Source organism: Yoonia rosea, from assembly GCF_900156505.1.
Lineage (GTDB): Bacteria > Pseudomonadota > Alphaproteobacteria > Rhodobacterales > Rhodobacteraceae > Yoonia > Yoonia rosea.
Genome location: NZ_FTPR01000004.1, coordinates 227886 through 275013, shown reverse-complemented (window position 1 = coordinate 275013; position 47128 = coordinate 227886). Strand labels below are relative to the sequence as shown.

45 protein-coding genes (1 of these 45 running past the window's edge) are annotated in these 47128 nt (G+C 57.4%); 11 read left to right on the top strand and 34 right to left on the bottom strand.

Annotated elements, in window-relative coordinates; genetic code table 11:
* Positions 1 to 64 precede the first annotated feature (64 nt).
* From B0B09_RS17565 to B0B09_RS17530, 8 genes are all read right to left on the bottom strand, one after another.
* Positions 65 to 340, bottom strand: coding sequence for a hypothetical protein (locus B0B09_RS17565; RefSeq protein ID WP_131825045.1), 276 nt, complete (start codon positions 338 to 340; stop codon positions 65 to 67).
* A gap of 19 nt (positions 341 to 359) precedes the next feature.
* On the bottom strand, positions 360 to 1688 hold the full coding sequence (locus B0B09_RS17560) for a sigma-54-dependent transcriptional regulator (protein ID WP_076661163.1): 1329 nt from the start codon (positions 1686 to 1688) through the stop codon (positions 360 to 362).
* Positions 1685 to 3424, bottom strand: a complete 1740-nt coding sequence (locus B0B09_RS17555; protein WP_076661162.1) for a sensor histidine kinase — start codon at positions 3422 to 3424, stop codon at positions 1685 to 1687. Before B0B09_RS17555 ends, B0B09_RS17560 begins: the two co-directional genes overlap by 4 nt.
* A 4-nt stretch (positions 3425 to 3428) precedes the next feature.
* The gene (locus tag B0B09_RS17550; protein ID WP_076661161.1) at positions 3429 to 5438 is read right to left on the bottom strand and encodes a TRAP transporter permease; all 2010 of its coding nucleotides are present in this window, start codon (positions 5436 to 5438) and stop codon (positions 3429 to 3431) included.
* A complete protein-coding gene (locus B0B09_RS17545; RefSeq protein WP_242654499.1) occupies positions 5435 to 5920 on the bottom strand; it encodes a DUF1850 domain-containing protein in 486 nt (161 codons plus the stop codon). The genes B0B09_RS17550 and B0B09_RS17545 overlap by 4 nt, the downstream gene beginning before the upstream one ends.
* Positions 5917 to 6900: a TAXI family TRAP transporter solute-binding subunit gene (locus tag B0B09_RS17540; protein WP_055295980.1), complete on the bottom strand. Its 984-nt coding sequence runs from the start codon at positions 6898 to 6900 to the stop codon at positions 5917 to 5919. The genes B0B09_RS17545 and B0B09_RS17540 overlap by 4 nt, the downstream gene beginning before the upstream one ends.
* Before the next feature lie 343 nt (positions 6901 to 7243).
* A complete protein-coding gene (locus tag B0B09_RS17535; protein WP_076661160.1) occupies positions 7244 to 8419 on the bottom strand; it encodes a M20 aminoacylase family protein in 1176 nt (391 codons plus the stop codon).
* A 296-nt stretch (positions 8420 to 8715) separates the two neighbouring features.
* Positions 8716 to 9879: a mandelate racemase/muconate lactonizing enzyme family protein gene (locus tag B0B09_RS17530; RefSeq protein WP_076661159.1), complete on the bottom strand. Its 1164-nt coding sequence runs from the start codon at positions 9877 to 9879 to the stop codon at positions 8716 to 8718.
* 184 nt (positions 9880 to 10063) lie between these two features.
* On the opposite strand from B0B09_RS17530, the gene B0B09_RS17525 reads away from it, so the two are divergent.
* From B0B09_RS17525 to B0B09_RS17515, 3 genes are all read left to right on the top strand, one after another.
* Positions 10064 to 11566 carry a malonate--CoA ligase gene (locus B0B09_RS17525; protein ID WP_076661158.1) on the top strand — a complete coding sequence of 501 codons (1503 nt, stop codon included), beginning with the start codon at positions 10064 to 10066 and terminating at the stop codon, positions 11564 to 11566.
* 87 nt (positions 11567 to 11653) lie between these two features.
* Positions 11654 to 12574 carry an MBL fold metallo-hydrolase gene (locus B0B09_RS17520; protein WP_076661157.1) on the top strand — a complete coding sequence of 307 codons (921 nt, stop codon included), beginning with the start codon at positions 11654 to 11656 and terminating at the stop codon, positions 12572 to 12574.
* Complete coding sequence (locus B0B09_RS17515; protein ID WP_076661156.1) at positions 12571 to 13518, top strand: MBL fold metallo-hydrolase; 948 nt, start codon at positions 12571 to 12573, stop codon at positions 13516 to 13518. Before B0B09_RS17520 ends, B0B09_RS17515 begins: the two co-directional genes overlap by 4 nt.
* 1 nt (position 13519) lies before the next feature.
* Here the strand turns inward: B0B09_RS17515 and B0B09_RS17510 are convergent, their stop codons facing one another.
* The 14 genes from B0B09_RS17510 to B0B09_RS17445 form a co-directional block, all read right to left on the bottom strand.
* Positions 13520 to 14578, bottom strand: coding sequence for a YeeE/YedE family protein (locus tag B0B09_RS17510; RefSeq protein WP_076661155.1), 1059 nt, complete (start codon positions 14576 to 14578; stop codon positions 13520 to 13522).
* Between the two features lie 69 nt (positions 14579 to 14647).
* Positions 14648 to 15868: a 5-aminolevulinate synthase gene (gene hemA, locus B0B09_RS17505; protein WP_076661154.1), complete on the bottom strand. Its 1221-nt coding sequence runs from the start codon at positions 15866 to 15868 to the stop codon at positions 14648 to 14650.
* Positions 15869 to 15876: 8 nt separating this feature from the next.
* On the bottom strand, positions 15877 to 16308 hold the full coding sequence (locus B0B09_RS17500; RefSeq protein ID WP_076661153.1) for a DUF302 domain-containing protein: 432 nt from the start codon (positions 16306 to 16308) through the stop codon (positions 15877 to 15879).
* 76 nt (positions 16309 to 16384) lie between these two features.
* A complete protein-coding gene (locus B0B09_RS17495) occupies positions 16385 to 17647 on the bottom strand; it encodes an NAD(P)/FAD-dependent oxidoreductase (RefSeq protein WP_076661152.1) in 1263 nt (420 codons plus the stop codon).
* 28 nt (positions 17648 to 17675) lie between these two features.
* Complete coding sequence (locus B0B09_RS17490; RefSeq protein ID WP_076661151.1) at positions 17676 to 18371, bottom strand: c-type cytochrome; 696 nt, start codon at positions 18369 to 18371, stop codon at positions 17676 to 17678.
* Positions 18371 to 19609 (bottom strand): c-type cytochrome, encoded by a 1239-nt coding sequence (locus B0B09_RS17485; RefSeq protein ID WP_076661150.1) that lies wholly within the window; start codon positions 19607 to 19609, stop codon positions 18371 to 18373. The genes B0B09_RS17490 and B0B09_RS17485 overlap by 1 nt, the downstream gene beginning before the upstream one ends.
* Entirely contained in the window at positions 19593 to 20867 is a 1275-nt protein-coding gene (soxC, locus tag B0B09_RS17480) for a sulfite dehydrogenase (RefSeq protein ID WP_076661149.1), read from the bottom strand. Before soxC ends, B0B09_RS17485 begins: the two co-directional genes overlap by 17 nt.
* A 14-nt stretch (positions 20868 to 20881) precedes the next feature.
* Positions 20882 to 22585 (bottom strand): thiosulfohydrolase SoxB, encoded by a 1704-nt coding sequence (gene soxB, locus B0B09_RS17475; RefSeq protein WP_076661148.1) that lies wholly within the window; start codon positions 22583 to 22585, stop codon positions 20882 to 20884.
* A 102-nt stretch (positions 22586 to 22687) separates the two neighbouring features.
* Complete coding sequence (gene soxA, locus B0B09_RS17470) at positions 22688 to 23533, bottom strand: sulfur oxidation c-type cytochrome SoxA (RefSeq protein WP_076661147.1); 846 nt, start codon at positions 23531 to 23533, stop codon at positions 22688 to 22690.
* Positions 23534 to 23566: 33 nt separating this feature from the next.
* Positions 23567 to 23896 carry a thiosulfate oxidation carrier complex protein SoxZ gene (gene soxZ, locus B0B09_RS17465; RefSeq protein WP_055295993.1) on the bottom strand — a complete coding sequence of 110 codons (330 nt, stop codon included), beginning with the start codon at positions 23894 to 23896 and terminating at the stop codon, positions 23567 to 23569.
* A 16-nt stretch (positions 23897 to 23912) separates the two neighbouring features.
* Complete coding sequence (gene soxY, locus B0B09_RS17460) at positions 23913 to 24329, bottom strand: thiosulfate oxidation carrier protein SoxY (RefSeq protein WP_055295994.1); 417 nt, start codon at positions 24327 to 24329, stop codon at positions 23913 to 23915.
* Positions 24330 to 24359: 30 nt separating this feature from the next.
* Positions 24360 to 24833 (bottom strand): sulfur oxidation c-type cytochrome SoxX, encoded by a 474-nt coding sequence (gene soxX, locus B0B09_RS17455; protein ID WP_076661146.1) that lies wholly within the window; start codon positions 24831 to 24833, stop codon positions 24360 to 24362.
* Between the two features lie 107 nt (positions 24834 to 24940).
* Entirely contained in the window at positions 24941 to 25510 is a 570-nt protein-coding gene (locus B0B09_RS17450; RefSeq protein ID WP_110550006.1) for a thioredoxin family protein, read from the bottom strand.
* 11 nt (positions 25511 to 25521) lie between these two features.
* Positions 25522 to 26259, bottom strand: a complete 738-nt coding sequence (locus tag B0B09_RS17445) for a cytochrome c biogenesis CcdA family protein (protein ID WP_076661145.1) — start codon at positions 26257 to 26259, stop codon at positions 25522 to 25524.
* A gap of 47 nt (positions 26260 to 26306) precedes the next feature.
* Between B0B09_RS17445 and B0B09_RS17440 the strand changes: the two genes are divergently transcribed.
* From B0B09_RS17440 to B0B09_RS17430, 3 genes are all read left to right on the top strand, one after another.
* On the top strand, positions 26307 to 26705 hold the full coding sequence (locus tag B0B09_RS17440; RefSeq protein WP_076661144.1) for a hypothetical protein: 399 nt from the start codon (positions 26307 to 26309) through the stop codon (positions 26703 to 26705).
* Positions 26706 to 26821: 116 nt separating this feature from the next.
* Positions 26822 to 27157, top strand: coding sequence for an ArsR/SmtB family transcription factor (locus tag B0B09_RS17435; RefSeq protein WP_076661143.1), 336 nt, complete (start codon positions 26822 to 26824; stop codon positions 27155 to 27157).
* Between the two features lie 52 nt (positions 27158 to 27209).
* A complete protein-coding gene (locus B0B09_RS17430) occupies positions 27210 to 28265 on the top strand; it encodes a YeeE/YedE family protein (protein WP_076661142.1) in 1056 nt (351 codons plus the stop codon).
* 17 nt (positions 28266 to 28282) lie between these two features.
* Here B0B09_RS17430 and B0B09_RS17425 read toward each other — a convergent pair whose 3' ends face one another.
* The 4 genes from B0B09_RS17425 to B0B09_RS17410 form a co-directional block, all read right to left on the bottom strand.
* The gene (locus B0B09_RS17425; RefSeq protein ID WP_076661141.1) at positions 28283 to 29464 is read right to left on the bottom strand and encodes an acyl-CoA dehydrogenase family protein; all 1182 of its coding nucleotides are present in this window, start codon (positions 29462 to 29464) and stop codon (positions 28283 to 28285) included.
* A 183-nt stretch (positions 29465 to 29647) separates the two neighbouring features.
* Positions 29648 to 30667, bottom strand: coding sequence for an AraC family transcriptional regulator (locus B0B09_RS17420; protein WP_076661140.1), 1020 nt, complete (start codon positions 30665 to 30667; stop codon positions 29648 to 29650).
* 85 nt (positions 30668 to 30752) lie between these two features.
* Positions 30753 to 31667: an AEC family transporter gene (locus B0B09_RS17415; RefSeq protein WP_076661139.1), complete on the bottom strand. Its 915-nt coding sequence runs from the start codon at positions 31665 to 31667 to the stop codon at positions 30753 to 30755.
* Between the two features lie 131 nt (positions 31668 to 31798).
* A complete protein-coding gene (locus tag B0B09_RS17410; protein ID WP_242654497.1) occupies positions 31799 to 33328 on the bottom strand; it encodes a fused MFS/spermidine synthase in 1530 nt (509 codons plus the stop codon).
* 196 nt (positions 33329 to 33524) lie between these two features.
* On the opposite strand from B0B09_RS17410, the gene B0B09_RS17405 reads away from it, so the two are divergent.
* Positions 33525 to 33884 (top strand): hypothetical protein, encoded by a 360-nt coding sequence (locus B0B09_RS17405; RefSeq protein WP_076661138.1) that lies wholly within the window; start codon positions 33525 to 33527, stop codon positions 33882 to 33884.
* 1 nt (position 33885) lies between these two features.
* Positions 33886 to 34842, top strand: a complete 957-nt coding sequence (locus B0B09_RS17400) for a 1-phosphofructokinase family hexose kinase (protein ID WP_076661137.1) — start codon at positions 33886 to 33888, stop codon at positions 34840 to 34842.
* On the opposite strand, the gene ppsA is transcribed toward B0B09_RS17400, so the two are convergent.
* From ppsA to B0B09_RS17380, 4 genes are all read right to left on the bottom strand, one after another.
* Entirely contained in the window at positions 34839 to 37217 is a 2379-nt protein-coding gene (gene ppsA, locus B0B09_RS17395) for a phosphoenolpyruvate synthase (RefSeq protein WP_076661193.1), read from the bottom strand. The two genes, B0B09_RS17400 and ppsA, sit on opposite strands and share 4 nt — an antisense overlap.
* Before the next feature lie 142 nt (positions 37218 to 37359).
* Positions 37360 to 37728 (bottom strand): hypothetical protein, encoded by a 369-nt coding sequence (locus tag B0B09_RS17390; protein ID WP_076661136.1) that lies wholly within the window; start codon positions 37726 to 37728, stop codon positions 37360 to 37362.
* 218 nt (positions 37729 to 37946) lie between these two features.
* Positions 37947 to 38201 carry a GlsB/YeaQ/YmgE family stress response membrane protein gene (locus B0B09_RS17385; RefSeq protein ID WP_076661192.1) on the bottom strand — a complete coding sequence of 85 codons (255 nt, stop codon included), beginning with the start codon at positions 38199 to 38201 and terminating at the stop codon, positions 37947 to 37949.
* A gap of 636 nt (positions 38202 to 38837) precedes the next feature.
* Positions 38838 to 39104: a hypothetical protein gene (locus tag B0B09_RS17380; RefSeq protein WP_055296007.1), complete on the bottom strand. Its 267-nt coding sequence runs from the start codon at positions 39102 to 39104 to the stop codon at positions 38838 to 38840.
* A gap of 294 nt (positions 39105 to 39398) precedes the next feature.
* Between B0B09_RS17380 and B0B09_RS17375 the strand changes: the two genes are divergently transcribed.
* The gene (locus B0B09_RS17375) at positions 39399 to 40355 is read left to right on the top strand and encodes a helix-turn-helix domain-containing protein (RefSeq protein WP_084190891.1); all 957 of its coding nucleotides are present in this window, start codon (positions 39399 to 39401) and stop codon (positions 40353 to 40355) included.
* 156 nt (positions 40356 to 40511) lie between these two features.
* Positions 40512 to 41198, top strand: a complete 687-nt coding sequence (locus B0B09_RS17370; RefSeq protein WP_242654496.1) for a hypothetical protein — start codon at positions 40512 to 40514, stop codon at positions 41196 to 41198.
* A gap of 741 nt (positions 41199 to 41939) precedes the next feature.
* Here B0B09_RS17370 and cynS read toward each other — a convergent pair.
* Genes cynS through B0B09_RS17350 form a run of 4 tightly spaced genes read right to left on the bottom strand, consistent with a single transcriptional unit; the run spans position 41940 to position 45555 of the window.
* Positions 41940 to 42407 (bottom strand): cyanase, encoded by a 468-nt coding sequence (gene cynS, locus B0B09_RS17365; protein WP_242654494.1) that lies wholly within the window; start codon positions 42405 to 42407, stop codon positions 41940 to 41942.
* Positions 42408 to 42424: 17 nt separating this feature from the next.
* Complete coding sequence (locus B0B09_RS17360) at positions 42425 to 43324, bottom strand: ABC transporter ATP-binding protein (protein WP_076661133.1); 900 nt, start codon at positions 43322 to 43324, stop codon at positions 42425 to 42427.
* 9 nt (positions 43325 to 43333) lie between these two features.
* Entirely contained in the window at positions 43334 to 44167 is an 834-nt protein-coding gene (gene ntrB / locus B0B09_RS17355) for a nitrate ABC transporter permease (protein WP_055296012.1), read from the bottom strand.
* A 5-nt stretch (positions 44168 to 44172) separates the two neighbouring features.
* The gene (locus B0B09_RS17350) at positions 44173 to 45555 is read right to left on the bottom strand and encodes a CmpA/NrtA family ABC transporter substrate-binding protein (protein WP_055296013.1); all 1383 of its coding nucleotides are present in this window, start codon (positions 45553 to 45555) and stop codon (positions 44173 to 44175) included.
* A 203-nt stretch (positions 45556 to 45758) separates the two neighbouring features.
* Here B0B09_RS17350 and B0B09_RS17345 point away from each other — a divergent pair, with 203 nt between their 5' ends.
* On the top strand, positions 45759 to 47128 hold the 5' portion of the coding sequence (locus B0B09_RS17345; RefSeq protein WP_076661132.1) for a sigma-54 interaction domain-containing protein. Its footprint extends 478 nt past the window's final position; the window shows 1370 of its 1848 coding nt (coding positions 1-1370); its start codon is at positions 45759 to 45761; its stop codon lies off the right edge, out of view.

Here is a 47128-nt window from a genome sequence, read left to right as displayed (position 1 = left end):
CCCGTAAGCCCGTCTGGCGCCCCGTCAGCACTTGTAAGCGCCGCCGGTGAAGGGGGTTCTACGGTTACTCGAAGATACCCGCAACCCCTTTTTTCAAAAAAATCAAAAGATCTTTTTTGTCACCGCAAAGGGCCCTGATCGCAGCGCTTTTCTTGGGAAAATCGGCCTTTCTACGCCTCTCGCCCCCGTGAAGCAGGCCGGAATCAGGGTGGGTTTGCCTGAAATGCGGTTTCAAACAGGCGCGGTTGATACTTTTTGATTCCTGCAATGCCATGCAAAGGCCGTCTTTTCCGGCGCGAGCGCGCAATCTCGAGGAATCGGCCCAATCGGGCTTTTCCAAAGAAGTGCGCAACACCTTATCAGCCGTCTTCGGATTTGCGCTCGTGATCGGTCGTAATCCCGTAACGCCGCATCTTGTCATTCAGGGTGCGGCGCGGAATGCCGAGAGACTGTGCCGCACGCAGGGTGTTTCCGGCATGGGCGTCCAGCACTGCCGCGATCTCGCGGGCTTCGAACTGCGCCACACGATCAGCCAAAGTCATGGGACCAGACGTCGGGGTGCCTGTGCCTTCAACCTCATAAAGTCCCAGCGCAAAAGCCTCAGCGCTTGTTTTCAGTTCGCGGACATTCCCTCTCCAGGCCTGCCGCTTGAGCTTTTGTGACAGTATCCAAGGAACCTCCGGGTCAGCCCGCCCGTAACGCCGCGCGGCAAGTTGGGCGTAATGTGCAAAGATCAGGGGAATATCCTCGCCTGCCTCGTGCAGGGTTGGCGTGGACAACTCGGCACCGGCCAGACGGAAAAAGAAATCGGGGCGGAATGTATCCAGCAATCGCAGATTGGTCTTGGTCGTGGCAACCACCCTGACATCAAGGTGCCGCGCATTTGCCTCGCCCATCCTCTCAAAGCTGCGTTCCTGTAATACGCGCAGCAGCTTGGCCTGAATGGCCATTGGCATTGTCTCGACCTCATCCAGCATCAGCGTGCCGCCATGGGCTGCCTCCAACTTGCCTGCCCGCCCCGCACTGTCATGTGCAAAAACGCCCTCGCCATGCCCGAACAGGATCGTCTCGGCCATGGCTTCGGGAAGAACGGCACAATTGAGTGCAACAAAGGGGCCGTCCGCACGGGCGCTTGCCGCATGAATTGCCCGCGCCGCAAGCTCTTTGCCGGTCCCGGTCTCACCCGTGATGACGACATCAAGATCGACGGATGCGAGCGCGGCAATGCGCTTGCGAAAGTCCCGCATGGCGCGTGATTTCCCCAGGATGCTGACATCGGCACGTTCCGCCAGCACCGTTTGCAACCGCGCGACCTCACGGCGGGCGGATTGCGCCTCAAGGGTCCGGCGCATGACCGCGAGAAGATGTGCAGATTCGTAAGGCTTCTCGAGAAAGTCCTCGGCGCCCGCGCGCATCGCCTCGACCGCATGACCGACATCGCCGTGGCCGGTCAGAAGCACGACAGGCACGCCCTGCTCTTGTGCCCGTAATGCTTTGACAAAGGCGATCCCGTCCATGCCCGGCATCCGCAGGTCGCTGATCACAAGATCCGGTTGCGCGGCCATCGCCTCAAGCGCTGCGGTCGCAGATGCGAACGCCTGCACCGCATAGCCAGAAGTTTCGACCAGATCAGCCAGTGCTGACAAATGGTCGGCATCGTCATCGACAATGAAGATCGTGGCACTCATGCCGCCTCGGCGCTTTTCTGGACGGCCAAAGGCAAGGTCACGGTCACCCGCGTGCCTTGGTTCTGATGTGAACGGATATCAAGCGTGCCATTGAAGTCAGAGATGATCGCTTTGCAAATCGCCAGACCAAGACCCAAGCCCGCACCGGTCAGCTTTGTCGAAAAGAAGGGTTCGCCCACTTTTGCCAAATCCGCGTCGGCGATGCCTTTTCCATTGTCCTGAACGCAGAGTTCGGCCTGACCGGCATGAGCCGTCACGGTCACGGTAATCTGCGCATCCGGCATATCCGCGACCGCATCCAGCGCATTGAGCAAAAGGTTGGCGACGACCTGTTCGATCCGGATTGCGCCAGCCATCACGTCGACCCTGCCCTCTGGCGCGTGAAACACAGGCACAACGCCAATCGCCCGTGCGCGCGGCGCAACGAGATCAAGCGCCGAAGTCACCGGCGCACAAAGGCCGACCAGCATCAGTTGCGGCACCTCTTTGCGGGCAAAGCTTTTGAGGTGTTTTGTCGTGCGCTGCATCCGGCGGATCAGGCCACGGGCTTTGTCCAACCGCCTGGCCGTTGCTGTGTCTTCCTGGTCGAGGCCAAGTTCGGCCGCCGACAGGGTGGCCTCCATGGCCGCGAGCGGCTGGCTGATTTCATGGACGATCGCTGTAGACATCCGCCCGAGAGCGGCCATCTTTTCGGTATGCACCAGCGCTTCCTGCGTGGCACGCAGGTCAATCTCGGCCTGCACCCGCGCATCCACCTCGCGCGCCAGATCGCTGGTACGCGCAATCACCATGGCTTCCAGTTTTTCGGATTGTGACAGGCGGAGCGCAATAATCTGCCTGCGCTGTTCCCAAGCCTTGAAAGCCGCAGCAATCGCGAGCGTTGCAAGGGCCGCCAAGGCCGCTGCCGCCAATGACACGAGCTGCATTCCCGCTGTCGCGCGCGCAGCGATCACCTGCCAGCCGGTGGATGGCATCGGGGTCAGGCGTGCGATCCAGCCATTCCCCACGGCGTCACTGCCTTCAATCGCCGTGCGGACAAGTGGCGCAGAGGTCGCGAAAGACACGCCCTCATAGGCGCGGGTCGCGACGATCTGGTCCATGACCTCCTGGCTGAGCGTGGATAATGCGCGGTATTGCCAGTCCGGCCGCGCTGAAAGAAACACCACGCCATTGGCATCGGCAAGGGCCACATCCGCATTGGCGCTGCGCCAGATATTCTCAAGCGGCCGCAGGTCCAGCTTGACGACCAGAACACCGCTGATGTTACCTACGTCAATTCGCGTCGACAGAAAGTATCCCGGCACACCGGTCGTGACACCGATTGCATAGAATTGCCCTTGGCCTTTCGCCATTGCCTCCTGAAAATAGGGGCGAAACCCGTAGTTCTCTCCGACGAAACTGCCTGCACGGTTCCAGTTCGAGGCCGCAATGGTTTCGCCCTCCGCGTCGATCAGGAAAAGCTCGCCCGCCTGCGCATGCACCGCCACGGTTTCCAGATAGCTGTTGGCCGCCTGTAACGAACCGGTGCCGGCCAGCGCATCGCGCACGCGCACATCCTCGGCAGCGACGGCAGGCAAGGAGCGCAACCGCTCAACTTCGGCCTCGACGGCGCGTTTGGTCAAAAGCAGCGTCTGGTCCAGTTCTGTCCGCGCTGCGCCAAGAACGAGGTTCTGCGCGACCACCCAGACCAGCACGGCAGCAAGCCCCGCAAGAAGAAGTGGCCGGACCAGCGCCATGGTGCTAGCCGTCCATGGCGCTCTGCGCGACTGCCGTACTGTCTGCACGGGCTTTGTCACGGCGCGCCTCGGACCAGTTCATGGCAAGCAACAGAACAATCAGCACCGCCGCTGCAATCTCGACCGTCAAGGACGGCCAGAACAGACCCACTACACCCGGCAGCAGCAGAACCCGCATCCAGACCTGCATCGGGCGCCACAGGAACCCCTCCAAGAGAGCCGCAAAGGCGGTCAGGCCAAGGATCGCAATGGCGCCGCTCCAGAGCACGAGCGGCAGTGGCCCGCCAAGGATGATTTCCTCGTTGAACACCATGAACAGCGGGATCAGATAAAGGCCCTTGGCGTATTTCCATGCCTGTATGCTCGTCTCCATCGGCTTTGACCCCGCAATCGCGGCACCGGCAAATCCGGCCAATGCCACGGGCGGCGTCACATTACTGTCCTGCGAATACCAGAAAACCACAAGATGCGCGATCAGGAGCGGGATGCCGAATTGTTCGGTCAGCGCAGGACCGACAAGGATGATCAGCACGATATAGGCCGCCGTCACCGGCAGGCCCATGCCCAACACGAGACTGGCCAGCAGCACAAGGATCAGCGCCAGCACGATATTGCCGCCCGAGAAGGCGATCATCATGGCAGAGAACTTGAGACCCAAACCGGTCAAGCCCACAACACCCACGATAATACCGGCCACAGCACAAGCGACCGACACAGCCACCGCATTGCGGGCACCCAGATCGAGCGCATCAAGTGTCAGCTTCAAACCGCGCGTGCACAGCCCGAAAAAGCCCTGCATAGTCGGACCGGACCGCGCAAACTCCCAAAGCGCCCGCGCCGAAGCTGCCGCCATGATCGACAAGATCGCATAGAAACCGACGCGCATCGGCGAATACCCTGCCACAAGCAACATCACCAAAGCGACAAGCGGCAACAAAAAGTGCCAGCCTTCGGCCAGAACCTTGCGCACGCTTGGCAGCTCTTCTGCTGTCAGGCCGGTCATGCCCTGTTTGACAGCGGCAATATGCACCAGCAGGTACACCGTGCCGAAATAGAGAACCGCAGGGAAGATCGAGACCAGCACGATATCCACGTAGGGCACGCGGGTGAATTCGCTCATCAGGAAAGCACCTGCGCCCATCAGCGGCGGCATGATCTGCCCACCGGTTGAGGCCGCGGCCTCGATCCCGCCAGCCTGTGCAGGGCGGTAGCCCAGTTTCTTCATCAAGGGAATGGTGAAGGCACCTGTTGTCACCACGTTGGCGATCGCAGACCCCGAGATCGAACCCATCCCCGCACTCGCGATCACGGCAGCTTTGGCCGGGCCGCCACGCTGTTTACCTGCGGCGGCATAGGCCAGATCAATAAAGAATTTGCCCGCGCCCGTGACCTCAAGGAAAGCGCCGAACAGCACAAAGATGAAAACGAACGTCGCCGCAACGCCCAAGGGGATACCGAAAATCCCCTCGGCCCCGAGTGTCATCTGGCTGGCGACACGGTCCAGCGAATAGCCGCGGTGGTTCAGGATACCGGGCATCCAATCGGCAAGGAACGGCAGTTCACCGCGACTGCCAGCAAAGGCGTAAGCAATAAAAAAGACCCCGATCAATGTCATGCCAAGGCCCACAGCACGGCGGGCGGCTTCAAGCACAACGAAAATCGTGACAACACCCATCCACACATCGATGTCGCGCGGGAAAATCTGGTTGGCGATGATGTCGATATTCATGGGCACCCAAGCACCCGCAGCAATGCTGAGCACGATCAGCGTGCCATCAATGGCCCATCCCAATGGACCACGCGCCTTGGCGCGACCAAAGGCGGGATAGATCAGGAAACACAAGACAAGCACGAACCCGAGGTGGATCGGACGTTGGAAGAACAACCCCAATGGCTGCACGCCCGCAGTATAAAGCTGGAACAGCGAGAGCGTGATCCCGATCACTGTGATCGCACGGATCACAAACCATGGAGCCGGCGCGTAGATCGGGTTGTCTTCAGTTGTCGTCGTCATTGTTCAATACTTCCCAAAAGAGCGATCCGCACACGTTCGCGCGGGGCGACGGCAGAGAGTGACACAACGGCCTCTCCGACCTGCAAGCGATGATCAACCGCGCCTTCCCCGGGACGCAGCACATAGGCGTTCCCCGGAACAGGTTCGTTGATATCGAGAATAAAGTACCCGCCCTGCCCGTCCGTGACCTGCCGCCCGCGCCCCGGAATGTGATCCAGCCCTGCGGCGAAATCAGGCAGATGCGCATGCATCAACACCATTTGGCCAGCCTGGTTCTCATAACAATCGGACACGGGAAATCCTTTGACCGAATGGTTCCAGAGCACACACCACTCTGTGCCTTGCGGCACATCAAAACGGGCAATCTCGGTGCCATCTTCGCGGGTCGCAACAAGCGTTTCGGCCCCGGCCAAAACCGGCAGCAGCAGTAGAATGAGAAGGGGGAGGACTTTGCCTCCCCCTTCCCAAATCGGTCTCATCATGGACGCAAGTCATCCGGAATGGTCACACCGACTTCTTCATAGTAGCGGATCGCACCAGGGTGCAGCGGCACAGGTGTCGCAGCAATTGTGAAATCAATTGTGGTCTCATTCGCAGCGGGGTGAACGGCCTGCAATTCAGCGATGTTTTCAAACATTGCCTTGGTGATGCTATAGGCAAGGTCGTCGGACATTTCGGACGATACTGTCAGCACGTTCGGAATACCCAGCACACTGATGTCTGCGTCGACGCCGTTGTAGCTGCCACCTGCAAGCGTTGTCATTGCAAAGGTCGCGTTTGCGTCCATCGCCGCGGCCATCTCGGCCTCGGTCAGTTCAATGATCACGATGTCCTGTGTTGTGGCCAAGTTCAGAATCGAGGATGTCGGCGCACCCACAGACCAGAAACCAGCGTCGATATCGCCGTTGCTCAGCGCATCAGCGGTTTCGTTGAAGTTCAAACGCTGCTCGTCAATATCATCATAGCTGATGCCATTGGCTTCCAGGATCGCATTTGTGTTGACTTCGGTACCAGAGCCCGGCGCACCGATCGACACGCGCTTGCCGCGCAGATCTTCCAGCGATGTAATGCCAGAACCTTCCAGCGCCACGATCTGCACCATGTTGGCATAGAGCGATGCAAGGCCGCGGACCATCGGCAGTTGCTGGCCCTCAAAGCGGCCTGTCCCTGTATAGGCTTGGGACACTGTATCAGCCAAACCAATAGCAAGATCTGCGTCACCTGTGGCGATCAGACCCATATTCTCGACCGACGCGCCTGTGACCTCGGCGGCTGCGGCATAGCCATCAATGTGGTTGTTGATGATTTCGGCAAGTCCGCCACCCATGGGGTAATAGACGCCACCAGTGCCACCAGTTGCGATTGAAAGCTGCTCTTGCGCCATCGCGGGCGCGCCAAAGCTCAATGCAACGACGGCTGCGCTCAGCAGGCCAGCGGGCCTGCGCAATACTTCTTTAAACATGTAGTCCTCCCAGATCAGGCTTAACACCCATAAATGTCACCCGGTTCGTTTCGGGTCGCGCCAAGGGTGGCGCAATTGCGCAGGGAATGGGACTCCTTTTTCGGGAGTTTTGCAAAAATTTATGGCAAGACATTGCCAGACCTAACGCAAATTCTCGCCAGACCGCGCGTACGTTGTCCAAGGATCAATCCTGCAAACCGGCCGTCTGACCTTCAAAACCCTCGGCGCGTCATCTTGCAGGACAACAGTATGGGCAATCCTGACACACGATGCGCGGCGCGCCACTTTCGACGATAGCGGCGGGTCCAATGTCCGCGTCGGAAAACGCCAGCAGCCCTCGTTCTCAGGCATCCTGCGCAGGCAACCTTTGCTCGGCAAGCGTTGCCCAATAAGAGGCCCCGATCGGAATGATTTCGTCGTTGAAGTCATATTCAGGATGGTGCAGCCCCTTGCTCGGACCGTTGCCAATCTGGATATAGGCGCCGGGGCAAGCCTGCAGCATATAGGCAAAGTCCTCTCCGCCTGTCGTCCGCGGGGCCTGTGTGTCGCACGCACCGGCGACCGCTTGCGCCGCCATTGCCGCGAAACCAGTTTCTTTCTCATGGTTCGCCATAACCGGGTAGGAAATCTCTGGCCAATCAAACGCTGCCGTCGCGCCATAGGTCTGTGCCGACAAGGTGGCCACGGATTCAATACGTGCCAAAATCTCGCCGCGCACTTTCTCGTCAAAACTACGGACTGTTCCACGCAGCGTCACTGTTTCGGGGATCACGTTGAACGCCTCGCTTTCGGTCCGGAAAGATGTAACCGAGACCACGGCCGCCTGTTGCGGGTCCGTGTTGCGTGACACGATGGATTGCAGGTTCATTACCAGCGCCGAAGCCGCGAGCGTGGTGTCCACAACGTTGTTGGGGCGCGCCGCATGGCCACCTTTCCCCGTGACGATGATTTCAAACGTGTCCACAGCCGCGTAAAATGGCCCCGACCTGATCGCAAATGCCCCTTCCGGCAAGAGCGGCGAATTATGCATTCCGTAGATTTCGGAAATACCAAAGCGGTCAATCATGCCGTCTTCAACCATGGCAAGCGCACCTGCCCCACCCTCTTCTGCCGGTTGGAAAATAAGCGCGACTGTCCCGTCGAACTGCCGTGTCTCTGCAAGGTATTGGGCGGCACCCAACAGCATGGCCGTATGCCCGTCATGACCGCAGGCATGCATCTTGCCGTGGACGGTTGACGCATATTCAGCGCCGGTTGCCTCGATAATCGGCAAAGCATCCATATCGGCCCGTAGGCCAATGGTACGTCCTGATGCCGTCGTTCTGCCATGGATCAGGCCGACAACACCCGTCTGTCCAATGCCGGTGACGACCTCGTCACATCCAAAGGCCCGCAGTTTGTCGGCCACGATCCCTGCCGTGCGCGCGGTGTCATATAGCAACTCGGGGTGCATGTGGAAATCACGGCGCCATGCGGTGATTTGCGGATGCATTTCGGCAAGTCTGTTACGAATGGGCATTTTGTATCCTCGTCTCGACGTTGTATTTCACTTCGGTTTTATCCTTATCGTCCATCGGCAGATGCTTGCATCAAGCGCGGCGTCGCAGCGGCCCGCGGAAGACCGTCAGCATCACGGCTCGCCGCCGTTAAACTGCCGGCATTCGCGCCAATCCAGCGGGACGACGTGGCAAGGCCGAACGTGCCGAGGGATTCAGGCCGAAACGTGACGGATAGATGTGACGCACCCGTCGCGTGATATATAGGTGTTACGGAAAGTCGCGGCTCCATCCCGTGCGAACGCATGGAGCGATCCCCCTATTCGGCCAATTCGCGCATGACCTTGATCAAGTCGGATTTCCCCTCAAAACCGATACCCGGCAGTTCGGGCATGATGATATGGCCGTCTTCAACGCTGACTGAGTCCGGAAACCCGCCATAGGGCTGGAACAGGTCGGGGTAGCTTTCGTTGCCACCCAGCCCAAGACCCGCCGCGATATTGAGTGACATCTGGTGCCCTCCGTGCGGGATGCAACGTGACGGCGACCACCCGGCCGTTTCCAGCACATCAAGCGTCCGCAGATATTCAACCAACCCGTATGACAGCGCGCAATCGAACTGCAGCCAATCACGGTCAGGGCGCATCCCGCCATAGCGGATCAGATTACGCGCGTCCTGATGCGAGAACAGGTTTTCGCCCGTCGCCATCGGACCGGGATAGAATTCGGCCATCGCGGCCTGAAGCTGATAATCCAAAGGATCACCGATTTCCTCATACCAGAACAGCGGATAGTTGCGCAGCATCTTGGCGTAGGCGATGGCAGTTTCGAGATCAAAGCGGCCATTTGCATCGACGGCCAATTGCGCTTCTGATCCGATTTCGGCCAACACAGCTTCAATGCGCCGCTGGTCTTCGTCAATCGTGGCGCCACCGATTTTCATCTTGACCACGTTATAGCCGCGATCCAGATAGCCCCGCATCTCTTGCCGCAGCGCCGTGTCGTCTTTGCCCGGATAGTAATAGCCCCCGGCCGCGTAGACAAAGACGCGGCGGTTTGCTGCGACGCCCTTCCCCTCGGCGAGCAGTTGATAAAGCGGCTTTTCCGCGATTTTCGCAATGGCATCCCAGACAGCCATATCAATCGTACCGACTGCAACCGAACGCTCGCCATGTCCGCCCGGTTTCTCGTTCTGCATCATCGCGGCCCAGATTTTATGTCCGTCCAGATTGTCACCCGCCTCATTAATCAGCGATGCAGGATCCGCTTCAAGTATACGGTCCCTGAAACGTTCACGGATCAGACCGCCCTGACCATAGCGACCATTGGAATTAAACCCGTAACCGATAACGCGGTGGCCATCCCTGACGACATCGGTAACGACGGCAACAAGACTCGCTGTCATTTTGCTGAAATCAATATATGCGTTCCGGATCGGAGACGCGATCGGCTTGGTCACTTCGCAGATATCGACGATGCGCATCGGCTTTTCCTTATCAACAATTTGTCGCCCTGTGGCCGTCAACGCGTATCGTGGCGGATCACACCTGATAATATCCAACACCGGCACCGGTACAACAAGGCACGGATAGCAATATATCTTGCACAGACGCCCTGCTGCGCCCAACAAGGACCCGTGACAAAAACGACAAAACGGGAAGCTGATCGTGACCAATACGCTCTATGATGCACTCTTCGCGCGCCATGCAGAAAACGACGCCACATTTCTGACGCTGGATGACGGAACAAGGGTCAGCTACCGCAGCTTTGTGCGGCGCATCGGACAGTTGGCGCGGGTGCTGGCGGATGCAGGCGTAAACCCGGGTGACCGGATTGTTGTACAGGCCCCCAAGATCATGGACACGATCGCCCTTTACGGTGCTGCCGTACAAACCGGCGCTGTCTATTTGCCGCTCAACACAGCCTATACGCAAAGCGAGGTCGCGTATTTCATCACTGATGCGGCCCCGCGCATGGTCGTGTGCGATGCAGAAAACGCAGCCGCGGTTTCCACAATCTGCAGCGCTGACACGCAGGTGCTGACCCTCGCTAAAGACGGCACAGGATCGCTTTCCACGGCGGCGAATACCTGCGAGGGAACCTTTGCGACGGTCCCGCGCGGTCCCGACGATCTGGCCGCACTGCTTTACACATCCGGCACCACGGGCCGGTCAAAGGGTGCGATGATGTCGCATAAGAACCTGCTATCAAACGCCCAAACCCTGACCGACCTCTGGCGGATCACCAGTGAGGACCGGCTGATCCATGCGCTGCCGATCTTTCATACCCACGGGCTTTTTGTGGCGCTGAACACCGCATTATTGGCCGGCGCACAGGTCCGGTTCATGGCTGGCTTTGATATCGACGCAATTATCGGCGAACTGCCCACATCCACGCTTCTTATGGGTGTGCCTACCTTTTACACCCGCCTGCTTGCGGACAGGCGGCTGACCCGCGATCTGGTCGCGAAGATGCGGCTTTTCATATCGGGCTCTGCGCCGCTGCTGGCCGAAACCCATACTGCGTTTGAAAACAGAACCGGCCACCGTATTCTTGAACGCTACGGGATGACCGAAACCAACATGATTACCTCCAACCCCTATGATGGCGCGCGGCTGGCAGGCACAGTCGGCTACGCCCTGCCCGGGACAGAAGTTGAAATCACCAATGACGGTCAGCCGGTTGGACCGGGTGAAATCGGGATGATCGAGGTGCGCGGCGACAATGTGTTTCAGGGCTATTGGAACATGCCCGATAAAACCGCCGAAGAGCTGCGCAAGAACGGTTTTTTCATAACAGGCGATTTGGGTGTCAAATCGGATGACGGGCGCATCACGATCGTTGGACGGCAGAAGGATCTGATCATCTCAGGGGGCTACAACATCTATCCCAAAGAAATCGAAGACGTGCTCAATGATATTGACGGTGTTGTCGAAAGCGCTGTTTTCGGCGTGGCACACCCCGACTTTGGAGAAACGGTACTGGCAGCAATCGTGTTGGACGATCCCACGCTGACCGTTGAAGACATCGCCGCAGCGGCCACGCCGCAACTTGCACGTTTCAAGCACCCGAAGCGATATATCATCACCGACGCCCTGCCCCGCAACACAATGGGCAAAGTGCAGAAAAACATCCTGCGCGAGACGTACCGCGAGCTTGGGACGGCATGATTTTGTAGCCGCGCCACGCGCAAGAAAAATATTTCAATCACGTCTCTCATGCCCTACTATTCAAATATACGAATATGTAGGTGAAGCATGAGACTGACACGCAGAAAAGTCATCCAAGGCGGGGCAAGTGCAACCTTGTCGGCTGCTTTGACGCCGCCCGTTTGGGCACAAACAACATTGCAGGCGGATGACCGCACGCTGAATACGCTCAGCGACGGCAATCTTGTTTTGCCCAAAAGCTTTGCTTTCGGGGGTACAGCGCCAGAAGGTGCCGATGAAATGCTCGCGCGCTACGGCATCACAGGCGACAGCATGACACCTGATTGCAATGTCACACTCTTGCGCAGCGGCGACCGCACCATCCTGTTTGATGTGGGTGCGGGGCAGGAATTCATGCCCAGCGCCGGTAAGTTGCTGGATGCCTTCGATACCTTGGGCGTTGATATTTTCGATGTCACCGATGTGGTCTTTACCCATGCCCACCCCGACCATCTTTGGGGGGTGCGGGATGATTTCGGCGATCTGTTGTTCCCTGATGCGACCTATCACATGGGCCGCGCCGAATGGGACTACTGGACCGATCCCGACACCGTATCCACCATCGACGAGGGCCGTGTGACCTTTGCTGTGGGGGCCCAAAGCCGTCTTGAGTTGCTGGCCGAGCAGATCAACCTCTTTGAGGATGATCAGGAAATCCTGCCCGGCGTTCTGTCGCGCATGACCCCCGGCCATACCCCAGGTCACATGGCGTTTGAGGTGCAACTGGGCAGTGAAAGCATCATGATCCTTGGTGATAGCATTGTGAACCATCATATCGCTTTCGAGAAACCGGCCTGGCTCTCGGGGTCGGATCAGGATCCTGAACTGGGCGTCCAGACGCGCCTTGGCTTGCTTGACCAGCTCAGCACATCGCAAATGCGCCTGATCGGGTTCCATCTGCCGGGTGGCGGTTTGGGCCGTGCAGAACGGCACGGCGACGGCTTTGTTTTTGTCGGTGAAGAGACATGATCCGTTACGTTCTTCCGGTATTGGCCGTTTTTGCGACAACCGCGCAAGCCAACGAAAACATCGCGGACCAGTATCCCGGTTCCGCCCTTTACAGCGCACCGGTTGAATTTATCCCCGGTGTCTTCAGCGCCATCGGGGCCACCGCACCGCCAACCTACGAAAACAGCGGCCACAACAATAACCTCAGCTTTATCGTCACAGGCGAAGGTGTCGTCGTGATCAACGGCGGCGGTGCCTATGTGCTGGCTGCGGCCTTGCACGACGAAATCAAGGCCCGCACAGATGAGCCTGTGGTTCTGGTGGTCAATGAAAACGGTCAGGGCCATGCGATGCTGGGCAATTCCTATTGGGCCGAAAAGGGCGTGCCGATCATTGCCCATGAGGACGCCGCTGCCGAATTCGAAGACCGCGGTTTTCAGATTCTCGAAGCCATGCAAGGCCTGAATAAAGAGAAAGCAGAAGGCACTTATCTGCAAGGCCCGACCGAGACCTTCAGCGATGCATACATCGTCGAACTTGGTGATTTCCGCATCGAAGTCCGCTATCTTGGGCCGTCACACAGCGCAGGAGATGTTGTCGTCTGGCTGCCGAACCAAGAGCTTGTGATTGCAGGCGATATCGCCTTTCACGAAAGGATGCTGCCGCTCTTTGACGACACAAATACGCTGGATTGGCTGGACACATGGGACACCGCGTTCGAGCCGCTGAATGCGACCTATGTGATCCCCGGGCACGGGCATCCGACCAACATGGATCAGGTGCGCCTTTATACCAAAGGCTATCTGGAATATCTGCGCGGCAAGATTGCCGAACATCTTGAGGCCGGTGGCGGGCTTGCCGAGGCTTATTACGTGGACCAGTCGCCCTATGCCCATCTGGATACATTCGAGGAACTGGCGGCCAAGAATGCCGGACGCATCTATGAGCAGATGGAATTCGAGTAGATCAGGCGATCACAAGTGAGGGGCGGTGCAGCACGCGCTGTGTTACCATCGCCCCCACCCACATCGCTCCCACGGCCACCCAGGCCGTCAGCGCAAAAATCGCCCCGCCGGACATGCCTGCCCCGACCGCACAGCCGCCGGCCAGCATACTGCCAAAGCCCATGAGTGCTGCCCCGATCAGATAGACCTCCATGGGGCTATCGGGGCCAAAACGCTGGATGCGCGCCTCTTTCGTGGCCAAAGCCATCGCGCCTGCGCCCACAAAAACCCCTGGAACAAGACCGATACCAAACCCCAGCGGCAATTCCGTGCTATTCACCAGTCCCATAAGTGTATCCGTCGACGGGCCCGTGAATGTGACCGACGATATGGCCACAACCTCAAAGGAATTCATCGCAACGACGTAGGTCCCAAGCCAGCCAAGCGCGACCGCGAGGCCAACGCCCACAGCGGCGATTGCGTGGCTGGTTTTCACGCTCTGGCGGTGACTGTGCCAAAGGGCCGCCCCCAAGGCGACCGCCGCGATCATGGCTGCCAGCGTCGAGGTCAGCCCGGTCTGCAAGAGCAGGCTGCGCATCGTGCCACCGGGCACCAGCCAGAGCGACGCAAGCTGCTCACGCGCGGGTGCCAGCGCGCCGCGTAGGGCGGATTGTGCCACCAGCGTCAGCACCAGTCCGGTCACAATGGCCCGCAGGTTTCCCGTGGCCGACAGCACCAGCAACCGGCTGGCGCAGCCGCGCGCAAGGATCATGCCGACGCCAAACATCAGCCCGCCGATGATGGCACCTGACATGCTGCCTGTCGTGGCCAATTGACGGCTTTGCGACACATCAAGCCAGCCCAGTACAATCAGGGTCTGGACCGCCAAAACTCCGGCAGAAAACGCAATCAGCCAGATGGAAAGACGCGGGCCCAGTTTGCCTTCGGCCACTTCAACCGTGGCCGCGCGCAGGCAAAACCGCGAGTGCTGCGCTGTGGCACCAAACAGCACCCCCACCAAGCCGCCCAAGGCCATCAGGATGGCCCCTTCACCGTAAGTTTCGATCAGATTTTCAAGCATGTCTTGGCCCCGTCCATAGATCTTGGCTGTACCAACGCAGGGCGCGGGGCGCTTTGATGCAAGTCAAACCTACTGCGCGGCCATTGGCAGGCGTGCAAGCTGGCATTGGGTCCAGAGGGTTTCCAATGCACCGACGAGGTGGTCAATATCTGCGTCCGAATGCACCGGTGACGGGGTGATCCGCAAACGCTCGGTCCCTTTGGGCACGGTCGGATAATTGATCGGCTGGATGTAGATGCCATAATCCCGCATCAGAATATCAGACAGGTATTTGCATTTCACCGGATCGCCTACCATCACCGGAATGATGTGGCTGGGGTTGTCGATATGCGGAATACCAATCGCATCAAGCCGCGCGCGAACTTCGGCGACTTTCTTCTTCTGGGCCGCACGTTCCGCCGCACTGGATTTCAGATGCCGGATCGAGGCCGCAGCACCCGCGGCAACAGCAGGCGGAAGGGCTGTGGTAAAGATAAACCCGCTGGCAAAAGACCGGACAAAGTCGCACAGATCAGCCGAGGCCGCGATGTAGCCGCCCATGACACCAAAGGCTTTGCCCAGTGTTCCTTCAATGACCGTGACACGGTCCATCAGGCCTTCACGCTCAGCGATCCCGCCACCGCGCGGGCCATAGAGGCCCACGGCATGGACCTCATCAAGATAGGTCATGGCGTTGTATTTCGCGGCCAGATCACAAATTTCAGCGATGGGCGCGATATCGCCATCCATGGAATAAACGCTTTCAAAGGCAATCAGTTTCGCCCGCTCAAGCGGCTGTGCGGCCAGCAATTGCTCAAGATGCTCTAGATCATTGTGCCGCCAAATCTGGCGCTCTGCCTTTGAATGGCGAATACCTTCAATCATGCTGGCATGGTTGAGCGCGTCAGACAGCACCAGACAATCAGGAATTTTCGCAGCCAGCGTGCCAAGTGCCGCCCAGTTGGACACATATCCGCTGGTGAAAAGCAACGCCGCTTCCTTGTTGTGCAGATCGGCCAGTTCCGCCTCCAGCAACACATGGTTGTGGGTCGTGCCCGAGATATTCCGCGTCCCGCCTGCCCCTGCACCAACCTTATCCAGCGCCTCATGCATGGCGGACAGCACGTCAGGGTGCTGCCCCATGCCCAGATAGTCATTCGAGCACCAGATCGTCACATTGCGGGTTTGCGCACCGTGGTTGGTCGCCTGCGGAAAGTTTCCGCGATGGCGTTCAAGGTCCGCAAAAACACGGTAGTTGCCCTCATCCTGCAGCTGCGCAAGTGCGGTCGCGAAATATCCGTCGTAATTCATCTTTATCCTTATCCACCGACCGCTTCCTGTACGATCTCATCCAAGAGCATCTGCACCTTTTGCATTTCACCGTCAGGGTAGGTGCGATGCCCCACCAGAACCTCGCCCTCCAGTGCCGCGACAAAGATGCCATAGGGGCAATGCGCGATATTCATCGGGTCCGCTTCCATCACCTCGCGCGAGAGTTGGGCAGAGCAGAACAAGAAGATATCCGCCCCCTCAAAGAGCATCTTGTCACTGCCGACATCCTCGGCTGTCCGCGCCAGCATATCGCCGGTGTGACTGACGTAATCAATCACAAGGCCTTTGCCGATGATGGCGTTCTCAACCGCAAAAGTTGCGTCATCAAAGCTGCCGTCAAAGGGGTAGGTTACAGCCTCTTGTGCGCCGACCTGAGACGCAGCCAGACCCATGAACATACCGATAAGTAGATTTTTCATATCACTTCCTCCATTGCAAAAGCCTAGCTGCCTACGTTTTGGCGGGCCCTGATATACATCAAGGCCCGACAGGTGATTATCCGAACATGTCGGCGACGATCCCGTCGTACCAGCCGATCGATTCCTGATAGGTGGCTGCACGCAGTTCATCGCTTTCGCCGGTCGCACTGACGAAGCCGTCGACCTTCGCGATCTTTTCGTCGGTTGCTTCATATGTTGCACCAACCTTCACGCCGTCATTGGTGTCGATCAAAGACCAGCAGGTGTTTGCAAAACGTGCCGGGAACACGGTTGATCCGGTCAAAGCACCGCGTACCGCATTGGCGCAAACCTTGGCCTGGCTGTTGGCCGAGAAGCCGGATTTCGGCATATCGCCCTGTGCGGCTGCATCACCCAGGACATGAATGTTCGGGTCCATCTTGGAAGACATGTCGGCAGCATTGACCGGTGCCCAGTTGCCATCGGTGATACCTGCGATTTCGGCAATCCGGCCCGCTTTCATCGCGGGGATCACGTTGCAGACATCAACGTCGTTGACGTCACCATCAATCGTCAGGGTCATCGCCTGCGGATCAACCGACACATTCGCTCCGCCAAAGTCCGGCCCGATCCGCTCGACCATGCCGGCATAGTGCCGGTTCCAGCCTTCCTCGAACAAGCCTTGTTTGGAGAAGCTTTCTTTCGGATCGGCAATCAGGATCTTGGCCGTCGGGTTCACCTCTTTGAGCGTATGCGCCACCATTGAGATCCGCTCGTACGGGCCGGGCGGGCAACGGTAGGGGTTTGGCGGTGCGACCATTGCAAAGGTACCGCCCTGCGGCATTGCCATGATCTGCGCCCTGAGCAGTTCGGTTTGTGACCCACCCTTATAGGCATGTGGCATCGCGTTTTGCGCAGACACATCCCAGCCCTCGACGGCACCGTCCACAAAATCAATACCGGGTGACAGGATCAGACGGTCATAAGGCAGGCTGCTTCCACCGGCGAGGGTGACAGTCTTGGCGTCACGGTCCACACCAACGGCCCAGTCGTGAATGACGTTGATGCCATAGTCAGCGGCCAGCGTGCCATAGCTATGGCCAAGCGAGCCCATGTCGCGGAAACCGCCCAAGTAGAGGTTGGAAAAGAAACAGGTGTAATAGGTGCGTGTCGGCTCGACCAAAGTGACGTCAAGCGCGCCCTGACTGTCCTTGGCAAGATAGCGCGCCGCGGTCGCGCCGCCCGCACCACCGCCAATCACGACAACGCGGGGTTTTCCCTGTGCGCGCACCATCGGTGCGGTCAAAAGGCCTGCTGTCGCAGCCGCCGTTCCCAAAAACGTCCTTCTGTTAAAAGTCATATTTGTCTCCTCCCAGTGGTGCACCCCGTTACTGGATGCTTTCAAAATAGGCCGCCAAGGCCGCAATCTCTTCGTTAGATAACCGGCCCGCCATCATCTGCATGACAGGATGGGCGCGCACGCCTTCCTTGTAGGCATGCATCGCGACGACAAAGTCCTCGGTCGGCCAGTTTGTGATGGATGGGATACCGGTCGCCGCACCGCTTGCCTGATGGCACGCCGTGCATTCGCCGGACAGGTATTCGCCATATGCCGGATCCCCAACGATGGCGAGGACCTCAGGGGCAACCGCGTGATCCACCGCGGCCGCTGTCGGTGCGGCCTCTGGAATGTTTGCGGGGCTGGATGAGAACAACCGCAGATAGGCCAACAGATCATCGCGGTCCTGCTGTTCGGCGATACCGCGAAAGCTCATCCGTGTGTTGGACACCAGCACACGGGGGTTCTCAATGAAACTATCGAGCGTGTCATAGGTCCAGACCAGCCCGCCTGCGGCGGCACGTTCAAATCCCGCCGAATACCGGAACCCCTCGGCCTCGCCCGCGGCACGGTCAAAGATATGGTTCAGTTGGGGACCGATCCGGTCAACCGCCCCCTGCCCGACCTGATGGCAACTGCTGCATTGGCGAAAGAGTTCTTCGCCCCGTTCGGGATCACCGCCAACTTCGGCAAAGCCGTGGCTGGCGGCGCCGAGAAAGGCGAGCAGCAGAAGATGACGACGCATTAGTCTGCAAAGCTCTGCAAATAGGCGATCAGTGCCGCAACCTCGGCTTCGTCCCCGACACCACGGAACGCCATCTTCGTGCCGGACATTGTGCCGCGTGGATCCGTCAGGAACGCGGCAAGGCTTTCCGCAGTCCACACCTCACCGGCGGCATTTGCCTGTTCGAAGACACCCGAGTAACGAAACCCGCCAACGGACCCGATTGCCTGCCCAATCACCCCATTCAAGACAGGCCCCGTGCGGTTGCGCGCGCCCTCGCCAACCTGATGGCAGGTCTGGCACTGGCGGAATGCACCCTCACCAGCGGCGATCAGGGCCGGATCAATGCCGCCCGCATCTTCGGCGACAGCTACGGCCGGAGTGGCCTCGGTTGCGGGCGCGCTGACTGCGGCTTCCACGTCTTCGTCTGGGGTCACATCGAGGAACGTCGCGCGCATCGTAATCTCGACGCTCTCCTTGCAATTTTCCATGCAAGGTTCCGTGCGCCATTCGGCATACTCAAGCTCGGGCCGGTCATCGACGACAAAGCCGTCGGCGTTATACATCTCAACTTCCGTAAAGTTCTCGTGGCTCAGCTCGAAATCGTCATCAACCATGTTGTTGGAATACAAAAGATACGCCACGATCGCGTAGGTCTCATCGGGCGTCAGCGTACCCGCTTCACCAAAAGGCATTGACCGATTGATGTAGTCCCATGCGGTCGAAAGATAGGGCCAGTAGGACCCCACTGTTTTCACCGGATCCCGATTTGCCAATGTGTCAAAACCACCGGCAAGCACAGGCCAGTTGCCAACACCTTCCGCAAAATCACCGTGACAAGAGGCACATTTGTCAACAAAGACCTCTTCTCCGGTAAAGACATCACCACGGCCTTCCGGCAGGCCCCGCCCGTCTGGCAGGACATCGACATCCCATGCGGCAATTTCTTCATCAAAGGCCACACGGCCCAAACCGTAGGTGCCTTCGATCACAGGCGCTGGTGCGGTCAGGCTCGCGCCGCTGACAGCGGCCAGAGCCGCAAGTTCTTCACGCTCTTGCAGCAGCCGCGCCGCTTCTGCGGCTGCTGCCTGCGCTTCGGCGGTTGCTTGTGCGGCGTTTGCCTCGATCTGCTGCACCCGTGCTTCAAGCGAGTCGATCGTTGCGGCCCCGTATTCACGCGAGGAAATGCCATAGGCAAGACCCAGCAAAAGCACAGTGCCACCAATCGCGGGGACGAAAAGATTAAGAGACTTCGACATTCTCGGCGACCCCTTCTTCGTTCACAAACCAGGTTTGAATACAGTTGTTGTGATAGACCGCGTTCTCGCCGCGCTTTTCGCGCAACTGGTCCTTTGTCGGCTGGACATAGCCGGTTTCGTCGATAGCACGCGATTGCAAGAGCATCGGGCTGCCGTCCCAGTCGGTGTCCAGATAGAAGCGGGTCAAGGCTTTGGTATCGCCCTGCTTTCCAAGCCGTGCTGTTTCCCACGTGATGCCACCGTCCTTCGAGACATCAACACGCGTGATCTGCCCATGGCCGGACCACGCCAGACCAGAGATCACAAGCGGGCCCTGCCCGTGCGTGATTGGCATTTGCGGACTGGGTGAGGTGATGACGGATTTCGCATCCATGACCCACGTCCATTTGCGAGCGATGCCGTTCTCGTAGACGTCGGTATATTTGGATGTTTCCTCGCGGCTGCCGACGGCCATGTCCGTCACCTGCACGCGGCGAAGCCATTTGACCCACATATTGCCTTCCCAACCGGGAACGACCAAGCGCACAGGATAGCCATGCTCCATGCGCAGCGCTTCGCCATTGGCTTTGAATGCCACCAGCACGTCATCCAGCGCCTTCTCCATCGGGATCGAACGGCCATTAGAGGATGCATCAGCGCCTTCCACATAGACCCATTTATCCGCCAGATCGCCCGCCGCATCGAGACCTGCTTCACGCAGCAGCGTCCGCAACGGCACGCCGGTGTATTCCATGTTATGGATCATACCATGGGTGAACTGAGCACCGTTCAACTGCGCCCCCGCCCACTCCATACCGGTGTTCGCGGCACATTCGCAGAAATAGACATGGTTTTCACGCGGCAGACGCTCAAGATCGGCGTAGGTGAAAATCAGGGGGCGATCGACCAGACCGTTGATCATCAGGCGGTAGTCGTCCTTGGACAGCTCGATCGCGCCCGAGTGGTGGCGCTCGAACGCGCAACCTTGCGGCGTGATTGTCCCGTCCAATGCATGGATCGGCGTAAAGTTGATCGAGGAAATCGGTGACGCGGTCAGCCACTCTACATTCCGCCGCACCACATCGCTTTCAAAGCTGATCGGCAGGCCGTAGGGCGTTTCGTCAACGCCGACACCTGTGTAGGACGCCCAGTCCTGCAATTCCGTGATTTTGGGGTCGGGGCCGTCCTGAGCCACTGCCTGACCTGCGACAGTCCCGGCCGCAATCGCAGCACTTCCACGCAAAAATGTGCGTCTGGACGGTTTGAAGATCTCATCCATTTCCTGTTTTCTCCTTATGCGCCAGAGACTTTGACACTTGTGTTCGGTTTCACCTGCACGGTGCCCAGATTGCGAATATGGTTTTCAACGACATCCCAGATCGGCGGTCCTTCGGTGCCTTCATTGACCGAGGCCCAGCCTGCGACCACATAGGTCTTGGCGGGATCAATCGCCTCACCGGTTCTCAGCAGTGTCATGTCCGTAACGCGCTGTCCGATGGGCTTGCTGACATCAATGCTGTAGCCCATGCCGCCCACACGGACCATGTCACCACCCTGCTGATAGTAGGGGTCGGTGTTGAACAGGTTGTCGGCCACGTCCTCCATGATGGTATGAATAAATTCACCCGTCATTTCAGTGCGATAGGCGTTCGGATAGGTCATCGAGGTGACGTTCCAGATATCCTCTCGGGTAATGTCCTGTCCGGGCATGATAGACGGGCCCCAGCGCACGCCGGGTGACATCGAAATATCGGCGTCACGTTCCTGGATCAGGGCGTCGCAGATCAGATCATCCCACGAGCCGTTGAAGTTACCGCGGCGGTAGAGCAATGTGTCGTCCGCTGTTTTGCCGATAACTTCGGTCAATTCGTCCAAGAATGGCGCGCGTTCCGCATCAATGGCGGCGGCGACCTCGGCATTGGGTGCAATGACGTCCGAGAAAATTGGGATCAGCTTGTGACGGAAGCCCATCATCCGGCCATCGCGGACATCCAGATCGACGCGGCTGACGAACTTGCCGTTAGAGCCGGAGGCCACAACAATCGTCTCACCGATCAACACAGGTTCCGGCAGCGCGTCATGGGTGTGACCGGCGAGGATCACGTCAATTCCGGTGACGCGCTCGGCCATCTTCTTGTCCACGTCAAAACCGTTGTGCGAAAGGCAGACAACAAGTTCGGCCCCCTGCCCGCGTACCTCATCGACCATTTCTTGCATGCGCTGGTCGCGGATGCCGAACGAATACTCGGGGAACATCCAACCGGGGTTAGCGATTGGCATATAGGGGAAGGCCTGCCCGATCACCGCGATCTTTACACCGCCACGTTCAAAGAACTGGTAAGGCTGGAAATCCTCTGCGGGTTCATCCCATTCGGCGTCAAAAATATTCTGTCCCAGCGCGGCAAAAGGCAGATCGCTCACGATATCGCGGACACGGTCAGATCCCAGCGTGAATTCCCAGTGGAAAGTCATCGCATCGGGTTTCAGCAGGTTCATGATGTTCACGACATCCTGCCCTTCGGTTTTGTAGCAAGTGTAAGAGCCGTGCCATGTATCGCCGCCATCCAGCAGCAACGCATCGGGCCGGTCCGCACGGATGCTGTTCACGACAGTCGCGACACGGTCCATGCCGCCCATCTTGCCATAGGCCTGACCGAGCGCGGTAAAATCGTCATAGCTGAGCGCGTAATGCGACGCGCTGCCATCTTCGATGCCATAAAGCTTGCGGAAGTCTGCGCCCGTAATGTGTGGCACTGCCCCTTTGTTGGATCCAACGCCAAGATTGATTTGAGGCTCGCGGAACCAGATCGGTTTCAACTGGGCGTGGATGTCGGTGATATGGATCAGCGAAACGTTCCCGAAGGTGTCAAACTGAAGCAGATCGCTTTGGCTTAACGCTTGCTGCGCAGCCAGCTTGCCCCAATTGCCAAAGCCCGATGCTCCGACAATCGCCGAAGCCGCCATGCTGGCCTGCAGAAAATCGCGACGTGAGATCATGTGAGTTATCGAGCCTCTTGTGTTATCATATTCTATTTTATGAATATATTTGGTTTGAAAATGCCCGCCTCAAACTGGTTGAAGCGGGCAGTTCAAGGAGGATTAGTTTCTGACGGACGGGCCTTCGACCGAGAGGCCATTGCCGCGTGAGGCCACATAAAGTTCCAGCGCGATGAATTCTTCAGACCCGACTGCATATGTCTCCGCACGGGTGTCACGAATACATCCACGGAAGCGTCCCTGTACGCCGTTCAGCTTGGCGTTCTTCAAGCGATACGTCGGGAATGCGTTGATTTGACCCTGGCTCAGGTGATCGGCACGGATGTTGTTGCCATAGTTGTCTTCATGGCAATTCGCGCAAGACAGATCGAGTTGGCCGAACCGTGTATAATAAAGCTCACGGCCCTTTTCCCACATCGCCTGAACGGGTCCGTCGATGGCCACGTTCACTGGCATACCGCGTGATACAGACGCCAAGAGCGCTTCCATGTTCAGCATCTCGGTGCCGTCATATTTCCACTCGTCAGCACCCATCTGTTCTGTACGGCAGCCGTTGACCTGCATCGCAATTGTACGCACTTCTTCGGCTTCGTCGTTCCATTTTGGGTAAACAGCGCGCACACCGGCCATTTCTTCCGGCGCACCGTGACAGGCCGCACAGGACTGACCCTCTGTGCCCTCAGCGGTGTTCCATGCAGCGATCGCATCATCAACAAAGATCATGCCGGGGTTTTCGAAATCATCCATCTGCAAAGCTTGTGTTTCCGTCGAGCGAAACACCCAACCCGAGTAGATTGTACTCAAGTTTTCAAGATGCGCTGGCGCATCGGTCCGGACTGTGATCTCGATCTCTTCGTTGATGACGAGATCTGCTTCTTCGTCCGCATTAGCCGCAAAAGCGGAAAGAATTGCGACGGCGGCAATACCGCCCTTAAACAGTGATTTCATAGACATCGGCCCTCCCTGGCGTGTGTTCCGCGGTTACCCGACGGTAATATCTTTGCTGTCGGTGTAGACGGCGCCGTCATCATCATACCAAGTGAATTCGAACGTCCCGCTCTCTGGCACGATGGCCTGGAACTCGAAATACGGGTTCGTTGAAATCGCCGGCTCCAGCGTGACATCGATCACTGTCTCGCCGTTGAACGTGCATGTGAAACGGTTGATGATCGAGCGCGGGATCACATTGCCGTCGCCATCTTTGCGCTGGCCAGACTCCATCGGATGGCTGATCAGGGTCTTGATGGTGATTTCTTCGCCAGCGGTGGCATCACGGGGGACGCGAACGCGGGGTGTTACATTATCTGCCATTTGTTTTCTTCCTCACTCAGCCGCCGCAGCCGCCAATGGTCACTTTTACTTCCTGACTGGCTTGCACAAAGCTGCCGTCAGGCATGCGGGCGATCGCGACGACATCCTGCGTGCCTGCAAGACGGATGCGTGTCGCTGCAGATTGGGACGCGGCCATCGGACCGAAATTGAATGTCGCAACCGAAGGTGTCGGATTGCCTGCTGCGAAGACGATGATCGCCTCTGCACCCGGCGCATTCACTTCGATCGGCACGGTGTTGCCGTTCTCTGCGATTTCTGGGGCAATCAACGTGATGCCCTCGCTTCCGACAGCGGCACCACCGGTAAACGCTGCAATATTGTCCTCGACGGCAGCGAATGCACGAAACGGCATAACAGCTGCGAGCGCGGAGCCGAACGCCATCATAAGCGTATGTCTACGTGTAAGTTTCATAGGGTCTCCTATCGGTCTGCCAGTTGCAGATCAGTCTTTAAGTGTCTGAAGATATGCGACCACATCTTCGATTTCCTGAGCGGTCAGCAGCGGGGACAGTTCGCCCTCTGCGGCTTTTCCGGTGAAAGCGTTGCCCGGGCGGGTGAACCCGCTTGTGCGGTAGAACGCCGGCATGATGGTCCCCTCATAGGTCATCTTCGCATTTGCGATAATGCCACGCAGCTCGGCTGCGGTACGGTATTCGCCCACACCGTCAAGCGATGGGCCGACTTCGCCGTGGAACGGGTATTCTTCCAGAGCGGTCACCTGATGACATGCAATGCAATTGCCCTTGCCACGTGAAACCATGATTTCAAGACCTGCCGCTGCATCGCCCGGTTGACCGGACAAGGACGCCTCGATTTCGCCATACTCGCTGTAAACGACGTCATCAGGCATCATTCCTTCAGCAAAGCCAACGGTCGCAATGGCAATCGCGACACCTGTGCTAAGAATCCGCTTCATGGTCCCTCCCTGGATCACAAATGTGTTTCGTATACCGTAGACTACAGGTTGTCAGAATCGCAACAACAAAATCATTTATTTGAATGTTTACACTCAACCATCTGATTTTATTCTGTTATTCCCTGCTCCTGAATGATCCTTGCATGGTATTTTTGGAAGGGTTCTTCACCAAGATAGCCTTCGTCATTGATCCAGTTGAGCAGGTTCAACGTAGTCCAGCGCCCAAAGGCCCCCGGCATAACGGCAACGGCCGCCTGGGTCGCGATCTGGCCTTCTTCCACTTCTTGGGGGAAGAACATCATTGTCGGCGTGAACAGGGCATTCCAGCGACGCACCATGTCTTTTTCGGGTAAAGTGGTCCCGTCAAAATCCGTTACTTCGACATCCCCGAACATATTGATCTGGATGACGAAGAATGCCTCATTCAGCATCGCAGAGATTTCGGGGGTTGGGAAAACCTCTTCGTGCATCTTGGTGCAATAGATGCATCCGCGCTGCTCTATAATGATCAGAAGGCGCTTGCCTTCGGCATTCGCCTCGGCAAGGTCCTCGCGCAGATCCTTGAAGGTGTCATGCATCCAATCGGCCTTGTGCAGACCGTCGTCACCCAAAGGCGTAGCAAAAGCCGGGAGAGCCAGAACAAGCGCTGCAAGCGCGAGAAAACGGCGAGAAATCATGGTCACTTCCTTTATCCTAGGTTGGTAAATGCAGGCATGACTTCGATCATCCACTGGGCGATGTAATTGACCGAATTGGTTCCGATCAGCACAGCAAAGATGATCAGCATCACACCCATGACGCGTTCAACATGCGCCAGATATTTGCGGTTGCGCTGAAGCCAGCTCAGGAACGGGCGGGCGAAAAAAGCGGCCACAACAAACGGTGCTGTCATCGCAAGGCCGTATACCAGCAAGAGCAGGCCACCGCGCCAGATGTCACCCATCCCGCTGGCAACCATCAGGATTGCCGCAAGTGCGGGGCCGACGCAGGGCGTCCAGCCAAAGCCGAATGCAAGCCCCATAACATAGGCGCCGATCATCGTTGTCGGTTCGGCCGTGCTTTCAATCTTGGCTTCGCGGTAAAGCAGCGGCACGCGGATAACGCCCAGAAAATGCAAACCAAAGATGAGCAAGACCCCCGCCGCCACATAGCGCAGCGTGTCCCGCCACATCCCAAAGGCCTGCCCGATCGCAGTCGCCCCCATGCCCAAGAGCACAAAGATGGTCGTTACCCCAAAGGCAAAGAACACCGCGGAGACAATCAATCTGCGCTGCACAGACGAGCTGATCGCATCCTCAGAACGCAACTCGGACATGGATGTGCCAGCCATGTAGCACAGGTAAAACGGCACCATCGGCAAAACGCAGGGCGTAAAGAACGACAACAGCCCAGCGACCGCAGCACCAAAAAAGCTTACGTCCAGCATGTGTTGTTTTCCTTGATTGCCCACATGATTCATATTAGAATTATTGAATGTTTATAACGAAAGCTAGTTTTATTATCCGCCTCGCAGTTGCTGTCTTTGCAGTGACCCTGATGTCTGCGGCGTCTGCACGTGCAGAGTTGCAACTGATGATGGCCGAAGAACCGGGCTGTCTGTGGTGCGCGCGGTGGAACGAAGAAATCGGGCCCATCTACCACAAGACAGAAGAAGGGGCCGTCGCCCCGCTGCGGCGTGTCAATCTGCTTGATCCGATGCCTTCCGATATCGTGCTTGCGCGGCGGATCAATTACACCCCGACCTTCATCCTGCTGGTCGAAGGCATCGAGACAAACCGGATCGAGGGCTATCCGGGAGATGATTTTTTCTGGGGACTTTTGGGGCAAATGCTCGCGCAAGAGGGCGTATTTGTTGCAAAATCCGACAAATAGCGGAAAAAACTACCATTTTGCCGCGCTCAGAGGTAGCAATTTGGCGGCAAAAGCACAATTAACTGGCGCAGACGATTTGACCTGAACAGAAAGATTCGCGTGAGGCTCCAAGGCTTATGACACTTCCGGTTTTCAATACTGACGTTGATGATGCACGCTTGGACGAGATGATGCACAACGCGACCATCGCAACAAACTATCTCAAAGCGATCAGTCACGAAGGCAGGTTGATGATCCTTTGCCATCTGGCGACAGGTGAAAAGTCAGTCACCGAATTGGAAGAACTGCTTTCTGCACGTCAGGCTGCGGTGTCCCAGCAACTGGGGCGGTTGCGGCTTGAAGGGCTGGTCACGCCTCGCCGTGAAGGCAAGACGATCTACTATAGCTTGACGGATGACAAATCTCGCAAGATCATCGGCCTTGTCTACGAATTGTTCTGCGAGACGGACTGAGGCTTAGCCACCTCCCGTTCAATTCGACTGACATAACAGGGAGGGTCGGCCATTGCTCGATGCATTGGGAGAGGCGAACGTCGCGGCAGCCGTCGGGTTGTTTGGCGGTGTCTTACTCGGACTTGCCGCAAGGCTGGGCCGGTTCTGCACATTGGGCGCGATCGAAGATTATCTTTACGGCAACAATGACAAACGCCTGAGAATGTGGATTCTGGCCATCGGAACCGCTGTCATTGGCAGTTTCGGCTTGATGGCGTTTGGCCTTTTCGACCCCGCAAAATCTTTCTATCTGTCACAACAATGGTCACCACTTGCAAGCATCATAGGGGGTGGTCTTTTCGGCTACGGCATGGCGATGGCCGGAAACTGCGGCTATGGCGCGCTTGCACGGCTCGGCGGTGGTGATCTGCGGTCTTTCGTAATCGTTCTGGTGATGGGTATCAGCGCCTATGTCACGCTCTCAGGCCCGCTCGCATGGATCCGCGTTGAAGTCTTCCCCCCGCCCCCGCCTGCCGCAATCCCAAGCGGTATAGCCCATACATTGGGTGCGGCGACCGGCATTTCAGTAGCTTTTATCGGCTTGGTGATCGGCGCGCTGCTGGTAGCCTTTGCGCTAAGCGCGCGTACATTGCGACAAGACCGTTCAGCCATCTTCTGGGGCACTGCGGTCGGCCTTGCTGTTATCAGCGCATGGGGCGGGATGCAGTATATCAACGCGCACGGTTTCGATGACCTGCCGCTTGTCTCCCACACGTTCTCGGCCCCTGTCGGCGAAGCCATCCTTTACGGGATGACCGCCTCGGGTCAGTCACTCTCATTCGGGATCGGCTCTGTCGCGGGGGTCTGGATCGGCGCTTTTCTTGGCAGTCTGATCAAAGGCCATTTCCGCTGGGAAGCCTGCGAGGACCCGCGCGAGTTGCGTCGCCAGATCATCGGTGCAGGCCTGATGGGTGTGGGTGCCGTGATCGCCATCGGGTGCAGTATCGGCCAAGGACTGACTGCGTTCTCGCTGCTAGCCTTCAGCGCGCCTGTCACGCTCGCTGCGATCTTCGCAGGTGCGGCACTCGGTCTGCATCAGCTGATTGTGGGCTTTACAGCAACTGAATAGCTTTGGTGCATGGCGATTTAGCTGCCAGTCTCACCAAACCCTTTGGGCACCGGCAAATCTGGCAAAGTCGCCGCGCGTTTTTGCAAGGCGCGCCCGATGACGACGCGGCTGATCTCTGTCGTGCCATCCACGATCCGCAGCATCTGGGCAAGACGCGACAGACGGTCAAGGCCGTAGGGCGCCAACAATCCCATGCCACCCAAGACCTGCGTGCAGGTATTTGCAGCCTTAAGCGCGGCATCCGGCACGAAACGCTTGGCATGGGCCGCCATCAGGGGGCCCTCGGGCGTGCCCAGTGCTTCTGCGGCTTTGCGATAGAGAAGACGCGAGACTTCAAGGTCCGTCGCGACCTCTCCAAGCATCCACTGAATACCGTCAAGTTCAAGGTTCTTGCCGCCAAACATCTTGCGGTTCTTGGCATAGGACAAGGCTGTATCAAGTGCCGCTTGCATCAACCCACAGCACCCTGACGCGATCGAGACGCGCGCGATATCAATCGCCATAAGCGAGCCCTGCAAGCCCTGTCCGATAGGCAGGATGATGTTGTCCTCACTCACCACAACCTTGTCCAAATACATCTCGGACATGGGCAGGAAATTGTAGGATGGTGTCTCGTACATCGGCCCGAAACGCAGACCCGGCGCATCGGCAGGGATAGCGATCATCGCCATGTCCTTGTGGCCGGGCGCATCACTGGTTTTGACAACCGTGAAATAGATGTCAGCCTCTGTCGCAAGACTGACCCAGGCCTTCGCACCGCTGATCGTCCATGTTCCGTCTGTGTTGATGGTCGCACGGGTGTACATCTGCATGGGGTCAGACCCTGACTGCGGTTCGGTCAATGCAAAATTCGCCAGCTTGCGCCCTGATGTCAGATCCCGCGCCCATTTCTGCTTGAAGGCGTCCGTGCCATACCCGCAGCCTGCAAAGGTACAGATATTATGCATCGAAACCGCAAAGGCGTAGGCCCCGTCACCAAGCCCCAATTGTTCGTAGACCTGAATGCCCTCGGACAGCGGCAAACCCTGCCCGCCAAACTCTTCGGGCGCATAAAGCCCCGTCAGCCCCGCAGCCCCCGCCCTGTCCGAGGCATCACGCGGCCATTTCTTTGCGGCGTTCCATGCATCCACATTGGGCAGGATCACCTGTTCAGCGTGGTCCTTGGCAGCTTGCAGAATGGCGGTGAGTTTCTCTGTCATGGGAGCGTCCTTCATATCAGCGCTATCTGAAATCGCCATATCCCGCAGCTCGGCAAATCGATACCCGCATGCACGACGCTGCTTCAGACTACTTATCTATAAAGGTTTGTATCGCGCCCTGTAGGCTGCCTCTATCTCATGAGATGACATATGATTATCAAAAACTGACAAAATATCTGCCTGTCAGACTTGCGTGCGGCGATAGGCGCTCGGCGTGCTGCCTGTCCACCGCAGAAAGGCCCGATGGAAATTTGCTGCCGATGAAAAACCGACATCCTGCGCGATTGCCTGAATGCTTTTGCGGCCCGCCTGCAAATCACGGATCGCGATATCGCGGCGCAAGGCGTCCTTGATCGACTGGAAAGAGGTCCCATCCGCGTCCAGCCTGCGCATCAGGGTGCGCGGCGTCATATGCATCGCGCGGGCCGCATCGCTCAATGTGGCATTGGCCCAGTCTGTCTGGCTCAGATAGGTGCGGACACGCAGCGATTGCGTATGTTCCCGCGAACTTGTGAAAATCCAGTCGCGCGGGGCATTCTGAAGAAAGCGGTCCAGATCGGTAGTGCTGCGTGGTTCAACCGCCCCCAGCAAATGCAGATCGAAAGCGATTGATGTGGCTGGTTGTGCAAACCGCAGCGGGGCCGGAAAGATAATGGCGTAATCCTGATCGTACTCCGGCCGCGCAAAGGCGAAATCCACACGCTTGACGGGCACCTCATGCCCCGCAAGCCAGGACAAAAGGCCATGGGCAAGTTTGAGGATCAGCATATGACCAAAGGGTTGCGGCGGCACCGGCTGTTGCGGGGTCAGCGAGAGCAGCAACGTGTCACCCCTTTCGGTCAGATCCCATTGGTAGTCATCCAACAGCAGGTTCCAGAACGTCGCAAACCGATAGAGCGCCGACGGAATGCTGGTGGCCTCGCGGACCGATGTCAGCAGATGTTGCAACGCTCTGGGACGGATCGGCCTGCTCCAAAGCCCCATCATTTCATCACCGGTCTCAACCGCGGCAAGCTGGTACAGGCGCACAATCTGATCAAGCGTCACACGGCCATAGGGCAGCGTATCATCGGCAACCAACCCCGCACGCTGCATCAAAGACTGCATCTGCGCATCCGTACAAAGCGGACGCAAGGCCACCAGCCAATCCTGAATGAACTGGCGTGACACAGTCGAAAGGGGCGTGGGTGCTGCAGTATTCATAGCCAGACCGTATATGTCACTGAACGTTCCCGCAAAGAAAGGATCACGTCATATCATCACGCAGCCTGTCACCGGTTCTTGCGGCCTAGTTGAGCGACAGCACAGCCTGCCCGATCATCAGCGTCACAGGCAAGGTCAGGAAGCTCAGCAAGGTCTGCGTGGTAATCATGGCCGCCATCAAGGACGCATCACCGCGCATTTCGCGCGCCAGCGTGTAGCTGGCAACCCCGACAGGAAGGGCTGCAAAAATCAGGGCGACCTGAAAGACCAAGGGATCAGGCGCAAGCACCCAAGCCGCAAGAATGACGGCCAAAGGGTTGATCAGCAACTTGCCAGCCATCGACAGCCCGATGATCACGACAGACCCGCTCAATCCGCGCAGTTTCAGATTGGCCCCGACACAGAGCAGCATGATCGGCAATGCGGCGTCACCCAGAATGCGGGCAATCTCGTGCAGGACAGGCACTTCATTCAGACCTGCAAAGTTGAAGAGCGCCCCTGCGACGATGCTCAGGATCAGTGGGTTTTTCACCAGCCCCAGAACGATTGACTTGCCCCCGCCGCCCAGCTGCCGCGCCATGATGGTCACAACGGTGACGTTGACGACAGGCACCAAAAGCGCGGACCCCAGCACGGCGATCTGCAAACCCGGCGTGCCAAAAAGCGCCTCGGCGATGGCCAGACCGATAAAGGTGTTGAAACGCGCACTGCCCTGCAAAAGGGAACTGGCTTGGGGCGGCGCGAAGCTGCGCCCGAACAGCCATCCACAAAAGATCGCCGAAAAGAAGCCTGCATAGAGCAGAACCGCATAGTCCCCCAAACCACCACTCAGATCAGCCGCCGAGATTTTCGCAAAGAACAGCGCAGGCATCAAAACCCAATAGACCAGACGGTCATTGAGGTTCCAGAACTCGGTCGAGGGGATACCGCCACGCCGCAAGCCGTAGCCCATCAGGATCAGGGCAAAAACCGGCGCAATGGCCAAAAATGTGATCAGCATGTCATGGAACCTTTATCGGGCGTGCCCCTCTGTTAGGTAACAAGGTCGGGCGATGCAACACAGGCCACCGCATGCTGGCGTTTTTGGTGGAAACTGCACTTCGGCACCAGCTGCAGTTGTTGCGCAGGCACTCAGTCCACGGCAGGGTCAAATCCCATCAGAAAAGCAAGCGGCGCGTGGTCGTCCGTCAGGATTTTCGGGTTCCGTTGCCCCAGAATATTGTCCACGAAGGCGCCATCCAGCACCTGAAAGCGTTTTGAATCCGGGGCCAGCGCATCCACTGTGGAAAAGGCGCTATCCTGTGCACTGGCAAGCAAGATAAACACACGGCGTTGCCCCGGCTCCGGGGCGACAGCTTTGGTCCAGATCTCGACGCTTGGAAAGACACTGCGCAACGTCGCGTGGACGGCGGCAAGCGCATACATACGATCAACATTGTCGATCATATTCATCGCAAAGACGCCTTGCGGCGCCAACCGGCTTGCCACCAGTTCGAAAAATTCCTGTGTCACCAGATGCGCGGGTGCTGCAATATCGGTGAACGCATCACCGACAATGACATCGAACCGTTGGGTACTTCTGTTCAACGCAACGCGTGCGTCACCGTGCAAAATGGTGGCCGTTGCGGGATCAAACCAGAAATTTTCAACCGCGATCTCTGTGACCGCAGGATCGACTTCAGCGATTGTAATGTCCCCGATCCCCCGCGCCGCCCAAGCGCGCGGGACAGAATAGGTGCCACCACCGATATGAAACGATGAGAAATCTGTCCGGCCCATCCGCATCCGTGGCAAAGCATCAAGCATGGCTGCATGTTCCGTGAACATAGTCCGCGGCTCTGCTCTGCCGCTGATGCCATGCGCCAGATGATCGACCACCATCAGGTTCACCGGATCGTCGGGGTTGTCCGACAAAGCAACAGTCCGGATACAGTAATAGCTGCTTTCACGGTCGCAGACGGCAGGCATGGTCAGTGCGCCATATCCGGTTGCAAAGGCAATCACGATCCCGCCAAGGGCGGCTGCCTGCCCGCATGGCAACAGATTGCCAAGCCTGAAACAGATCAGCGCCGCAACCACATAGACCACAGTGATCACGACAAGGGTCATCACCGATCCGATCCACGGGACAAACAAGAAGCCCGCAAGAAGCGTGCCCGCAATTGCACCAACCGCACCCGCGGCGAACATGGCCCCCAAGGCCTGTTCGGCCTGCGCACGCCCGCGCATCGCTGCAACCGTCAGGATCGGCGCAGGGACACCGGCAAAAAGTGACGGAAGAAAGAATGCCAAGGCGCTTAACGCGGTGATTGCCGCCATGGGATGCACGAATGTTGCAATCACAGGTCCTGCAAAGGCGCGCAGCAGCAATGTTGCCCCTGCGGTGGTAAGGGCCGCGGCCAACATGATCCACCCCGCCATGCGCAACGCCTGCGCGGTGTCACGCGCGGCAATCCGGCCACCCCACCAATGGCCAACAGAAAACCCCGCCAGCACGACGGCAATAATGGCTGTCCACGTATAAAGGCTCATCCCGACGTAAGGCGCAATCATGCGCCCCGCGACGATCTCGACCACGAGACTGGACGCAGAAATTCCGGCTTGCAGAAAGATAAGAAGCCAAAGCGATAGCAGCTTTGGAGGGTCTTGGGTCTTGATCAATGTGACAGGGTCCTTTGGTTAGCAAACCATCGCTGGCCGATGCATATCGCGCAAGAGCAAATGACTGGCGAAGACCGGCCTTTGCGCTGCCCTTTGTTATCCAGATCGGCTGTGCGCAATTGACCGAGATCAAATGCGGTCGTCGCAAGCGTTGGTAGAGATAGTCAACACGCCGACCCACCTAGGAGGACACGCGATGAAAGACCCTGAACTGGACATCCTGATTAAGGAACTCGAAACCACGCGCGACATGAGTATTGCCAGCTTTGACGGGGTTCTTCATGCCTTGGCTTACCTGCTGGCCCAGACCACCCTGCCCAGCGCCGAAAACCTGAGCAAGACCGATGCAGCGATGCTGATTGCGGATGAGGCCTATCCCAACTGGTCCATTCATATCCGTGGGCGTACAAATGACCGTGACGGCCACTGGCACTGCACCCTGCGCGAAAATGACAGCCGCGACAGCGATGCCGCCATCGGTATCGGGCGATCACCGGTTCTTGCGCAGGCTGTTCTGGCCGCTTTAATGAGGTTGGCCATGGCGCAAAAAGCCTAGGATGCGCCCACAGGCCGACATTCTGACGATTACACTCAACCCTGCAGTGGATGTGGCAACGCATGTGCAAGCGGTCATTGCAGGGCCCAAGCTGCGTTGTGCGGCACCGCGCTACGATCCGGGCGGCGGGGGTGTCAATGTGACCCGCGCCGTGCAGAAACTGGGCGGCGCGGCTCGGGCACTTGTCGCCGTCGGTGGCCCGATGGGGCAGCGGCTTGTCAATCTTTTGGCCGCCGAAGGGGTCCCTGCCCTGCCTATCGTCGTCAGCGGCGAAACGCGGCAGAGCTTTGCTGTCACTGACGACGCGACGGGCGCGCAGTATCGCTTTGGCGTTCCGGGAGAGCACCTGACCGCACAGGATGCTGACCGCCTGATGACCGAAATCGCAGCCCACACCACCCTCGACAGCTATGTTGTGATCAGCGGCAGCGTCGCGCCCGGTCTGCCAGAAGATATGCAAAGCCGGATCATTGCCATCGCTGAGGAAAAAAACGCCCGCGTTGTGGTCGATACCTCGAGCCGGGCACTGGACAGGCTTATTGGCGCCCCCACAACGCCCGTCTATCTGCTGCGCGTCGACCAATCAGAAGCAGCCGAGGCGGCCAAGCATCCGATGGATACGGTTGCCGACAGCGTGGCCTTTGCCGCCGATCTGGTTGCGCGGGGTGTGGCCGACATGATTGTCACAGGTCGTGGCGCCGAAGGTTCGGTTCTCGTGTCCCGTGACCAGCGCTTCTTTTGTCATGCGCCCACAGTCACCGTGCGTAGTAAAATCGGCGCGGGCGATGCGTTTGTGGGGGCTATGACATTGACACTCGCGCGCGGCGGCACCGCAGACGAAGCGCTGAGATGGGGCGTTGCGGCAGCCAGCGCCACAGTCAGCACCGAGGCCACTGCGCTTTGCGATCTGCCCCACGCACAGGCCTGTTATGACCAATGCCGCATTGAAGTTCTCTAGCTCCTCTCAGCTTCGGCCACATTGCGCAAGACCTGTACAAAGCTGTCCGGCGTCACCGAAATACTGTCGATCCCGAACCCGACCAGACGCTGCGCATAAGCCGGATCATTGCTAGGGGCCTGTCCGCAGAACCCCACTTTCTTGCCTGCTTTATGCGCTTCGCGGATCACGGTTTCGATCATCCATAGCACTGCCGGATCATCTTCTCGGAACAGGTTTGCCAGCGCGTCTGAATCGCGGTCGATCCCCAGCGTCAGTTGGGTCAAGTCATTCGATCCGATAGAAAAGCCGTCAAAGCGTTCCGCAAATTCCGCCGCGCGCACCACATTGGCGGGAATTTCGCACATCACGTAAACCTGCAAGCCGTCCTTGCCCCGCTCCAGACCGTTGTCCTGCATCACAGCCAGCACATTATCGGCCTCTTGCGGAGTGCGGCAGAAGGGGATCATCACGATCACATTCTCAAAACCCATCTGCCCGCGCAGCCGCGCAATCGCCTGACATTCCAGAGCGAAACCGGCGCGGTAATGGTCCGAGTAATAGCGCGATGCGCCACGGAACCCGATCATCGGGTTCTCTTCATGCGGTTCGAAATCACGCCCACCCAGAAGGTCGGCGTATTCGTTGGTCTTGAAATCGCTCATCCGCACGATCACCGGCTTGGGATAGCAAAACGCGGCAATCCGCGACAATCCGCGCGAGAGTTGATCGACAAAATACGCAGGCTTGCTGTCGTAACCTTTGGTCAGCGCATCAATCTTGTCGCGGGCCTCTGTATCCTTGACCGCATCGAACGCCAGCAGTGCCATCGGATGCACCTTGACCGCGCTGTTGATGACAAACTCCATCCGCGCGAGCCCCACCCCATCGACAGGCAATCGCCACCAGCGCAAGGCCGCTGCGGGATTGGCAAGGTTCAGCATGACCTTGGTTTTGATATCAGGCAGTGCGTCCAGCGTTTCCTCGGTCACAGTGATCTTGGACAAACCTGCCGTGACAACGCCCTCCTGGCCCCCTGCACAGGACACGGTCACATCCTGCCCGTCATGCAACAGATGCGTAGCGTCACCACAGCCCACAACGGCCGGCAGCCCGAGTTCACGGCTGACAATCGCCGCATGCGAGGTGCGCCCGCCATGGTCCGTCACGATCGCAGCGGCGCGTTTCATGATGGGCACCCAGTCGGGATCCGTGGTGGAGGTGACCAGCACAGAGCCATCTACGAAATTCGCGATATCAGCGGCACTTTCGATCATGCACACGCGGCCGTTCACTGCGGCATTCCCGACGCTCAGCCCGGTGACGAGCGTTTCGCCCGCATCCGCCACCGTATAGGATTTCAGTGACCCGACATCCGCCCGTGACTGCACCGTCTCGGGCCGCGCCTGCACGATATAAAGTGTGCCGGTCTTGCCATCGCGCGCCCACTCCATATCCATCGGGCAACCATAGTGCTCTTCAATGATCTTCGCCTGCCGCGCGAGGGTCAGAATCTCGGGATCACTCAGCACGAACCGTCCGCGTTCCGCCTTTGAGGTGGGCACATTGCGGGGGGTGCCATCGCGGTCATGGATCATTTTGATCTCTTTGGCACCAAGGGTTTTTTCCAGAATGGGCACTTTGGTTTCATCATCCAGAAACGGCTTGTACACCTCGTACTCATCGGGATCGACAGCCCCTTGCACGACGTTCTCGCCAAGACCCCAGGCGGCATTGATCAGGACAGCGTCGGGAAAGCCTGATTCCGTATCAATCGAAAACATCACGCCGGATCCGCCGGTGTCCGCGCGCACCATCTGCTGCACGCCCACAGACAGTGCCACCTGCGTGTGCGAAAAGCCCTGTATCTGACGATAGGAAATCGCGCGATCCGTAAAGAGCGATGCATAGCATTTGCGACACGCCTCAAGCAGAGCCGCAGCGCCGGTCACATTCAGGAAGGTTTCCTGCTGGCCGGCGAAACTCGCATCCGGCAGATCCTCGGCCGTTGCGCTGGAACGTACAGCGACGGGGATATCGGGTTCGCCAGCGGAGTCGGACAGCGCGCGATAGGCGTCCACGATCTGCGTTGCCGTTTCTTCGGGCCACGCGCCATGCAGGATCATGTCACGAAGCTGTTGACCTGTCTTCTGCAAGGTCGCCTTGCCGCTGGCCAGCGCGTCGAGCGCCACCGCGATCCGCGCATCCAGATCATTGGCCGTCAAATAGGCCCGAAACGCATCCGCCGTCGTCGCAAACCCTGGTGGTACAAGAATGCCCTTCGCACCAAGGGTCTGGATCATTTCACCCAAAGAGGCGTTCTTGCCACCTACAATATCGACATCGCCGCGCCGCAGTTGCGCGAAATTCACAACAAGGGGTTTTCCTTCGGCCATCACGTCGTCCTCCATATGCTTTGGAAGACTGTGACGCGGCAAAAACCTTAGATCATGATATAGGTCAATTCAGGCGGCACCACTTGCACAGAACAATTGTAAGGCAATGCGCGAGGTGCCGCGCCAAAGAACGCAACCGTGCTCAAGCGCCAGATTGGCTCTGGTTTTCATTCTGGTTTTGGTTCTGATTTTGGTTCTGGTTGCCCCCATTTGGATCATCGGGATCAACTGGATCAACGATCACCCCAACACCATCGCTATCCACGTCTTGCGCGATACGCGGGACAACACCTGCGGTTTGCCCGTTGTTCAGGACATCACACAAAGGCAGGTCTTCTGTATAAACGCCACCAATCGGAACATTGCCCGGACGACAAGACGGATTGCCAAGTTTGTCGAATGTCGGCTCGGCATAGATCACCATGGCGACAGGTTCGGGTCGCGGTGCGCAGGCACCCAGCACGATCATCGCGCCGACACCCACGCCGGTGAACAGATTGAATTTTGTCATGTGATTTCCTTTTACGCTTCATTCGCTTTTACGCACAGCACGAAACATCGACCATCGCGGTACGCGACGGCGATCAGTTTGAAGGTTGCTGCACGATGAAAATAGCACCGCTGCTTTGCGCCGGATTGATATCCATCAACACCAAAGTACCGGATGAGGAGCGCGGGCCCTGTCGCCGTCGCCATGCCGACATGAAACTGCCCTTTGCAGGCAGGCGCTCAGGCGCGCTTTACCAGCCGGATAAGGAACAAGAGAATGACGGCGCCAAGTGTGGCGTGGATGATACTTCCGATCAAACCGCCACCTAAGCCGAGGCCGATTACAGGAAAAATCAGCCCTGCAACAAAAGCACCCAAAACACCTACGAGAATATTGCCCAGCAATCCAAAGCCGAACCCACGGATCAGTTGCCCAGCCAACCACCCCGCGATTGCGCCGATGATGATTATGACAAGAATGCTCTGAATGCCCATTTTGCTATGCTCCCAATTCCAACCGCAGGATCGCGCTGCAAACATGGTAGCATAGTTCCTGGCAAATACGTTTGCCATTCTTCGCAGGGATTTACCCAGCTTGATCCATCCACTCCCGACAAGAAGTGCGTAACGCGTTGACGATCGCGACATGTTCTCAGGGCACAGCTATAATGGACCCTTGTCTGGGCCTTAGAGAACACACCCGATTGATGTATGATTTTTCATACATCACTGTATGAAAAATATACCCATGTCGTTAGAAATTTAGAGAATTGTTTTGAACCTCAAGACAGGCGAAAAAAATGATGCCGGACACGCTATGTTTGTGGTCGGTGGGTAGTGAGTGGGTGTAGTGAGTATTCGCATCCAATCGATGTGTTTCACGAGTAACTGTTTGTGTCGTCGTGCATCTGTTTGATTTGACGGTGTCTGTTGGTGTGTGAGGCCACTGGCGCCGTCAATCAACAAGTTACAGTAAAGATTATCTAGTTTCCGGTTGGTTTGGCGATAGCCGCTTCTTTAGTATTTTAGAACAGTGCTTGTTACGAGCGCTGTTCTATTTTGTTGAGCAACAGCAAAGCAGAGTTTCCCTTTCAGGACGCAGCTTAGACAGTAATCTTGTGAAAAACGGGATCAGGCGGCAGCAGAAGACGCCAGATCAATGGCGCGAGAAAGCGCCTCGTTCGGACAATGAAATGATACGCTCGCTGCGCAAACCTGCCGTTTGCCGGGCCCGACCTGAAAGAGCCCCGAATAATACGCGCCATCGGCCATCTTGGTCGCACAAGGAACCCATTGGCCACCTGGGCCTTCAACCTTCTTTCCGATCAGTACATTGACAGATCCGGGCGGCGGGCTCGAAAGCGTGGTCGTATAATCAATCAAATTGGCGACAGGCATGGCAACTCCTTTAGCTGCCTCAAGTTTTCAAACCAAAATGGCCAAAGGATGGCGACACTAGGGATTTTGATCGCTGTCGTGTCGTATTCCTGCATGAACCGAAGGGCATTCCCGCTATGGTTTACAGGGGTGTCGCCTTTCACCCTGGAAAGTGTGCTCAAGAAATGCGCTCCGCACTTCAAACGAGGCGTTCTTCTCGAAAAAGCTATATTTTGGTCCTCATTTGTACACCGTTGCAAGCCAAACATTGGCACAATTGTTAGTATCTATTGATTTGTTGCATCTCGATTTACAATGAGAGCCGGAGGGACCTTGAACCAATCGAAGAACAACACTGGCGTTACGGTCGACATGCTACGTGCATTCGTTTGCTTGAGCAGACACTTGAATCTGTCCAAAGCAAGCGATGAACTTGGCACAACCCGCCAGACTGTCCGACGGCATATCACCGATCTTGAGGTGATAATGCAGCAAAAGTTGTTCGAGGTCGTCGACCGCCAATATCAACTGACGTCTTTTGCGACTGAAGCTCTGGACAAGGCGAAAACCCTTCTGTTGGAGTTGGACACATGGTCTGGACAGTCTGTCTTGAAGAAAAGCACCTCGGGCGGACTTGAGAAGCTTCAGTTCACGGATTCCGCAGGACGGGTCTATTACTCTCAGCAACACCCCGTCTCTCAAATTGCAATGAATGGTCTGCCATTGCTCAAAAAGACCTTTGCTGCGTGGGGGAAAGCACAAACGCAAATTGAACATGAAGCAATGGAAGAAATTAAGCCTTATACGGTCCTGTACCGCAAGGGGCCGGCTGGTTGGGTCTTTGTGCATATTGGCAAGGAATCTGCCTACGCGCGCTGGTTTGGAGCCAGAGTATCGCAAAGCGCGATCGGCAAACTTATCACCGAAGATGATGCCGGTGACGAATATGACGAATTCACCGCAGGCGCTTATTCCCGCATCTATGATGAAGGTGGGGTGCGGCTTGACCACATCCTTGCCCACCTGCCAAAGGACGGCGGAGAACCGGAACCGGGCACCTTCCAGAGACTGCTACTTGGTGGCGTTTTTCCGGATGGAACGCCGGGATTGATCATTCTTGCGGTCATTACCGAACAAGTCGAGATTGATGCGGTTTCAGATACCGACCGCCCCAAAATGCCCGCAGATTTTATTATGGATGCGCTACCCGACCATCCGTCGGCAGTGACTCAATTGCCACAACCACGCAAAGCGTCACACTCGACATTGTGACGCGGCACCAAAAACGACTACATAGTATCAAGCCGTAAAGGCACTGTGTTGCGAAAAGCGCAACGATAAATCGAGAGGCAGGATATGTCGGCGCGGAGCATTTTTGGCACGGTTCAAAACGTGTCGGTTATCTTACGAGATCTTGAAGACTCTGGAATGCGCATTGAGGTTGGGGACGATTTCGCCCTTTACCGCTATTACCGCAGCACTTGCGTGGACAGGGGGGACATGTCGCCGCTCTTTGACACGGCATGTTCCTTTATTGATGCAACGAACGGCTTCTGGATTTGCGGCTTCAACGAACTTGACCAGCTGGTCCATACGCAAGCTGTACGCTTGCTCGATCTTCCAGGCATTTCGCTGGGCAAGCATCTGGACATGCATCGCCACAAATACATCGTCCCCGACACAACCCCCGATCCTGATCTGACGTTTTTTCAAGGTCCCGAGGCGCTCAAAACGGTGACAGGTTCGGTAGGCTATTGTGGTGATTTCTGGTTGCCCTCACATGGCCTCGGTGGGCCACGCAGCCATGGTGCGACCAGTCTGTTGTCCCGCCTTCTCTTTGAAATCCTGCAGCAGGCATGGTCGCCTGACTTTGTTTTCGCCTTTGTCCCAAGGTATCTTGCCGCCAAAGGCGCGCACCTGCGGTATGGCTACACACATTGTGAACCGGGCGCATGGGTCGGACCAGACAAGCAGATCACGAATGAAGAATACCTGATCTGGATGAACGCCAGTGACATTAAGGGCGTCCTTTCACGCGACGTCCAGTCGATCCGCAAAGCCGCGCATGTGGCGTCGATGCGCGCGCCTCTGACTTCGATCGATTCTACGGGGTAGGTCTGCGACGCGCGCCAGATCGGCTTCGACGGCACACGTGATCGCAACTCATTCCCATGTAAAACCACAACTCATTACAAAGCAAAAGACGCTGCCTCTTCCGGGGCAGCGTCTCGCTGTGAGTAGTAACGAGTGGGAGTAACCATGCTTAATACGATGTCATGAAGACTGCCGCTCGATTGCGGCAAAAGTTGGATGAAAGCGTGGCGTTTTTAGCCGTGACACGCAGCAAGAAATCCGCGCAGGTTGCATGCTACCTCTGCCAGCACCCGACAATTCATGAATTTTTGCGGCGCAAGCCACTGAAATGAAACATATACGCAGCGCGACAGGCTTACTCGGCCTCTTTCACCACTGCGGTGACAGCCCTTGACACAAACTTGCTTCCGTTCATGGGCTTGGCAAAAAACAGATCGCAGAATCGTCACATTCGTGCGCCTCGTTCACAAAGGTAGGCTTGCGCGCATCACGGTAGACCCAAGAGATTCGTTTCTTTGGTGGTATCGGTTAGAATAGTTGCCGCAGGGTGAGAACGATAGCATTCGGTGGCCTGAGGGCTATCGATCATGTTGAGGTGACACGGCGAGCCCATCGCGCAGCCGACAGGTGAAACAGCCTTTGACATAAACAACGGAATGCTGCGGTTGGTCGGGCAGACCAAAGCAATTGACGCTATCATCGTGAACGTTTCCCGAACGGGACAGGGTGGCACGGCAAGTTGGACCTGCCGCGCCAAATCGCTTACCAGCTGTTATAGCCAAGATACTTACCCGACATTTCAACCTTCACGCGGTCGCCTTTGGGGTTTTCCTCGCGGGTGACGGACATGTTGAAATCAATCGCGGACATAATGCCGTCACCGAATTTTTCCTGAATCAGCGCCTTCAGGGTCGGGCCGTAGACACCAACAATCTCATAAAACCGGTAGATGCAGGGGTCAGTCGGCACCGCTTGCTCCCAGATCTTTGTTGGGCTCTCTACCAGCACGGATTCCGCCTCTTGCGGCAGGCCCATCACGCTCACCATCAGCTTGGCCTTGTCAGCCGGGAAAGCATTCATCCCCATCGCTGCGGAATGGGTCCAGACAGGTGACATCCCGATCTTTTCGGCGATTTGTTCCCATGTCAGACCGGCTGTTTTCTTGGCCGACAGGATCATGGCGGTGACATCTTCTTTGGTCATCATTTCGGTCATGGTGAGGTCTTTCATTGTTGCTCCTCCGGTGGTTATTCGTTGACGGCCCGCAGCGCAGGCGGCGCGTTTTCTGGTTCTTCAGGTTCGGTCTTATCGATCCGTACCGGATCAGGGCGATTGCTGCCCCCTCCGGTCTTCTGGCCTGCCATTTCCTTGGACCGCTTGCCAAGGAAGGTGACCAGATGGTTGCGGATCGCATAGTAGTTGGGATGCTCGATGATCTCGGTCCGGTTGCGCGGACGCGGGATCGTGATCTCCACACTCTCGGCGACACGGGCATAGGGACCGTTCGTCATCAGCAGAATGCGGTCCGCCAGCAGGATCGCCTCGTCGATATCATGGGTGATCATGAATACGGTCTGTTCCGTCCCGCTCCAGATTTTCAACAGCTCATCCTGGATCGTGCCGCGTGTCAGCGCATCAAGCGCGCCAAAAGGTTCGTCCAGCAACAAAAGCTTGGGGTGATTGGCAAAAGCGCGCGCAATCGACACACGCTGGCGCATCCCGCCCGAAAGCTGGCTGGGCTTGCGGTGGATCACATCACCCTCAAGCCCCACCATCGCAAGGTACTTGGTTGAATGCTCAATTACCTGCGCCTTGGACCATTCCGGGTGCCGCGCAGAGACGCCAAAAGTGACATTCTTGAGGGTCGAAAGCCACGGCAACAGGGAATAGTTCTGGAACACAACACCGCGGTCAAGGCTGGGGCCCTTCACCTCGGTCCCGTCCATGATGACCACACCGGATGTCGGGTCAGACAGACCTGCAAGGATATTCATGATCGTGGATTTGCCACAGCCAGAGTGGCCAAGGATCACGACAAACTCGCCCTTCTCGACACCAAAGGTGGCATCCTCAAAGACTGTCAGTTCCCCGCCCGCGCCATCGGGATAGCGTTGTGTCAGGTTCTCGACGCTTAGAAACGGTTTCATATCTTGGTCCTATTCAGCGTAAGAAACGGCGCGCTGGACAAAGCCGAGGGCTGCATCAAGCCCCATGCCCACGACGCCAATCATCAGGATGGAAAAGATCACAGAGGTCAGATCGAGGTTGTTCCACTCGTTCCAGACGTAGTAACCAATGCCGGTTCCCCCCACGAGCATCTCAGCCGCCACAATCACCAGCCATGCGATGCCGATGGAAATGCGCATCCCGGTCAGGATCGTCGGCGCTGCGGCAGGCAGGATCACGGTAAACGCGGTTTTGAGCGGGTTCAGCTCATGTGTCCGGGCCACGTTGACCCAATCCTCGCGCACACCGGCCACGCCGAAGGCTGTGTTGATCAGCATCGGCCAGATCGAACAGATGAAGATCACAAAGATCGCACTTGCCTCGCTATCCTGGATCACGAAAAGCGCAAGCGGCATCCATGCCAAGGGCGAAATCGGGCGCAACACCTGAATGAAGGGGTTCAGCGCCTTGTAGGCGAGCGGTGACATCCCGATCAGAAAGCCCAGCGGAATGGCAATGACAGCAGCAAGCGCATAGCCCACCAGCACACGGTAGATCGAATAGCCGATCTGGATGCCAATCCCTTTGTCGTTGGGACCAGCATCATAGAAAGGATCACTGAGCTGTTCCCAAGCCTTGGCGATCACCTGACTGGGCGGTGGCACACCGGCTTTGGGCTGGCCACCCCCTGTCAGAAGTTCATATTCCGTCAATTCGCCTACCGCCTTTTGTGCGGGAATGGCGGCCTCCCAGATCAGGAGGCCGACAATCAGCAGAGTGAGCGACAGGATAGCTGCACGAAAGTTCAGTGAGCTGATGGGCATTTGCCTTAGCCTTTCTTGATCGCAAAGCTATCGACGTAGGCTTCGGGTTCATTGTAATCGAACGTCTTGCCCATGATGGTGTGCGACTTGTAGGTCACGTCGGGTGCCTCATAACCGAGGTCCTCCATGACTTTCTTACAGTCGGCGGCCAGATAAACCTGCTCTGCCACAGCTTTGTAGTCCACATCACCCTCGATATAGCCCCAGCGCTTCATCTGCGTCAGGATCCACACGCCCATCGAATGCCATGGGAAGGGGTCGAAATCGATCCGGTCAGGCACGCGCTGCACCTCGCCCAGACCGTCCGCGTAGGTGCCGGTCAGCACCTGCTCGATGACAGTCACGGGCTGGTTGAGATAGTTGGTCGGCGCAATCGCCTCGGAAATCTCTTTGCGGTTCTCGGCGGCCGACGCGTATTGTGTTGCGTCGATGATCGACTTGAGCAGTGCGCCATAGGTGTTGGGCAATTCCTGCGCAAATGACAGCGGCGCGGCAAATGCACAGCATGGGTGGCCTTCCCAGATCTCTTTGGTCAGCAGATGGATAAAGCCGATGCCTTCAAACACAGCACGCTGGTTGAACGGATCAGGCGACAGATAGCCGTCAAGGTTGCCCGCACGCAGGTTTGCAACCATCTCGGGCGGCGGCACAACACGGATCTGGATGTCGACATCAGGGTCCAGACCGAATTCGGCAACATAGTAGCGCAGCAGGAAGTTGTGCATCGAGTATTCAAACGGCACACCGAAGGTAAAGCCCTTCCACTGTGTCGGATCGCGCTTATCAAGGTGCTCGTTGGACAGAACAATCGCCTGCCCGTTGATGTTTTCAACGGCGGGCATGATGTAGGGTTCCGCAATCGACCCCGCACCCAGCGTCATCGCCAGCGGCATTGGTGTCAGCATGTGGCTGGCGTCATATTCGCCGTTCAGCGATTTGTCGCGTGCCACGGCCCAGCCCGCCGTCTTGATCACTTGCGCGTTCAAACCGTAGCGTTCGTAAAAGCCCAGAGGCTGCGCCATGATGATCGGCGTCGCACAGGTGATCGGCACAAATCCGATGTTCAGGTCTGTCTTCTCGGGTGGCCCGAGATTGTCGAGGATAGCCGCCTTCGCCTGATCCATCGGGAACACCGACGCCAGCGCGGCGGCCATCGTGGTGCCGCCCATCATGCCCATAAAGGACCGGCGGCCGATATCGCTCTGGCCAAAAACCGACCGCACAATCGCGCTTTCAACGGCACGTTCCAGCATGCCCTCGCTCGTGCTCAGGTCGGGGCCACCCTGTTTTTCTACCGCTGAGGTCACGCAACCGGCGCACCCGCAATCGACGCCATGGCGCAGGTCGGTTTCGGATGAATAGGGATTTCCAAGGCTTTTTACTGTCATTCTCGTCACTCCTGTCAAACTTTGGAATGATACTGACGCAGAACTAGGTGACACTGAAAGCGAGGGGCGACAAAAAGTTAATTCTATATTTTATATTTATAACAATATGTTAAGGTAGTTTCCCACAATCACAGAATTACGATTTATCGTAAATTACGACTTTTCGTATTGCCACATGACCCGATGTCCGCTTCGATTGGAAAATGAACATTCAAGACCGCACCCCTGATTCCCGTCTTGCCGGCGCATTCGGCGCAACGCTGATCCTTGATCTCGACACAGACGAGATTCTGGCCGCCACTCCGCAGGCCCATGCGCTGCTCAAAGACCCGTCTTTGGTCGGCTCACGCTTTTCCAATCTCGTGGCAGATGATGTGCCGCACATGATCCTGTTTGTTGATGAAGTCATCTACCGCGGAGAGGCATGGACACGGCGCATTATTTTACGCACCCGCGAAAATGACCGCATAAATTGCGAAATCAACGGCCGCTCTGACGGCAAGACACTCACGCTGCAGATCACCGATCTTGCAGCCCTCGAGCGCCGCGCCGAGGCGGTACAGGCGGCAAGCATGTATAACGGTGGTATTCTGGAATGGCAGCGCGCACAGGCATTCTTTTCCGAACTCGAACGGCAAAACCAGCTGATCCTGAATGCGGCGGGCGAAGGGATCTACGGGGTCAACGCCGACGGCAAGACAACTTTTGTAAATCGTGCGGCGCAGGAAATGCTGGGCTGGACGGATGAAGACCTTCTTGGCGAAGACATCCACACCAAAATCCACCACCACCACCTAGATGGTGAGGTTTACCCGTCGCATGAATGCCCGATCTACCAATCCTTCCGCTATGAGCAGGTCAACCGCATCGAGGATGAGGTGTTCTGGCGCAAGGATGGCAAGCCCATCCGCGTCGAATACGTCTCAACCCCGATCTACGAGGGCCAGCGGCTGGCCGGTGCTGTGGTCATCTTCCGCGATATCACCGAACGCTGGGAAAACGAACGCAAGCTGCGCGAAGCGATGGATCAGGTCGCCGCACTGCGCGACCGGCTCGAACAGGAAAACGCCTATCTGCAAGAGGCGATCAGCATCGAACGCGCGCACCATGATGTTGTCGGCCAATCCCCTGCGATCCAGCAAATCCTGCAACGGGTCGAAATGGTGTCGCGCACGCAGGCCAATGTGCTGATTACCGGCGAAAGCGGCACTGGCAAAGCCATGGTCGCCTCGGCCATCCATAACGACAGCGACAGGCGCAGGCGGCCCCTGATCCACTTCAAATGCGGCTCGGTCACGCCCGATATGTTCGAAAGTGAACTCTTCGGCCATGTGCGCGGTGCCTTCACAGGCGCATTACGCGACAAACCCGGCAAGCTGGAACTGGCCCATGGCGGCACGCTTTTCCTTGATGAAGTGGCCGATATCCCGCTGGAGCAACAAGGCCAACTGCTCGACGCGCTGCAAAATCGCAGGGTTACGCGATTGGGCGACGACCGCGCGCGCAGTCTTGAACTACGGGTCGTCGCCTCGACCAGCCGGAACCTTGACCGCGAGGTGCAAGCCGGACGGAT

Excerpts from the sequence above, each read along its gene's own strand:
- B0B09_RS17560 (WP_076661163.1), bottom strand. The coding sequence starts at position 1,688 with ATGAGTGCCACGATCTTCATTGTCGATGACGATGCCGACCATTTGTCA.
- B0B09_RS17555 (WP_076661162.1), bottom strand. The coding sequence starts at position 3,424 with ATGGCGCTGGTCCGGCCACTTCTTCTTGCGGGGCTTGCTGCCGTGCTG.
- B0B09_RS17550 (WP_076661161.1), bottom strand. The coding sequence starts at position 5,438 with ATGACGACGACAACTGAAGACAACCCGATCTACGCGCCGGCTCCATGG.
- B0B09_RS17545 (WP_242654499.1), bottom strand. The coding sequence starts at position 5,920 with ATGATGAGACCGATTTGGGAAGGGGGAGGCAAAGTCCTCCCCCTTCTC.
- B0B09_RS17540 (WP_055295980.1), bottom strand. The coding sequence starts at position 6,900 with ATGTTTAAAGAAGTATTGCGCAGGCCCGCTGGCCTGCTGAGCGCAGCC.
- B0B09_RS17535 (WP_076661160.1), bottom strand. The coding sequence starts at position 8,419 with ATGCCCATTCGTAACAGACTTGCCGAAATGCATCCGCAAATCACCGCA.
- B0B09_RS17530 (WP_076661159.1), bottom strand. The coding sequence starts at position 9,879 with ATGCGCATCGTCGATATCTGCGAAGTGACCAAGCCGATCGCGTCTCCG.
- B0B09_RS17520 (WP_076661157.1), top strand. The coding sequence starts at position 11,654 with ATGAGACTGACACGCAGAAAAGTCATCCAAGGCGGGGCAAGTGCAACC.
- B0B09_RS17515 (WP_076661156.1), top strand. The coding sequence starts at position 12,571 with ATGATCCGTTACGTTCTTCCGGTATTGGCCGTTTTTGCGACAACCGCG.
- B0B09_RS17510 (WP_076661155.1), bottom strand. The coding sequence starts at position 14,578 with ATGCTTGAAAATCTGATCGAAACTTACGGTGAAGGGGCCATCCTGATG.
- hemA (WP_076661154.1), bottom strand. The coding sequence starts at position 15,868 with ATGAATTACGACGGATATTTCGCGACCGCACTTGCGCAGCTGCAGGAT.
- B0B09_RS17500 (WP_076661153.1), bottom strand. The coding sequence starts at position 16,308 with ATGAAAAATCTACTTATCGGTATGTTCATGGGTCTGGCTGCGTCTCAG.
- B0B09_RS17495 (WP_076661152.1), bottom strand. The coding sequence starts at position 17,647 with ATGACTTTTAACAGAAGGACGTTTTTGGGAACGGCGGCTGCGACAGCA.
- B0B09_RS17490 (WP_076661151.1), bottom strand. The coding sequence starts at position 18,371 with ATGCGTCGTCATCTTCTGCTGCTCGCCTTTCTCGGCGCCGCCAGCCAC.
- B0B09_RS17485 (WP_076661150.1), bottom strand. The coding sequence starts at position 19,609 with ATGTCGAAGTCTCTTAATCTTTTCGTCCCCGCGATTGGTGGCACTGTG.
- soxC (WP_076661149.1), bottom strand. The coding sequence starts at position 20,867 with ATGGATGAGATCTTCAAACCGTCCAGACGCACATTTTTGCGTGGAAGT.
- soxB (WP_076661148.1), bottom strand. The coding sequence starts at position 22,585 with ATGATCTCACGTCGCGATTTTCTGCAGGCCAGCATGGCGGCTTCGGCG.
- soxA (WP_076661147.1), bottom strand. The coding sequence starts at position 23,533 with ATGAAATCACTGTTTAAGGGCGGTATTGCCGCCGTCGCAATTCTTTCC.
- soxZ (WP_055295993.1), bottom strand. The coding sequence starts at position 23,896 with ATGGCAGATAATGTAACACCCCGCGTTCGCGTCCCCCGTGATGCCACC.
- soxY (WP_055295994.1), bottom strand. The coding sequence starts at position 24,329 with ATGAAACTTACACGTAGACATACGCTTATGATGGCGTTCGGCTCCGCG.
- soxX (WP_076661146.1), bottom strand. The coding sequence starts at position 24,833 with ATGAAGCGGATTCTTAGCACAGGTGTCGCGATTGCCATTGCGACCGTT.
- B0B09_RS17450 (WP_110550006.1), bottom strand. The coding sequence starts at position 25,510 with ATGATTTCTCGCCGTTTTCTCGCGCTTGCAGCGCTTGTTCTGGCTCTC.
- B0B09_RS17445 (WP_076661145.1), bottom strand. The coding sequence starts at position 26,259 with ATGCTGGACGTAAGCTTTTTTGGTGCTGCGGTCGCTGGGCTGTTGTCG.
- B0B09_RS17440 (WP_076661144.1), top strand. The coding sequence starts at position 26,307 with ATGTTTATAACGAAAGCTAGTTTTATTATCCGCCTCGCAGTTGCTGTC.
- B0B09_RS17435 (WP_076661143.1), top strand. The coding sequence starts at position 26,822 with ATGACACTTCCGGTTTTCAATACTGACGTTGATGATGCACGCTTGGAC.
- B0B09_RS17425 (WP_076661141.1), bottom strand. The coding sequence starts at position 29,464 with ATGACAGAGAAACTCACCGCCATTCTGCAAGCTGCCAAGGACCACGCT.
- B0B09_RS17420 (WP_076661140.1), bottom strand. The coding sequence starts at position 30,667 with ATGAATACTGCAGCACCCACGCCCCTTTCGACTGTGTCACGCCAGTTC.
- B0B09_RS17415 (WP_076661139.1), bottom strand. The coding sequence starts at position 31,667 with ATGCTGATCACATTTTTGGCCATTGCGCCGGTTTTTGCCCTGATCCTG.
- B0B09_RS17405 (WP_076661138.1), top strand. The coding sequence starts at position 33,525 with ATGAAAGACCCTGAACTGGACATCCTGATTAAGGAACTCGAAACCACG.
- B0B09_RS17400 (WP_076661137.1), top strand. The coding sequence starts at position 33,886 with ATGCGCCCACAGGCCGACATTCTGACGATTACACTCAACCCTGCAGTG.
- ppsA (WP_076661193.1), bottom strand. The coding sequence starts at position 37,217 with ATGGCCGAAGGAAAACCCCTTGTTGTGAATTTCGCGCAACTGCGGCGC.
- B0B09_RS17390 (WP_076661136.1), bottom strand. The coding sequence starts at position 37,728 with ATGACAAAATTCAATCTGTTCACCGGCGTGGGTGTCGGCGCGATGATC.
- B0B09_RS17385 (WP_076661192.1), bottom strand. The coding sequence starts at position 38,201 with ATGGGCATTCAGAGCATTCTTGTCATAATCATCATCGGCGCAATCGCG.
- B0B09_RS17380 (WP_055296007.1), bottom strand. The coding sequence starts at position 39,104 with ATGCCTGTCGCCAATTTGATTGATTATACGACCACGCTTTCGAGCCCG.
- B0B09_RS17375 (WP_084190891.1), top strand. The coding sequence starts at position 39,399 with ATGAGAGCCGGAGGGACCTTGAACCAATCGAAGAACAACACTGGCGTT.
- B0B09_RS17370 (WP_242654496.1), top strand. The coding sequence starts at position 40,512 with ATGCGCATTGAGGTTGGGGACGATTTCGCCCTTTACCGCTATTACCGC.
- cynS (WP_242654494.1), bottom strand. The coding sequence starts at position 42,407 with ATGAAAGACCTCACCATGACCGAAATGATGACCAAAGAAGATGTCACC.
- B0B09_RS17360 (WP_076661133.1), bottom strand. The coding sequence starts at position 43,324 with ATGAAACCGTTTCTAAGCGTCGAGAACCTGACACAACGCTATCCCGAT.
- ntrB (WP_055296012.1), bottom strand. The coding sequence starts at position 44,167 with ATGCCCATCAGCTCACTGAACTTTCGTGCAGCTATCCTGTCGCTCACT.
- B0B09_RS17350 (WP_055296013.1), bottom strand. The coding sequence starts at position 45,555 with ATGACAGTAAAAAGCCTTGGAAATCCCTATTCATCCGAAACCGACCTG.